The following is a 57,671-nucleotide window of genomic DNA, read 5'->3' as shown; positions in this document are numbered from 1 at the left end:
CTTGGCAGTTGTGCCGGTCTTTGGGATCACGCTGCTGGCCATCACGCTCGGGGGGATGCGATTGATCCCTCTGCACCGCCGCCTGCGGGTGCGCAGGGCGCGGATCGCGGCAGAGATGGCCGAGCGTATGCCATTGGCGCCGCAACTTGATCGCCTAGGCCGGCGGCGCAAGGAACTGGCCCAGCTGGACAAGCGCACAGAGGCGATGATCCGTGCCGCCCTGCGCCACCGCCTCAGCGCCGAAACCCTCAACGCGCTTCCCGATCTTGCTGCGGGGATTGCAGCGGCACTGGTCATCCTGACGGGGCACCGCGCCGGGTTGGGCACGGGCAACATCGCCGCAGCACTGGCTGTGCTTGGGCTTTTGCTGTCGCCCCTGCGCGATCTTGGCGGGGTCTGGAACCACCGCGCTGCCTTTCGTGTCGCCGCGACCAAGGCCCAAGCCGCGCTCTCGCGCCAGAAACGCGATCTCTACCGCACCGGGCAACGCCTGCCCAAAGGGCCTGTCGATGTCACGTTCGAGAATGTGCCTCTGCCGTCGGGGCAGATGTTGAGTCTGCATGCCAAAGGCGGCACCAAAACCTGTCTACCGATTGGCGAGCTGGATGCGCGGGCTGTTCGCGATATGCTGCTTGGGCTCGATACGCCCTCGGCGGGGCGCATCCTGCTGTCGGGCATCGACCTGCGCGATCTGAGCCGGGGCAGCCTGCGCCGCCACGTCCAGTGTCTCAGCACTGCGCCAGAGGTTCTGCAAGGATCGTTGCGCCGCGCCCTTTTGATGGGGTGCGACCATCGCCCAGAGGATGCAACGCTCGAGCAACTGGCCCGCGAGGTTGGGCTTGGCCCACTGCTCAAGCGTCTTGGAGGGCTGAGCGGAACAGTCCTAGAGCGCGGCAAGAACCTGACCCAGACAGAGCGCTTTTCCCTTGGCCTTGCCCGCATTCGGCTGTTGCCCCCCAAAGTGCTCTTGCTGGGGCTTGAGAGCGATCCGGGCGACTGGATGAGATTCGCCGTTCATCTGGGAAAAACAGGCGTAACCGTCATCCAGATGGGCAGAGCGCAGCAAGCGGCGCAAGTTGCAGCCTGAGCCCACCCGCACTGGCCTGCCCTGCCCCCAGACCTCAATCAGTGATCGCGGCCCCATCCGAACGCGGATCGGCAGCGGCCTCGATCAACCCAGTCGGATGGAGCACCACAGCCCCGGCATGGCCCGCAAGATCCGAATACGCAGGGATCATCTCAACCTCATGGCCCGCGTCTTGCAGCGCTAAAACCAGCTTCGGATCAAACCGATCCTCAAGCTTCAGCGATGTCGTCTCCTGCCCCCAGGTCTTGCCCAAGAGCCAACGGGGCGCTGTCACCGCCTCTTGCAGGCCCATGCCGAACTGAACATAGCGGGTGAACACGGCGGATTGCGTCTGGGGCTGTCCCTCGCCACCCATCGTGCCATAGGCCATGACCCGCCCGTCATGCAATTCGGCCATGGCGGGATTAAGCGTGTGGAACGGGCGCTTACCGGGGGCGAGCTGGTTCGGCCCCGGAGCCAGCGAAAATCCCGCGCCCCGGTTCTGAAAGAAGACGCCTGTATCCGTGCAGGTGAGCCCCGAGCCGAATTCCCAAAACACGGACTGAATAAAGCTGACGACCGTGCCGTCGGCGTCGCAGGCCCCCATCCAGATCGTATCGCCCTCTTTCGGCTCATAGGGCCAGGGCAGCGCCTTGGTTCTGTCGATCTGTGCCGCCAGCATATCCAGCGCCGCATCTGTTAGCCATTCCTGCGCCGGTGTCGCCATATGGGTGTGGTCACCCAATTCGGCATTGCGCCGGATGAACGCCTGTTTGGTGGATTCGATCAGCCCGTGGATGTGATCAAAGCCGTCACCCGTCGTCACACCCAATCGGTCAAAGAGACCAAGGATCATCAGGGATGAGACCCCCTGCGTGGGTGGGATCATGTTGTAGAGCCGCCCCTGAGAGGTCTCCAAACTCAGCGGGGTCACCGGCTCTGCGGCATAGGCGCTGAAATCCTCGGCGCGCAGCGGGCTGCCGTTCTCCTCAAGATAGGCGGCATGGGTGCGGGCCAGCGGGCCATCGTAATAGGCGCGCAGCCCCTCGTCAGAGAGATGGCGCAGGGTTCGGGCAAGGGCCGATTGGCGCAGATGCGCGCCCGCCTCTGGCACCTTGCCACCGATCAGAAAGGTCTCGGCAAAGCCCGGCACGTCGCGCAACCCGTCCAGCTTTTCGGCCGTGGTGCGCGATTGATTGCCGGTTACGGCGATGCCGCGTTCAGCATAGGCAATCGCAGGCGCCAAGAGACGCGAGAGCGGCAGCTTTGTGGCTTGCACGTCAAGCGCTGCCTCCCAGCCGCCGATTGTGCCGGGAACCGTCAGCGCAGCCAGACCGCCCCGCGTGGGAATTGCCTTATGATGCCCACGCGCCGCATACCACTCTGGCCTCGCCAGCCCCGCCGCCTGCCCGCCCGCAAAGATGCCGACAGGTGGCTTTCCCGGTTGCTTGATCAGCCAGAAGCCATCCCCGCCAATGCCGTTCATATGCGGATAGACCACCGCAATCGTCGCCGCAGCGGCGACCATCGCCTCTATCGCTGTGCCACCGTCGCGCAGCACATCCCGTCCCGCCAATGCGGCGGCCCGGTGGGGCGCGGACACCGCGCCGTTATATCCCAAGGCAGCATGAAGCATGGTTCACCATCCGATTGCTTGGGGCAGCCATGTGGCCAGCCCCGGTGAAAAATAGACAAGGCTGAGCGCAGCAAGCTGAAGGCCGATAAAGGGCAAAACGCCTTTGTAGATGTCCGACGTCGTGACTTCGGGCGGGGCGACCCCCTTGAGAAAGAACAGCGCCCAGCCAAAGGGTGGCGTGAGGAACGAGGTTTGCAGGTTCATCGCCACCAGAATGGCGATCCATGTCAAATCCGCGCCAGATTGCATGAAAATCGGCAAAAAGAGCGGCAAGGCGATATAGGAAATCTCGATCCATTCGAGAAAGAAGCCCAGCACGAAGAGCAAGAGCATCAGGAAAAAGATCTGGCCGTCCAGCCCCCCCGGAACGCTGGAGAACGCCGATTGCACCAGATGTTCGCCGCCAAGCCCGCGAAAGGCCAACCCGAACGGCTGTGCGAAAATCAAGATCAGGAACACCATGGCCGAGGTCACAAAGGCCGCGCGCACTGCGTCGCGCAGGATCGAGAGATTAAGCCGCCCCGCCAGTGCCGCCAGCACGATAGAGCCGAACGCGCCCATGGAGGCGGCTTCGGTCGGGGCTGCGACACCGCCGATAATCGAGCCCAAGACCAGCACGATCAACGCGATAGGTGGAAACACGACCTTGAGCAATTTGCCTGCCAGTTCACCGCGCAGCATCGCGGCACGCTCTTCCAGAGGGATGGCGGGCATGGTCTTGGGCGATAGAAACCCGAGGATGAGCACGTAGCCAACAAACAGCCCCGCCAGCATCAGCCCCGGAAAGAGCGCCGCCGCAAAGAGCGTGCCCACGGATTGCCCCATGATGTCGGCCAGCAGGATCAGAACCAGACTGGGCGGAATGATCTGCCCCAGTGTGCCCGAGGCACAGATCACGCCTGCGGCCACGCTGGCGCTGTAGCCGCGCTTGATCACCGGGCCAAGGGCGATCAGCCCCATCGTGACCACTGTCGCGCCAACCACGCCAGAGGCCGCGCCCATCAAGACGCCAACAAGGATAATGGCCAGAGCCATGCCCCCGCGCAGCCCGCCCATGGCAAAGCCTATGACCTCCAACAGGTCTTCGGCTATTCGGGATTTTTCAAGCATGATCCCCATGAAGATGAAAAGGGGCAGTGCCAGAAGTGTATAATTGGTGATCACCCCAAAGATGCGCGCGGGCATCAGCGTGAAGAGCATGGAGCCAAAGCCCATGTAACCAAATACAAACCCCGTCACGCCAAGACACACGGCAACCGGCATGCCGATCAGCAACAGAATGAAGAACGCCCCGATCATGCAGAGCGCGAGAATTTCAGTGTAGGGCATTGGACGTGCCTATTCCTGTCTTTCTGGGAGAGGGGTCATCAGCTTGAGCGCGGCGTGGCCGGTCATCGCGACCGCCTGCAAAGCCAAGAGCAAAAAGGCCACGGGCATCGCTGCCTTGAGCAAGTAGCGGTAGCCAAGGCCACCGGGATCTGGAGAGCCTTCGTTGATCGCGTAGCTCGATTGCACATACGCAATGCAGAGCCAGGCAATGAGAAGCGCAACCACACAAAGCGCAATGTTGGACACGAGATCGACCAGTGCTTGCGTCTTGGGGCGCATCGACCCATAGAAAATATCGACCCGCACCTCGCCCCCCTGATTGAGACCGTAAGACATGCCAAAAAGCGCGCTCACCGCCATGATGTGCCACTCGGCCTCTTGCAAGCCGACGGTGCCATAGGAAAAGAGGTAGCGCGCCAGCACGTTGAACGCGACGACAAGCACCAGCGCCAACGCGCTCCATGCTGCCACATGCCCGATCGCACGGACGAGGCCAGAGGCCCCGTCCGTCACGCGTTTGATCCCCGCCTGCATCACAAGGCGTAAAGCGGCTTTTCGGACACCGAGGCCCAGCTGTCATGCTCGGCCTTGAACGCCATAAAGGCGTCATGCACCTTTTTGGTCGCCGGATCAGCGGCAGCGCCTTCTTCGAGGACTTTTTGCGTCACCGCCTTCAACTCGTCCACAACATCCTGAGGCAGGGTATTGGCGATCACGCCTTCATTCTCGACCAGGTCCTTGAGAGCTGCGGCGTTATTCGCCTCGCACCATGTGTGGCTTTCAAGGTTGCAGGCCATGGCTGCGGTAGACACAATCGCCTGAAGATCGGCGGGCAGCGTGTCCCAAGCGGCCTTGTTGATCAAAAGTTCGGTGACGTTCGAAGGTTCATGCCAGCCGGTCGTGTAGTAGTATTTGGCCGCATCATGCAGCCCGAGGCGACGATCCTGATAGGGCCCGACAAATTCCGCCGCATCAATCACGCCGCGTTCCAGCGCCGGGAAAATCTCGCCGCCCGGCAAGAGTTTCACATCGACACCCAAGGCCGCATAAACCTTGCCGGCAAGACCGGGGATACGCATCTTGAGGTCTTTGAAATCAGCAATGCTCTCGATCGGCTCACGGAACCAGCCGGTCATCTGCACGCCGGTATTGCCCATTGGCAGCGCCTTGAGGCCAAGCGGCTCATAAAGCTCATCCCAAAGCGCCATACCGCCCCCGTGATAGAGCCACGCCGTCATGCCCTGAAAGTTCATACCAAAGGGAACAGTCGTGAAATACTGCGCCGCAGGCAGTTTACCCGCCCAGAAATAGGCGTTTGCGGCATTCATTTCGACCGCGCCGCCACGTACGGCGTCAAAGCCTTCTAGCGCCGGGATCAGTTCACCGGCGGCAAAATGTTGAATTGTCAGACGCCCACCTGACATCGCCGCAACCTTGTCGCAGAAATCCTTGGGGCTTCCCGGGCCCTCGACATAGAACGGGGAACCGGGGCCATAAGCGTTGGTCATTTTCCAAGCAAAACTGGTCTGAGCCCGCGCAATGCTCGGCGCGGCCAGAGGGGCGACGGCCGTAGCCGCCAGAAACTTGCGTCTGTCCATAGTCCTGTCCTTTTCCATCGGTGGCAGATGGGCAGACCATGTCGTTCCACAGGCCAGAAACCAGATTCCACAACGCAGAAATCACCACACGATTGCATTTTGTATGCAATTTTGCCTAATATTGCGGAAGCCTGTCCATTTTTTGAGCGGGATAAAAAGGCGAGAGCATTCGACTCTGGCACAGGGCCCCTTAGCAATCGCAAACTGCGGCCGTAGAGGCGAGCGGTTGGCTGCACAGTTTCTATTCTTAAGGGAGGTACTGGCCTTTAGGCGAACAGGCGTCCGATCCCGACGCTTCTTAGGTTTTCCGCAGCATCCCGCGACAGAAACAACGCCTCAAGCCCACGCTGTCGCGCAAGTTCCGCCCCAGCCTCTGGCCCAAGCACCATCAGCGCCGTCGCCCAGGCATCGGCTGCGGCACAGCTCTGCGCCACAACGGTGACAGAGGCAGGCGAGGTGACCAGAGGCGCGCCGCGCTTTGGGTCCATGGTGTGCGACAAACGTCGCCCCTGCACCTCAACCCAATGGCGATAGTCACCCGAGGTGGCCACGGCGGCATTCTCAAGCGCGAGGAGGGAATGGGGCGTGCGGCATGCTCGATCCGGTGCTTCGACGGCGATGGTCCACGCCTGCCCATCGGGCCGCAGGCCAAACGCGCGCATCTCGCCGTCAATCCCGACAAGACCATCGGCAATCCCATGATCGCGCAAGATCTCGGCCAGACAGTCCACGCCATAGCCCTTGGCGATCCCGTTTAGGTCAAGAGCGATGGGCGCGCGCTTGCGGGCATTTGTCCCGTCAAGGTCCAGCAGCTCATACGCCGGGTGTCGTTGAGCGGCCATCGCCGCGCGAATGCCCGCAGGCACCGCTGCCGCCGGACCAAACCCCCAAGCCTTCACCGCATCGCCCATGCCAATATCAAAGGCCCCACCTGAGGCGCGTCCGATCTCAAGACCAAGGCGCAACACCTCTGTCAGCCGCGCGGGAACCGCCACCCATTGGTCCACCGGTGCTGCGTTGAGACGCATAAGGTCACTGCCCGCCTTCCAGGTAGACATCTGGGCATCCACCTCATCGACTGCCGCTTGCAGCGCAATCTGAATTGCGCCCGCGTCAAAACCGGGAGCCGTAAAGAAAAGCGCTGACCACCGCGTGCCCATGGTCGGCCCATTAAGCGCTCTGCGCGCGCCGTCAGTAGACATCTTCGACATATCGCCCCTCCGCCTTGAGCCCCGCAGGCGTAAGCCCGGTCGGGGCCAAAATATCGGCCAACGCATCCGCGACGCCCGCCGCCATATCGCGCCCGCCGCAGACCATGACGCGGGCACCATCGCGAATAAGCTGCACAACCTCGGTCGCATCTTCCCGCAGTGCGTCTTGTACATAGCGGGGCCGCGCCCTGCGCGAGACCGCCGTGACCAATCGCGTCAGACGCTGCTGCGCCAACCAAAGAGACATCTCATCGCCATAGAGAAAATCGCTATCGGGATGGCGCAGACCAAAAAAGAGGTGAATAGGCCGGTGGCGCGCATTGCCCCGCACAAAACCTGCCAGCGGGCCGATGCCGGTTCCGGCCCCAATCAGAATGAGCGGCACACGGTCTTGTCCGACATGGAAGCCCGGATTGGAACGCAGGAATGCGCGCACCCTGTCGCCCGGCTCCAGTGCCGCAAGCTGCCCCGAACAAAGGCCGCCGGGGTGTTTCTTGACAACAATCTCAAGAAATCCGTCGCGCCGCGCAGAGGCGAGTGAGTAGAGCCGCGGCAGGGTGCTGCCCTCGGGCAGGATGCCGATCAGGTCACCCGCCACGAACCGGGCAAAGCCCCCACCGGTCACGCGTTGCCAGAGCGAGACGCGCGGCAGGGCAAAGCGCAGGATCGCAGTTGGGGCCTGCACCTCGGCACCATAGTCCCGACGCGAAACGAGAGTCAGCGTTTCAGTTCGCGGCGGCACGGATTGGTGGAAGAGGTCGAGCGCAATCCCCAAAGCCTCGCCAAGCGCGCGGCCCCAGCGGGCAAAATCCTGCGGCGACTGGCGATTGACCGTATCGAACGGCACCAATTGGGGCCAGCCCTGTGCATCGGCCACCGCCGCGACCTCTTCCGCAAAGGCACAATAGGCTGGAAAGCTGCGGTCGCCAAAGCCAACCACGGCGAGCGGGATACGGGGCGCAGTGTTGTGCGCGCGCAGCCGCGCGAGAAACCCGGAGGCAGAGGCGGGGGCCGCGCCATCGCCATAGGTCGCCGCAAGCAGGATGATCCTTTGGGCCGCAGCATAGCGCTCTGGCGCAAAAGCTGACATCGGGCCGATATGAACGCGCTGACCGGCGTTTGTAAGTGCAGCATGAAGTGTAGCGGCGAACCCCCAAGTGCTGCCCCCCTCGCTGCCAACCAAGACGATCGTATCGGCGCGCGACATGGGCTGATTGCCCCGTATACGAGGCCGCCCGCGGCGCCCTGCAAGCCAGACCCACAGCCCCGTCACGCCCAGTGCTGGCACCCCAAGGGTCAAGAGACCAAGGATCAGCCCCAGCCCGGCCGCACCCCGTCCCGTGTGCAGCATGATCATTATTTCCGACAGACGCGCCCACCCGGTCAGGTTCTCCCACCCGAGAAGCGCGCCGGTGCCCTGATCGAGATAGCCCATGCCGTGATCCGTCCGGAGCGTATAGACATCCGTCGCATCACCCGGAAAGGGAAAGCTCAGTTCGCGCAGCGCAGTGACTGGCGTCTGACCCAAGACCGGGATGTGGGCCAATGCAAACCCCATCTCGCCGCTCACCTCTGCTGGCATGGCCAGTGCGGGGCCGCTGTCCGGAACCAGATCAAACGTCGAGGCCGTCATCCAGAGGGCCGTGCCGGATGACAAGACAAGGCCGGTGACGGCGACGCGCGCGATTTCAACATGAAGACGATTGGCGCGCGGCCCGTGCAAGCGCGCGAACCAGCGCCGCCAGCCCCCTACCCGCCCCACAACCAACACCACGCCCGAGAGCGCCAGAACCAGCATCGCCACCGCCCCCATCGCAATGGTGATGCGCCCCGCATCCCCAAGGAAGAGCGAGCGATGGAGGTTGGTCAGCCACCGCAACACCGGGTTGGGGTCGGCCAAGGCTACGCCCTGCCCGGTTGCAGGGTCGATCACAGCGGCACCGGGTATGCCCTGATCGAACCAATAGGCCGTAATCCGCCCCGAAGGCGCGCGCCGGATTTGCTCGACACCCGGATAGGCCGCTTGAATGCGATCCGCCAGAACGGCGACCGTCAGCCCGACCTCTGCCTGAGGCGCGCTCAGGCGCTCTGCCGCAGGAAAGACTGACAGCGCCGCGCCGCTCAGGGACAAGATACAAAGAAGCGCTAGGGCCAAGATGCCCGGCCAGCGGTGTGTTGCGCGGATCATGGCCCCTCTCCTCACATATCGTAGGCAAAGCTGGCCACGTAGCGGCGACCACGCACCGGCGTGCCCGCGCCTGTCGTTGTCAGGGGCACGGCCACCTCATTGGGGCTATCGCGCATGTCCTCGACGGCGGCATCGACGTGAAGCGTGTAGCCCGCATCAAAAAGCGCATCCGCCATATCAAGCGTGATTTCGAGCGTGCGGCCCGCTCCGACGCTGGCACCGGTTATGCCGTTGACCTGCGCGGTGTCGCCGCCCGTGGCGCGATACCAATCGCTCAAATGCTCGTAATATTTGGATTTTCCACCTGCCATCCACAGGCTGCCAGCATAGGCCCCTGACGCGTCGGTGACGTAGAGCACCAGATATGCGCCGTCTCCGCCATAGGTGCTTAGCGTCGTCGTCAGTGTCACCGGACGGGCCATGGCAAATCCGGGAAGTGTCAGCGCGGCGGCAAGAGCGAGCGTTGCGAGGTTCGATTTCATCCGTAAATTCCTTGTTTTGGGGGTGGTGTTCCACGTGCGGCGCAGCTGTCTTCGCCGCGCCGCGGGTGGGATCAATTGACCTTGACTTGCGGCAGGGTGCCGGTACCAAAGAGACCGTTCTGCGGTGGCGCGACTGTGCTGGCGGGGGCAGGATTGCGGGCACCACCGCGATCATCCTCGTCGTCTTCGTCCTCATCATCTTCGTCGTCATCACGGTCATCGTCGTCATCACGGTCATCACGGTCATCATCATCGCTCACGCGCAGGAGCGGCAGCGCTTGCGATCCTTCCTCAAAAAGCGCGACGCGCGGCCAAAGGCCCTCGCCCTCAGGTGCGCGCATCGCACTCCAAGCCGGGACGCCAATCGCGGCAGTGAGCGCGGTCGAGGCGACAAGAAATATCAGGGTCTTTTTCATGGCAGGGTCTCCTTTTGTCTGCTGCGCCCAATCTTGCGCACCGACCTGAGGCCACCCTGACAGCGCAGAGATTTCCGCTTCAGCTTGGCGTCAGCAAGAAAATGGCCCCGCCGGTGACAGCGGGGCCTTATGCAAACGCAGCGGCAGCCAGCGATTGCGTTTCGTGTGTCTTACGCGACATCCCCCGTCTCAGGTGCGCGCTTGTCCCCCGTGACCATGGCCCGAACAAGGTTTTCGCGGTGCCGGACAGAGGCCAGCACGACCCCTCCCACATGCAGCGCCGCAAACACAAGCATCAGGTTGGCCAGCGTTTCATGGACCTCTTCCAGCAGGTCCTCTGCCCCGCCATCGTAAGCGCCATCGTCATCCGCCCAGGCGGGTGCCACAATCTGCGGCATATCGGGCAGCAATGCCAAACGGCCCGGTTCTGCCATAAGCCAACCGCTTACAGCCGTGCCTGACAGCGTCACCAGCAGCGCCACCACCATGGCCGCACCGGCCGGGTTATGGCCAAGATAGCGCCGCTCGGTGCCCTTTGCGATATCGCCAAGATAGGACATCGTCGCGCGCGGGCCTTTTATAAACTGGGAAAATCGCGCGTAGCGCCCCCCGACAAGGCCCCAGATAACGCGCAGGACGATCAAGCCAATGACGACATAGCCCACAATTTCATGAAGCCTGTCGAGATCCTCCGCGCTTAGCCATGCCACGGCGAACGCAGTGACAAGGCTCCAATGAAACAGCCGCACGACCGGGTCCCAGACCCTGACCTCTGCGGCACGGCCGATGCCCGCTTGCCCTGCAGCTTGCGGTTTTGCATCACTCATCGTCCTCGTCCTCATATTCGACCTCGATCACCTCAAGTGTTGCCGGATGGACCGTTACTTCGATCCGTCGGCCCATCGCATCCCGACCGTCAATCTCGTAGCAACCATCGTCGATCTTGATGCGGCGCACGGTCCATCCCTGCTCTTGGGCCAGTCGGGCCACAGCATCGCGGGGTTGCCAATCGGCCATCGGCACAAAGCAGTCATCATCTGCCAGCGCGGCACCGGCCGGAAACACCGCGAGAAATCCCAGAATTGTCATGGTCTTCTTCATGGGCCAAACTCCTATTTGCGGCTAATGTGACAGCAAAGATGCGCGACAAAGCTGACAGGAGCCTGAAGAGACTTGGCTGTACACGTCAGTTTTGCGTCAGCCTGACCTGCCAAGAACCGGGTCCCGGTAGAAAGGAAAAACACGCATGCGCATCTTGCTGATCGAGGATGACACGGTTCTGGGCGCAGCCGTCCGCGACCAGATCGCGGGCGATGGCCAGTCGGTCGATTGGGTCACGCGCCTAGATGCCGCACATGAGGCACAGCGCAGCGCATCCTATGATTTGATCCTGCTTGACCTCATGCTGCCTGATGGGCGCGGCATCGGCTTTCTCAAAGGCTTGCGCGCGCGGGGCGACGTGACCCCCGTGATCATCCTGACTGCGCTCGACCAGATTTCCGACCGGATCGAAGGGCTCAACGCGGGTGCCGATGACTATCTGGTGAAACCCTTTGATCTGGCAGAGTTATCCGCGCGCATCGGCTCTGTTGCGCGGCGCTATAGCGGCAATCCGAACCCGATCGTTACCCATGGGCTGCTGGACATCGACCTTGCGGCGCGCAGCGTGCATCGCGAAGGCAAACCGGTCCAGTTGACCGCGCGCGAATGGGCGTTGTTCGAAGCCTTTCTTGCACGGCCCGGTCAGCTATTGTCCAAAGCGCAGTTGGAAGAAAAGCTCTATACATTCGACGCCGAGGTCGAGAGCAACACGATCGAGGTCCATGTCAGCCGCCTGCGCAAGAAACTGGGCGCAGCCGTTATCGAGACAGAACGCGGCATGGGCTACCGCTTGGGCAAAGCATGAGGTGGCCCGCAAGCCTTCAGGCGCGGCTAGGTCTCACGCTTGGTCTTGTGCTGACGATCTTATGGCTGGCCGCCGCCTCGGTAACGGCCCTGATCGTCCGGGGCGAAATGGATGAAGTGTTCGACAGTGCCCTGCGCGAAACCGCAGAACGCATCCTGCCCCTAGCCGTGACAGACATCATCGGGCGAGAAGACCAAGGCGTGACACAGCGTCTGGCCCCGATCCGCGCACATGACGAGTTCTTTACCTATCTCGTGCGTGATGACGGGGGGCGTGTCTTGCTGCAATCCCATGCCGCCGATGCGGCCATGTTCCCACCTTGGACCGGGGCCGGATTTCACGAAACGGCCAGCCATCGCTTTTATAGTGACGCCGCACTTCAGGACACGATCCGCATCACTGTGGCCGAACCGCTGGAGCATCGCGCCTCTGTCGCGCGGGAAATCCAGATGGGCCTCGGCCTGCCGCTGTTGGTCGTGGTTCCAATTGCCCTTTCCGCCATAATCCTTGCCGTTCGTTTCAGCCTTGCGCCTCTGCGCCGGTTCCGCAGCAAACTTGACGCGCGCGGCGCGCGGGATCTCTCAGAGGTTCCAGCCGACGACCTGCCGCATGAAATCGCCCCGCTGGCGGCAACCTTGAACGGCTTGCTCTCTAGATTGCGCGACGCGTTCGAGGCCGAACGCAGCTTTGCGGCGAACGCCGCGCATGAGCTACGGACGCCTCTCGCCGGGGCCATCGCGCAGGCGCAACGTCTAAGGGCCGAAACATCAGACCCCGCCACAGAGGCGCGCGCCACAGAGATTGAGACGACGCTCAAGCGCCTGACGCGGTTTTCCGAACGCCTCATGCAGCTTGCGCGCGCCGAAGGCGGGCAGCTCCGCATGGACCATCGCACCGATCTGAGAGAGGTCGCGCGTCTGGTGGTAGACGATCTGGGGCGCATGGCCACACCGGGGCGCATCACGCTCACCTTGCCAGACACTGCCGTTCTGTCGGATATCGACCCGGATGCCTTCGCGATCCTTTGCCGTAACCTTGTGGAAAATGCGCTCCGCCACGGGGCGGCAAGCGGCCCGGTCGATGTGACCCTGACAGCAGTCGGACGGCTGGTGGTGGCCAACGAGGGGCCAGTTTTGCCGCGCGAGACGCTCAACCGCCTGACAGCACGGTTTGAGCGGGCGCATGCAAGCGCGGATGGCAGTGGGCTGGGCCTTGCCATCGTTGCCGCCATCGCAAACCGGATCGGAAGCCCGCTTTGTCTGGAGTCGCCGCGTCCGGGGGCGGCATCCGGGTTCCAAGCGTCTATTGTGCTCCCGACAGAGACTACGGACAGCGAAACGCCGCACATAACCAGTGCTACCTAAGAGCGACTTGGCGCGTCTGTTATGACGTTAGTTGAGATTGGCAGGCCGAAACACAACTGAATTTATATCAGATACTTGAGCTTAGATCTGCAAAGGCGCGACACGCGCAGAGCATCAAGGATGCCGCACAAGACCTTCACGATAATCGCATCCACACTGCACTGCCAAGAACAGGGTGCCGCGAACACGGTGACGCAGCCGCACAAAGCCCCCGGTCGATGACCGGGGGTTTTATACATCAAGATACGCGCCCTAGGCGGCGTATGCCGGGGCTATTGCGCCTGCGCGACCGCAAATCCGGTAAAGCCACCCATGCCAAGGTCGGCCATTTCGGTGAGCGCGCCAGTGCCCAGATCGACGGCATAAAGCCCGGCCGTCTCTGCACCCTCGATTTGCAGGATAGCATAGGCCATGTCCTTGCCCTCTTCAGGCGACACGATGTCAAAGCCGCCCCAATCAGACACGTCGACGGTTGCACCCTCGATGCTCAGATTTCCAACGCTTGCCAGTTCACCGGCATTGTTCGCCAATGTGACCAGCGCATTCGCGCCTGCGTCCAGCGCGTATTGTGCTGTCGACCCGGCCTTGGTGCCCGCAATTGCATTGGTATAGGCATTTGCAAAGATCACGGGGTCAGACCCCGCAGACATATCGCCCGCGACGTAGAATGCATCGGTGAAGCGGCGAACAGAGTTGGCGCGCTCGTCGTTATCGCCAAAGCCTTGCGGAAAGTAGACCAGATTGGAACCATCGGCCCCAACCGCGCGCACCGCGTCGATCTGATTGTTGAAATCAAATGCCACGGCACCCTCAGCGATCACCGCATCCGCCATAAAGGTTGCCCCCAGATCCGTGAGTTTCCCCGACGCCGGATCGACCTCGTAAATCGCCCCATCCGCATAGCCCAGAAGCTGGCCGGTCACCGGGCGATACGCAATCGCACGCAGCGGCATTTCAAGCGCGTAGGTCTCGACCGTGCCGGGCTGGGCAAGGTCCGCCATTGTGACAAGCGTGCCGCCATCCTGAGCCAGCGCGTAGCCTCGCAGACCCGCATGGTCATCGGCCTGCGCGGCAGAGCCAAGCGAGAATGCGACGGCGGTCAGGGCAAAAGTGGTCTTGAACGACATGAATTAGGTCCTTTCTGCTTGCATTGGGCCGCCCAATGCGGACCAACTTGCGAAAGCCACGACTCGACAGGAACAGAAGTTTCAGGGCGTGGAAAATTTTTTGAGATTGGGTCAGAACGATCGCCACGAATCCCAAGACTACGCCCCTAGGGTCCGCGACAAGCGGTGCTGATCCCCGCTCTTCCACGGGTGCGGGGAACACAGCCGAGGATCTCGAGCACATGATTTCCCGGTGTGCACTCGGGGATCGTGTTGCCTTTGCGGCGCTTTATGATGCCACGAGTGCGAAACTTTATGCGGTCTGCGCCCGTGTCTTGGGTCAGGATCATGCCGCCGAGGACGCGATGCAGGACGCTTACGTCAAGATATGGGCCCATGCCGGGCGTTACCGTGTCACCGGGCATTCGCCGATGACGTGGCTCATCACGATTGCGCGTAACACCGCAATTGACCGGCTCAGGGCGCGGCGGCAGCACCGTGATATTGAAGAGTATCACGAGGGGATCGCCGCACCGGGGGGCAATCCCGAACAGGTGGCTCTCGCGCGCTCAGAAGCGGGACGTATTCAACGATGCCTTGAAGAGCTGGAACAAGAGCGGCGGCAGGCCATCACCGGCGCTTATCTGGACGGTCTCAGCTATGCCGAATTAGCCGCGCGTGCGGATATTCCCCTGAACACCATGCGCACCTGGCTCAGACGCGGGCTCGCGGCCCTGCGGGAGTGTATGACCCGATGACCGATCCCATGGATGATGATGACATGCTGGCGGCAGAATATGCGATTGGCCTGCTCGCGGACGAGGCACAAGAGGCGGCGCGCATGCGCATCGCCACTGACCCCGTCTTTGCCGCACGGGTGCTGGACTGGGAGAGGCAGCTTGCACCATTGGCCGATCTCGATCCGGTTGCGCCGCCCGCAAGGGCGCGGGGCGCGCTTTTGCAGCGGCTCTTCCCCGAGCCTGCGCGCGTATCGCTCTGGCAGCGTCTTGGGTTTTGGCAGGTGCTGAGCGGCGGGGCTATCGCGGCTGCCGTTGCGCTCGCGGTGCTCGATTTGGGGCCGCAGACACAGCCCACCGGTGGCCCACTCTACGCGGCGGAAATCGCCACGGACGCGGGCGATTTCCGGGTCATCGCATTGGTAGACAAGGTACGGGATGAGGTCGTTCTGACACGCACCGCAGGGGCCGCACCTTCGGGACGCATCCTGCAGGTTTGGGCGCATGGTCCGGGAGAGCCGGCACAATCCGTGGGCCTTTGGCCGGATGGCGAGAGCATCGCACTGGCGCTTCCGCCCGAGATTGCGGCGGTACGCGGAACGCTGACTTTGGGCATTTCCGAAGAACCACCGGGCGGCTCGCCAACAGGCAGACCCTCCGGGCGCGTCTTTGGCACCGTCGATATTCCAGGCGTCACTGCTGTGCCGTGACGGGCCGTCGCATTCATGCAAAGGTCTGCGAAATCAAATAGCGGACAGGCCACTTTCAAATCCGCTTGTCGGGGGTCTGCCCGATATGATCAAGTGAAGTTCGGAAAATGACCCCGGTCGCAGCCGCGATGCGGCGACCCTTGGGATGAAAGCGGAGACAAGACATGAACCTTGCGCGACTGGCCTCTGAGGCGGCAGAACGGGGGCATCCCGTGCGGGTGGGGCTTATCGGCGCGGGCAAGTTCGGCTCGATGTTCCTTAGCCAAGTGCCGACCATCGCGGGGCTTGAGGTGACGGCGATTGCGGATCTTGACCCTGACCGCGCCAAATCAGCCTGCGCCGCAGTCGGTTGGGACGAGGCCCGCATCGCCAACACCGCCTATATTGACGACGGCGCAGCACTTGCCGCCCGGGACGATGTCGATGTGATGATTGAGGCCACCGGTAACCCGCGCGCCGGGATTATTCATGCGCGCGCTGCCATTGCAGGCGGCAAGCATGTGGTGATGGTGAATGTCGAGGCCGACGTGCTGGCAGGCCCCACGCTTGCCGCCGAGGCGCGCGCTGCGGGTGTGGTCTATTCCATGGCCTATGGCGATCAACCCGCGCTCGTGTCTGACATGGTCGATTGGGCGCGCGCCACTGGATTTCACGTTACAGCGGCGGGAAAGGGCACCAAATACCTGCCCGCCTATCACGCCGTGACCCCCGATGACGTGTGGTCGCATTATGGCCTGACCGTACAAGAGGCGGCAGCGGCGGGCATGAATCCGCAGATGTTCAACTCGTTTCTCGATGGCACCAAAAGCGCCATCGAAATGGTGGCGATTGCCAATGCCTGCGGTCTCGATGTCCCCGACAACGGCCTCAGCTTTCCCCCATGCGGCGTGGACGATTTGGCGCATGTGCTGCGCCCGCGTGCGGTGGGTGGGCAACTGGACCGGCGCGGCATGGTCGAAACCGTGTCGTCACTTGAGCGCGACGGGCGGCCTGTGTTCCGTGATCTGCGCTGGGGCGTCTATGTGGTGCTTGAGGCCCCCAATGACTATGCTGCGGCCTGTTTCAAGCAATACGGCCTGCCCACGGATTCCACTGGGCGCTTTGCGTCGATGTATAAACCCTTTCATTTGATCGGGTTGGAATTGTCGATCTCGGTCCTGAGTGCGGCCCTGCGCCATGAGCCAACGGGTCAAGCGCGCGAAATGCGCGGCACCGTGGCTTCGGTTGCCAAGCGCGCGCTCAAGGCGGGCGAGGTGCTGGATGGCGAGGGTGGCTATACCGTCTGGGGCAAGGCGCTGCCGCTTAGCCGGGCGGGCGCGGCGTTGCCCATCGGTCTGGCCCATGGGGTGCGCGTGACGCGCGACATTCCGGCGGGGGCGGTGTTGATGCTCGACGATGCCGATCTGTCGGACAACGATGCCGCAGACCTCTACCGTGCCGCCATAGCAGGATGATCGCAGCGCGTAGGTAGAGATGCGCGGTGCAAAGGGGGCAGGCTCGGCGGTCGCAGGACTGCTGACAGTGACCCCGCATAGATTGGATGATGCACCAAACGTTTCCGCGACTGACAGAGTGACGCGCGCAGTCGTAGTGTTAGTGTCTCCTTGCGAAACTGCTATTGCGGGTGCTGGTCACATCGCTTGTTTCATGGATTAACGTGACCACTTGCAAAACATTAAGCCGTCAGGCACCCGGCACCTGGCAGCCAACGAGACGTGGGGCGTGCAAGTCGTGGCACTGCAATCACGGCGCAGGTCAGGTGAGTTGAAAACCTTTTATGCAGAAAATCACGGAAAAGCAGGTCTGCCGCCACTCAGCGCGCAGACACTACCTTTCCGTTACACAACGTTACGGGGAACCCAATTAAGCACTGCGCGAAATGCCGGTTTTCTGCGCCTCGATAACCACCGACAGTCGGTTGCTGACGTTGAATTTCTGCATGATCTGCGTCATGTAATATTTCACCGTTTTTTCCGACAAATGCAGTTCATTGGCTATTTCTTTGTTCGATGCGCCCTGCATCAGATGCGCGATAATCTGATCCTCGCGATAGGACAGGCTTATGCTGTCTGATGCCTCTGCGCGTTGCTTGGGTTTGCGTGCATCACGCATGACCTTCAACGCAATGCAGGGAGAAATATACTCTTCGCCCAAAGCAAGCGAATCCAGAGCATGAAACAGTTCGCCCCCCGAGCTGCCCTTTACGACATAGCCCATAGCGCCGTTGCCCATCGCTTCGTTGCAATCCTCAAGCCGATTAGAAGCGGTAAAGACAAGCAACCTAGGAGCGTCTCGTCTTCGCGTTATTTCAATGATTGACGCTTGGACGTCTCCCGGCATTTGCAGGTCGATGACCAATAGGTCCGGGGCATGAGCGCGAGCAATTGAAACGGCATCCTCTGCTGAACGCCCGGTTGCAACAATCTCGTACTTCCCAGTTTTCTCAATCAGATCTTCCAGTCCCGACAAAACAATCGGATGATCATCAACAAGTACAATACGTAATTTTTTCATATAAATTTTCCCCCGAGCCACATTGGGTCTGGCTGGTAGGCCCCCAAGGCACATTCTTGCCACATTTCGCGTATCGCGCGAATCTTTTGTGAGTTTGGTCTAGGGGAAAACGCATCGTTTCCATTTTGGAAACAGGCCGCAGATTGCGCTTCGGTCTGCTAAAGTACCTGAAAGCATAGGAAAATCACAAAAGATATCCCGGCCGGATCTAATCCGGCCGAACGGGCTGTCCCGGCGGGGGTCGGTCAAATAACAATCGGTTAACAACTATAAGCTGCAAGAAATCGAAAGATTTCAATCTAAAGAGCGCATTTCCGACCAAAGTATAGGGCTCACTGAGACTTTAGTGCGGCCCCGATTCGGCCCTTTGGTCAGCAAAACGCCCGACTTACGGATTCGTAACGCTTCGTGCGCTCCACAACAATCAACACACAAATTCGTGTTCAAAAAGTGGCGAAAAGTCGCCGTTTTCGGAAATCGCTTTAGCGCCAACCGTCGTGGCCGAAGGGCCTCAATCAGGAGATTTATCCATGGTCCATCTAAATACAAACGATCTTGCCCATATTCTCGAGCAGATCCGTATCGCAGAAGATCATTCCCGTCTTATTGCTGAAGGTGTCGATCCAGGGACTGCATTGTCACAATTGGTATCCAGCCCGCTCATCCCCTATGGCCTGCGTACTGTTGATGGGAGTTTCAATAATTTCCAGCCGGGCATGGAACGTTTCGGTGCATCCGATGAGGTCATGACCCGTCTGTTGACCCCGGTCTATAATGCAGCCGAAGCGAACCCGCGCAACGGGGCCCCAACCAGCTATGATCAGGCGAATGGCACGGTCTACGACTCTCAGCCGCGCGTCATTTCGAACCTTGTGGCAGATCAATCGCTGAACAACCCAGCCGCGATAGCCGGGGCGCTTGCGTCTTTGGGGATCACCGGTGCGGCCCAGTTGAACATCGTGCGGGAGATCATGGCCGCACAACAAGCGGCACGAGATGCACGCGCAGCGGTTGAGGATGCCGAGGCGGCCTATCAAGCGCTTTATGATGCGGCCCAACAACAGGTGGACGGCGCAGAGTCAGAATTGGCACTCGCGGGATCAGCATTGGCAGCGGCGCAAGAGGCTCTCAACACGGCTGAGGGCCTGCTGACAGTGGCACTGGCTGCTCAGGCAGACGCGCAAGCAGCGATCACCGCGCAACAGGCTGTTGTCGATACTGCGCGGGCAGCCTCTGATGCGGCAATGGCCGATAGCCTGGCCGCAGATGAAGCAGAAGCCACCGCATTGACGGCCCTCAATATCGCCACGGTGCAGCGCGCCTTGGCGCAACAGGCCGAGGCGGCCGCGTTGGCGGCCTATGGTGCTGATCCAAGCCCCGAAAATCTTCAGGCCTATCTCGATGCGCGAGAAGTTGCATCGGATGCAAACATCGCGTTCCTTCAGGCCGAGGACACGCATGAGGATGCAGTCACTGCCGCCACAGCCGCCAGCGCAGCCTTTACCGCAGCAAACCAGACCCTGATCGTGGAATTGTCCAATCTTTCAGGGCTTCAAGCAACGCTCGACGGAGCCGATGACGCGCTGGCAACGGCCCAAGCCGATGTTGACGCAGCCCAAGCAGCAGTGACCGAAGCTGAAACAGTCGACGCTGCGGCGCAGGCTGAACTTGACGAAGCCATTGCAGCGCGCGACGCGATCCCCACGGGCACAGATGCGACCGCTGCTGCTGTCGCCGCCGCCGATGCCGCCGATCAGGCCGTTCTGGATATGGTTGCCAGCCACGGGATCGAGATGGACGGCGATAACGTCTTTATCCGCAACATTGCCGCCGATCTTGGAGATACTGCGTCCTTCAATAGCTTTATGACGATTTTTGGCCAGTTCTTCGATCACGGTCTGGACCTGACCAGCAAAGGCGGCAACGGAAATGTCATCATCCAGTTGCACCCAGATGATCCGCTATATGTCGAGGGCAGCCCCACCAATTTCATGGTGCTGACCCGCGCCACCAATGACCCGGGCGCTGATGGTCTGATCGGTACGGCGGATGATGTCCGTGACCATGCCAACCAGACGACACCTTGGATCGACCTGAACCAGCTTTATACGTCAAACCCATCGCATCAGGTATTCTTGCGCGAATACGCCATGGTGGACGGGCGCCCCCAAGCTACCGGGCGGATGCTTGAGAGCGAGGCAGGCGGGCCGCCCACATGGGCCGATGTCAAATCGCAGGCGCGCGACCTATTGGGGATCGAACTGAGCGATCTGAATGCCGTGAGCGTGCCGCTTTTGGTTACCGACCTGTATGGCGAGTTTGAGCGTGGCGCAAACGGCTTGCCCCAGCTGATGACAGCGGATGGGCCAGTCGAAGGCAATCTTGCCAGTCCCATTGATGGCATGTCCGGTCTGTCCGCAGGACGCGCATTTTTGGATGACATCGCGCATAACGCAGTGCCGGGAACCTTTGTCGTGGACCGTTTCACCGGTGAGACCGCGCAAAAGACCCCGGATGCCGATGATATTGCCGGAAATCCCATCATCCCGAATGAGTTTGGCCAAAACGCCACTTATGACAACGAGTTGCTGGATGCGCATTACATCGTCGGCGATGGACGCGGGAACGAGAATATCGCGCTAACCTCGATCCACACGGTTTTTCACGGAGAGCATAACCGTCAGATAGAAGAGATTCAGGAGACGCTGCTCTCTCAGGGGGCCACAGGCGAGATCGACATCGCATTTCTAAACCAGTGGCTGCTGGTGCCTGTCGAAGCGGGCTTTGATCCGGCATCATTGGTCTGGGATGGCGAGCGTCTGTTTCAGGCGGCACGCTTTTCAACAGAGATGGTTTATCAGCATCTGGTCTTCGAAGAATTCGTGCGCAGCGTGACGCCACAGATCGATCCTTTCGTCTTTTCGAATTCAGTCGAAGTGGACGGGGCGATATTTGAGGAATTCGCGCAAGTCGTCTACCGCTTCGGCCATTCAATGCTGAACGAAACTGTGCCGCTGATGCAGTTGTCCCCCGAAGGCGTTGCAACGCCCGAAGAGGTGGGCCTGATTGAGGCGTTCCTCAACCCGATTGCGTTTGCGGAAGCCGGGGTTGATGCCCATGCCGCAGCTGGGGCAATTCTGCGCGGGATTAGCACGCAGGCAGGCAATGAGATCGACGAATTCATGACTTCGGCGCTGCGCAACAATCTTGTCGGCCTGCCGCTGGATTTGGCAGCATTGAACATCGCACGGGCACGCGAAACCGGAATTCCCTCACTGAACGAGGCCCGGCGGCAGTTCTTCGAGGCGACCAATGACACTTTCTTGCGTCCCTATGAAAGTTGGTCCGATTTCGCGGCCAATATAAAGAACCCGCTATCGGTCGTGAATTTCATCGCCGCCTACGGAACCCATGCCAGTGTCTTGGCCGCTGTAACAACAGAAGAAAAGCGCGAAGCCGCATGGGAAATCGTGTTTGGCGGGGATGGCGCACCCGAAGACCGTCTGGATTATCTCAACAGCACCGGCGATTGGGCGGATCTGGAATCGGGCCTGAACCGCGTGGATTTCTGGATTGGCGGTCTGGCCGAGGCCCTGATGCCATTCGGCGGGATGCTTGGCTCTACCTTCTCCTTTGTGTTCGAGATGCAGATCGAGAACCTGCAAGCGGGTGATCGTTTCTACTATCTCAGCCGGACGCAGGGTATGAACCTGCTGACACAGCTCGAAAGTGACAGTTTCGCCGACCTTATCGCGCGCAACACCAATACTGCTGATTTGGGTTTCCATGTGAACGGCGCAGCCTTTCAGACAGCGGATTACGTCATCGAGATGGATCAGTCCCGCCAGTATAACGAGGGGCTGGAGAACGCTGACCCGACGCGGGAGGCAGATGTTCTATCCGCCATCACCGGCACGCAATCTCTTGTCACCCGCCGCGATACAGACGGGGATGGCGATATCGACTTTATCCAGTTCCATGGGGGCGAGCATGTGGTTCTGGGCGGCACTGACGAGAATGATACGATCGTCGGCGGCGCAGGGGACGATGGCATTTGGGGCGGCGATGGTGACGACCGGATCGAAGGTGGGTTCGGCGTGGATCATGTTCATGGCGGCGCTGGCAATGACATCATCACCGATAGTGGGACTGATATCGGTGATGCTGACGTCCTTAAGGGCGAAGGCGGCGATGACGTGATCAATGGCGGCATGGGCATTGACCTGATCTTCGGCGGGTCGGGGTCCGACTTCTTGTCGGGTGGTTCCGAGGCCAAGGACATCTTCGGCGGCGAGGGCAACGACTTCATCCGTGCGGCCTCTGGTGGTGGCGGCGTTGTCTATGGCAATGAAGGCAACGACTGGATGGAAGCCCAAGGTTTCATGACCACACTGACGGGCGACAACTCAGAGCTTTTCTTCAACAGCCGAGTGATTGGCCATGACGTTATGCTTTCGGGGGAAAACGACACCGATTTCGACGCAGAGTCTGGTGATGACATCATGGTGCAAGGTATTGGCATCAACCGCAACAATGGCATGGCCGGATTTGACTGGGTCAGCTACCAAGGCAACAACTATGCCGCCGATGCGGATATGAATGTCGGGATTTTCGTCAATCAGCAGAACAACATACTTCGCGACCGTTACGACCTTGTCGAGGGTCTCTCGGGTTGGAATTATGATGACACATTGACGGGGCGCGAAGTCGTGGTTGGGGCCTATGACGCCAATGGCAACGCGACCCAAGTAGATGCAGATGCACCGATTGCCAGCTTCTCGAACGCGCTGTTGGAGCGGAACGTTGATCTGATCAACGGGCTTCGTGAATTGGTGGCGCATCTTGAGCGCTTTGAGATCCGGCATCCCGACGGAACGACCGAGGAAGTTGAAGTTGGGGTTCTGAACACTGCGGCAGGCGAGGACATTCTGCTGGGCGGCGGTGGATCCGACTTGATACGTGGCATGGCGGGCAACGATATCCTGGACGGCGATCGGTATCTAAATGTCCGTATCGGTTTGCGCGACGAAAATGGCGCAGAGTTCGCCACGGCGGCGGGCATGACGGCGCAGGTGTTTGGTCTGGATGGTAGCCTGCTTTTCGGGGGGGCGACGGTCGAGTCGCTGATGTTCAGCCGCACGCTTACACCGGGTCAGTTGTTTATCATCCGCGAGATCATTGATGGTGGGCAAGCCGATGATATTGACACGGCGGTCTATTGGGACCTGCGCGAAAATTACGAGGTCACTGACAACGGCGACGGCAGCTATACGGTCACACATCTGCAGGCAAGCGCGGAACTGATTGATCCCGTTACCGGAATCGACCTGAGCCTTGATCCGCTGACGGGACGGCGGCTGGAACAAGAAGGCAGCGACCGGCTGACCAATATCGAAGTATTGCGCTTTGCTGATGGCGATATCGCCATTGAACTGGCGGCGCTGAACGATGCGCCTGTGACCGGTGCGCCGGTCCTGTCGGATCAGAGCCCGACCGAAACTCAGGGGATCACGGTTGATCTTTCCGCCATAGCCGACCCCGACGGCATTGCGAGTATCGCGGTGCAATGGCAATCATCGTTGGATGGTGGGGCGACATGGACCGATATTCCTGGCGCTACTGGGGTTGGCTACACCCCACCTGCGGCAGCGACGGCGGCGCAACCTATCCTGCGCGTGGCTGCAACGGTGACAGACCTGAACGGCAATGTGTCGATCGTTGTGTCTGCGGCATCGGATGTAGTGGGTGACGTGATCAACGGCACGGGTGGTGCAAATACCTTGAACGGCGGTTCGGGCGGCGATCTGATCGATGCGGGTGGCGGAAACGACACGGTCAATGCAGGGGCTGGCGATGATGTGATCGTGTGGAATGCATCTGGCAACGGATTTCTCGGTTTGGGAGCCGACGGTCGCGATGTGGTAAACGGCGGCACGGAAAGCTTGATTGGCGACACTTTTGTCGTCAACGGCACGGATCTTGCGGAAACCTATCGTGTCTATTCCGCAGCGGCTTGGGTTGCCTTGGGCGGGGCTCGCCCCCTTGAGGCGGGAACCGAGATCGTCATCACCCGCAACGGGACAGCTAATGGGAACGTCATTGCCGAACTGCAAGAAATCGAAGAGATCGTTATCAACACCAATGGCGGTGGTTTCTTCAGCGACAATGATCAGGTGCTCATCATTGGTGACTTCAGCCCGACCAACCTCTCTTTTAACACGATCACGATAAACGGTGGCGCGGGCGACGACGTTGTCGACATCACGGGGCTGGACTCGGCGCATCGCATCCTGTTCCGCACGGCGGGCGGCAATGACATGGTTGTCGGCACGCTGCGGGCGCAAGACGTCATTGAGGCACCCGCCGGGGTCGATCCGGCCAGCTATGCGGCAAGTTTCGACGAGTTGACAGGCCTTGTGACGCTAACGGCGGAAGGATCGACAATTACCTTCAGCGGAGAACCGGACTCGCTTCCTCAGGTCGTGACGGCAAGTGAGGTTGAGCACGGCGATGATGACGATGACGACGACGACGATCACGACAGCCATCACGATGAAAACAATCACGACACGGTGGATGACGAAGCGACAGACCCCACCCAACCAGAATCCGTAGCAAGCTTTGTCTCCGGCACGGCGGAAGCGGATGATCTCACCGGGACCGATGGTGCCGAACTGATCCTTGCCGGTGACGGAAACGATGTCGTCGACGCGGGAAGCGGGGATGATATCATCGAAGGCGGGAATGGGTCTGATGTGCTTTTCGGCGGCGATGGGAACGATACGTTCCTGATCAACCATGATGGCGCGACAGACTTTGTTTTCGGGGGCTTGGGGCAGGATATCATCGACCTCACCGGCCTGAGCGCCAGGGCCGAGATTACCCTGGACAGCCTGAGCTCGTTGGGTTCTATCCGTATCGGAAACACCTTTGATCGCATTTCCTCGATAGAGGATGTGATCGGTGGCAGCGGGAACGACACCATTATCGCAGGCGAGTCCGAAAACAATCTGGCTGGCGGCGCGGGCAATGATACCTTCCGCTTCGACACGGCATCGGCGGCGGATGGCGACTTCATTCATGACTTTGCTCCCGGCGATCGGATTGATCTGTCTCGGATTGACGCGGTCACAGGGCAACTGGGCAACCAATCCTTCACGCTGATGAACGAGGGGGATCCGATTGGCGCAGGAAGTCTTGTGCTGACTGAACTGTCAGACGGTGTCACAAACATCGCGGGTCACCTCGATGATGACGGCAGCGCCGACTTCACGCTCAAAGTCCGCAACTCTCAAAGTCTTTCGGCAGACGATTTCAATCTCTGATCCGGCTCGCCGACCCCTGTTCTACCGACGGGGGTCGGCTCCTTCCCATTCTCTCCGCACAGAGCAGGACAGACCATGGCACAACCACGTTCCCAATCCGACATCCGCAAGACGCTCAAGGCCAAGCACATGATCGGGCGCGACCTGAAGGCCTACGGCCTTTGGATATTCATGATCTCTGGAGTGATCAACATTCTGGCCCTAACCGGTTCTGTTTACATGATGCAAGTCTACGACCGCGCCCTGACCAGTGGTTCGATAGAGACCCTTGCGTTCTTGTCGGTACTGGCAATCGGTCTGTTCTTCTTTCATGGGGCTTTCGATGCCTTGCGATCCAAGATCATGGTCAGGTTGGGCGCGCGGATGGATCGTCGCCTTGCGCCGCTGACCCACAAGTTGGCCATTGAAATGCCACGCTACGGGTTTTCGACGACTGAGGCGCTTGAACGCGGTCGACAGGTGGATACCCTGCGCAACTTTCTGGCCAGCCCGGCACCCGCGGCGATGTTCGACCTGCCTTGGATGCCTATCTTCCTGATCTTTGTCTTTCTTCTGCATCCGGTTCTGGGTTCTGTCGCTTTGGGTGGCGCTGTGGTTCTGACCCTTTTGACCGTGATTGCCGAGCTGCGTTCGCGCAATCTGGCACAGGCGGCGCAGAGGTCCATGATCGCGCGAAACACGGCGGCAGAATCTAATGCCCGCAACGCGGATGCCATGATTGCAATGGGGATTGTCGAGCGTGCCGTTGGGCGGTTCAACCGGCTGAATGATGACCATCTGGCCATTCAGGCCCGCAACTCCGAGATTTTATCGACCATTTCTGCCTTTTCGCGGGTTCTGCGGATGATATTGCAATCTGCTCTGCTTGGGCTGGGGGCCTATTTCACAATTCAAGGACAGTTGTCTGCTGGCGCAATAATCGCAGTCTCTGTTGCCTCTGCCCGCGCCTTGGCACCGATTGACCAAGTCATCGGCAACTGGCGTGGCATCGCAGGTGCGCGGCACGCGTATGTTCAACTGCGTGACACGCTTTCTGCATTGGGCGAAGAAGAGAAGCAGTTGATGGATTTTCCCCGCGCCACTGACAACGTGACGATCGAAGGCTTGACGGTCGCTTCGCCCGCGACCGGGCGCATCCTTTTGGCCGATGTCAGCCTTGAGTTGAAGGCGGGGCAGGCTCTCGCCATCGTTGGGCCCAGCGGGGGTGGAAAATCTACGTTGCTGCGCGCCTTATCCGGTGTTTGGCAGCCATTGCGTGGCAACGTCCGCTTTGACGGGGTTAGCCTATCGCAAATTGCACCCCATAAGCGGGGCGATTTGATCGGCTATCTGCCGCAAGAGGTAAGCCTGTTCGACGGCAGTATTCTTGAAAACATCAACCGCTTCAGTGAAGACAGAAACACGACCGCTGTCTACGAAGCCGCTACCACCAGTGGTGTGCATCGCATGATCGTGGACATGCCCGATGGCTATGACACGCAAGTGGGCAGCCACGGCACCGCGCTATCGGCAGGACAGCGGCAACGGATCGGTCTGGCGCGGGCGCTTTATGGCAATCCGTTTGTGGTCATTCTAGACGAGCCAAACGCCTCACTGGACGCTGCTGGCGAGAAGGCATTGAACGATACGATCAAGGCTATCCGTGACCGCAATGGGATCGTTATTGTCGTAGCCCACAGGCCGAATGTATTGACCGCTGTTGACATGCTGGCCGTCGTGCAAAACGGGAAATTGGTGGCCTTTGGCACCAAGGAAGAGGTGTTGGGCAACAATTCGGGTCGGGTCGTACCGCCCACCGATCTCGTTGGTGACGTGCGAGCGCAAGCGGCGGTCGATCTGGCCAAGCACAAGGCCAGCAAGACCGGAGCGGTGCCCGCATGACACATGCCATCAGAACAACACACCATGCATCCTCGAATGCCGAGGCTGCGCCATCACGGGCCAGCTTTGAGGATAAAGATCAGACTGAAGGGTTTGGCGTGCGCGGCCTTGCAATTCTTTTCATTGGCTTTGCCGTTTATCTCAAGACCCTTTTCTCAGCCTCGCCTGCCGAAGATGCCACCGCTTTGGAGGATACAGGTGTGCCGCCCGGTTCCGAGAGCGCGCCGGACATAGCCGCACAAACTGCGACCGCGACGCGCGCCGATGGCAATGACCCGGCAGATACTTTGTCGGATGCGACTGGCGATCTGCCCACGCTGGCCACATTCGGGGCCTCTGGGCAAACTGGTCGTGGCGCATCGCTGGATCGTCAAGGCGGCGGAAGCATTGAAGCTGATCCGTTCACTGTCGACATGTCTGGCCTTGTGCCAAATGCTCAGGCGCCATTCGGCGGACGTGATGCTTTTTCGGGGCCCGGTTTGCCAACTGATACCGGACCACTGGCACCGAGAGGTACAGACCAGGACACCTCAGCGCCACCGCCAAACACAACGAACGATCCAACTCCACCCGCCACAGCGCAGTCTTATGATCTTGCAACGCTATTTCAGGATTTGGGCATTGCCCTGCAAGACCGGCCCGATATCACCGTAGACCGTGTCACGGACTTGGCCATCGGGGATCTTATGCGCGACCTGACCTTGGATGAGTTTCGCAGCAATCTAGGGCAGCTTCCGCAAGACATTGGCGCGCCTCTTAATCGGCTCATAAACGTCCTGAACGACGACGCGTCGCGTGAGGCCTTTCTGGTTCGCACTGGACTGGCACAGGATGCCACGCTGGACGCGAGCTACCGCTCGGATGACTTTGATCCAAACCAATCCACCACCAGCGCTCAGGCCGACAGCGGCCCGGACCTGTTCCTCTAATTTCAGCAATGGAGCCTGCGCTCATGACATTCGCATCGACATTTGAACACGATACAGGTCGCAGCCCCCAAGACGAATTCGGGGTCGTGCGTCAACTTCTGATGGCCGGCGTTCTTGGTCTCGCGCTTATCGGAGGTTTTGGCGGTTGGGCCGTCTACGCCCAACTCAATTCGGCCGTGATCGGACGCGGCGCAATCAAGGTGGATCGGGAGCTTCGGCTGGCACAGCACTTGGAAGGTGGGATGCTTGCGGAAATCCTGGTAAAGCCGGGGGACCGCGTTGCTGCGGGCGACATCATGATGCGCCTTGATACGGTTGAATTGGAAACTGCCATCGCCGTACGACGTGCTCAGCTTGCGGATATGTCAGCGCAGGCCGCACGATTTGCCGCTGAACGCGATGGTCTTATCATGATTGATAGCGGTTCAGAACCGCAAGACGCCATGACCCAAGAGCTGTTCGCCAGCGAGGCACTGCTGTTGCGGCAATCGCAACAAGAACGCGCGACCACGCGGGCGGCGCTCGGACTTCGCCGTGAACGACTGCAGCACGAGACGGCTGGTCTGGTGTCGCGCCAAGCCTCAATTGGTAGCCAGCTTTCTCTCGCACAAGTCGAGCTGGAGCGTACCCGCACTCTGGTCGAGCGCGGCTCTTTTGCGCCAAGCCAGTTAATGCAGATCGAAAGTGAAACCCTCCGGTTAGCGGGCGAACAGAGTGAGATCGCCTCTTTGATTGCGCAGAATAGCGCGCAAGTTGAAGAGATCACGCTGGAAATCGACCGCATCCAAAGCACGGCCGCGCTCGAAGCACATCGCAGCCTGCGCGAGATCGAGCCACGCCTCATGGAGCTGCGGCAGGAAATAACCGCGCTGGAAACGCGCTTGTTTCGTAGTGTGATCCGCGCGCCAGAGGCCGGAATCGTGAACGAGGTGCCCGTCAACACCGTGGGTCAGATCATTGCGCCCGGGGAAACCGTGGTAAAACTGGTCCCGGAAGGTGCCGACTTGGTGATCGAGTTCCAGATCAGCCCAACCGATATTGACCAGATCACCATCGGCCAAGAAGCACGATTGAAATTCTTGTCTTTTAATCAGCGGACCACGCCAGAGATTCTCGGCATTGTCACGCATGTGGGCGCCGCCAGCCAGTTAGACCCAAACAGCCGGGCGGAATACTTTCTCGCTCAGGCCCTGCCCGTCAAGAATGACGCCTTGCCCGAAGGAACGGCGCTCGTGCCGGGGATGCCCGTCGAGGTCTATGTCAAAACCGCCTCACGAACACCGGCCGACTTCTTCCTTCAACCGATCCGTGACAGTTTCCGCCGCGCAATGACCGAAGAATGACACCAAGAGGAGGCTCTTTGCTCCTCACGACACGGCACGAAACTTGGTGACGGAATTCGTTGATTACCATAGGCTTCGGGATAAGGAGAAACGAGTAATGAGTTTCCGGACCATGGTAAACACAACAGACATTCTTTCTAGCCAGGGCTTTCCTGCAAAAATTTGGCAATTCCTTCGCCATATTTGGAGCGGTCTTTCCCTGCTGACCCAGTTCATGATCCTTGTAGCGGTTACAGTGCTCTTTATCTCGGCGATCTCGAACAAGGCTATAAAACAGATCGCAGCCACAAGCCTCATTGAAAGCTCTCTCGAAGTCGAACAGGCAATGGCAAGAAGCCTTGTCTTGCCGGTGCTTGGCCAACAGCCCCTTGTCGGTGATCTTGAGAACGAGGTGGAGACGATGCTTCGGAATGTCGTCACCCGGCATCTCAATCCGCGCTATATCAACAAGATCAAGCTTTGGGGTGTAGACGGTCGGCTCCTGTTCGACTCGGACCAAGAATATGTCGCAGCCGACACGCTCGATCCCACGGTTCAGCGCGTTCTGGAAGGCGAAACCGTTATTGTCTCCAATGATACCGAACTTCACGAAAACATCACGAATAACGTCAGTGGCGACCTTGTTTATGAGGTATACATGCCGCTGCTGTCTCTGGATGGCAAGCTGATCGCCGTTCTCGAGGCCTATTGTAGCTCTGACTTATTGGCGTCGCGTATTCAGGCGACACTCAAGAAAATCGATCAGATGCGGTTTGGCGTGTTGTTTTTAGGCATGCTGCTTCTGGCCGCTTTGGTTTTCTATGCTCAAAAGCATATCCAGCGCCAAGAAAATCAGCTGCTGGCCAGTATGCGTGCCACTGAAAATCTCGCACAGAGAAACCGCGAATTGCTAAAGCAATCCGAAGATATTCGCCGCCGGTCCTCTGAGGCCAATGAGCATCTCCTCAACCATATCGGCGCAGAATTGCATGATGGGCCAATTCAGCTTCTGTCCATTGCCGCTCTTTATCGTGGGCAGGCGGATATAGAGAGGCTGGACAACCCTCTTCAAGAAAAAGCCCAGCACCTCTTTCAGAAAGCGCTGCAAGAATTGCGCAATATCTCCATCGGTCTGATTTTGCCCGAACTTGAGGATGCATCGTTGTGCGAAGCCGTGTGCAAGGCTGTCGAAGCTGTCAAACAGGATTGGGACATGACGATCGAGTTGGAAATATCTCCAACCGATTGTCATCTTCCGTTGCCACAACTGGTGGTCGCTTACCGCGTTGTCTACGAGGCGTTGAACAACGCCTGGAAACATGGGACCAGTTCGGCCAGCAAGGTGACACTGTCTATCAGCAGTCGTCAGTTCGATATCAAAGTTTTCAACCTCGTCACGCCAAGCGCCTGTCAGGTAGCGAATGAAGCGCCCGAAATACGAAAATTCCCGCATTACAGCGTGGGTATGATCGGAATGCAAAAACGTGTGCAGGGGATCGGCGGCATTTTACGAGTTGTAGAGACTGATGGCGGAGTGCTTGTCCATGTGACGGCTCCGATCCTGGAACCTGACGCATTAGAGATAGATCTAGGCGGCACCTGAGCGAGAGCGGCACAGGTCATTTCTAGAGGGCCGGGGCGTTTGGGGTTGTTTTCTTCCTGAGTGATCCTGTGCTTGCGTCGAGCTTAGGCTGGATCAAATACTTCCGCCCGTGGCTTTCCCCTGTGACGATGCCCCCAACTTTTATCCAGCGTCAGCGAGACTCCGACCTTGAGTTTTGCCCCTGTGAACGGGTTGTGCAACGTGGTCTGGCGTTAGGCTATGGTGAACCCTGAAATACGAGTGCGTTTACCTTCACGCCTGGGAGACCGGATCAGAAGCGAAGGCGGGCATCCGCAAATGGATGACCTTCTACAACCACCAACGCCCACACTCGGCCCTTGGCGGAAGACCACCCGCCGTGCTCTATTGGCTGAGAAAAGACAAAACCCAACCCGATCAGCAGGTGCAAAGAGTAGCTTAATTTACGCCAGATACTGTCCAACCGATGGGGAGTAGCTCAGACGTCTTAGCGGGCTTGCGGGTGTTATGGCTTTGGCGTCATCAGAAACGACAAAGCCCGCGCGAGGTGCACGGGCTGGGTCGGACACGATGCATGCGCGGCATTCTTCGAACGCGGCCACTCGACGATACCTGTTGACGCCCTCATGGCACGGAAACTGTCAGTTTACTCAACTGCCCCGCGAAATCGCGCCCAATGCCGATATCAGAGCGTCCGCGTCCATGGGCCCAACATCGAGATGCGTGACCATACGTATGCGTCTATTCCCGACAACGGTCACTGTCACGTTCTTTTCCCGCAATAGCCGCGATGTTTCACGGGCATCCGGCGCCTGTGGGTCAAGATCAGCGATCACGATGTTCGTCTCGACCGGCATCACGCTGGCAATTATCGGAAGATCCGCAAGGCGCGCGGCAATGGATTGCGCGAGCAAATGATCCTCTGCCAAGCGTTCGACATGGTGATCAAGCGCATAAAGACACATGGCGGTCAAGACACCAGTCTGGCGCATGGCACCGCCCCAACGCCGTTTCAGGAGCCACGCCTCTTCCACAAAGCCCCTTGAGCCTGCGAGCACTGCCCCGACCGGACAACCGAGCCCTTTGGTGAAGGCGATCCACGCGCTGTCAAATCCGCGCGCAAAATCGCGTGCGGGAATGCCGGTTGCGACCTGAGCATTCAAAAGCCGTGCCCCATCGAGATGTGTCGCAAGCCCCGCCGCTTTCGCGGCCGAGGCCACGGTATTCAACTGGTCCAGCGGCCAAATCGCACCGCCCGCAAGGTTTGCGGTCTGCTCGGCAACCAAAAGGCGGCTGCGTGGGGCATGGGCGGAGCGTGGGCGGATGGCGTCGCTCAGCTGTTCTCGCGTCAACATTCCGCGCTTGCCATCGACCGGATGCATCATGACGCCCGAAAGCGCGGCTGGCCCCCCACTTTCAGCAAAGATGATATGGCTTTCACGGGTGCAAATCACCTCGTCACCGGGGCTGGTATGCACCGCGATCGCGATCTCGTTGCACATCGTACCCGAAGGCAGAAAAACTGCCGCTTCCATACCAAGCATGTCAGCGACCCGCGCGCATAGCTCCAACGTTGATGGATCTGCATCGTGCCGTTCGTCGCCCAGCGGGATATCAAGAGCGGCTTCCCGCATGGCACGCGTTGGCCGGGATTGTGTGTCGGAATAGAAATCGTGCATTTAGCCCGCCATTTCGGTGAAGAGATTTTGACGATACATAGCGTTTTACGGCACCGTGTCGACGGGAATGCACAACAGCTTGGGAGCGCGACAGAAAAGGCCGGTCCAGATGGACCGGCCTTTCCATGCATTCATGTGGCGGTGATCAGTCGGCGCCGCGGATCACCTTGTTGGGATCAACAAACCGTTTTTGCACCAGCCAGACACCGATGGCCACGCTCAGGCCGATGGCGTCAGTGAACCACCCTTGGGCGATCATCGACAGCGCAGCGATCAGCAGGACGGCGCGCAGCGGCATCGAAAGCAGACCAAAGAACCAACCCTGCACCGCCGAGGACAGCAGGTAGATCCCGAACAAGGCCGAGATGACGACATGGATAATCTCGAACCAGCTGCCCTCCATGAGCAATGCGGGCGACGAGAAGAACATGAACGGCACCACAAAGGCGGCAAGCCCGATGCGGAAGCTTTCCACGCTGGTCTTCATCGGGTCAGACTGTGCAATCGCGGCCCCGGCATAGGCGGCAAGGGCCACGGGCGGGGTGATCGCGGACATGACCGCATAGTAGAAGATGAAGAAATGCGCGGTCAGGGGCGGGATGCCCAGTTGCACCAGACCCGGCCCGATCACGCTCGCCGCCACCGCATAGGCCGCAGTGGTCGGCATGCCCATCCCGAGAATGATCGACACGATCATGGCAAAGAATAGCGCGATTGCTTGGTTCTGGTCGGCCAGCCCCAGCAGCATCGAAGAAAAGCGCGTGCCGATCCCCGTCAAGGCGATCACACCCACGATCACCCCTGCTGCGGCACAGACAGCCACGAGTTGCAGCGTCATCTTGGCCGCGATCTCGAAGGCAAAGAGGATCTGGCGCGGGCCCATCGGATAGGGGGTTAGCCAGCTCACCACTGCGGCCGAGGCCATCCCCAAGGTCCCTGCCCGGATCACGGAATAGCCCATGAACAGCGCCCCGATCAGGATGAAGATCGGCAGGAACAAAAAGGCTTGGCGGGCCAGCTTGTCAAAGCGCGGCAGCTCCGAGCGGGGCAAGCCCTTCATCCCGAACTTTTGCGCCGCTAGATCGACGTTAAAGTAGATCGAGGCGAAGTAGAGCATCGCCGGGATGATGGCTGCGGTCACGATCTCTGCATAGGGGATGCCCGTGATTTCGGACATGATAAAGGCCCCTGCGCCCATGATCGGCGGCAGAATCTGCCCACCCGAAGAGGCGGCAGCCTCGACGCTGGCGGCGGTTTGCGGCTTGTAGCCGACCCGCTTCATCAGGGGGATCGTCAGCGAGCCGGTGGCCACCACGTTGCCCGCCGAGGTTCCATTGATCATCCCCATCAGACCCGAAGAGAAGACTGCCACCTTGGCCGGACCACCGCGCGCACCACCAGCCACGGCAAAGGCGAAGTTCACGAAATACTCGCCGACGCGGCTGGCTTGAAGAAAGGCGGCGAAGGCCACGAAAAGGATGATATAGGTCGAGGAAATCGCAGTTGTTGGCCCTAGGATACCCTGATCTGTATACACATAGCTGAAGAAACGGGTCATCGAATAACCGCGATGCTCCAGAATACCCGGCAGCCATGGCCCGACAAAGGCATAGAGCACGAAGATCGACGCGATGATGACAAGGGCTAGGCCTGCCAGACGCCGCGCCAGTTCAAGGATCAGCACGGTCCCCGCAAGGGCTGCGTACATGTCGGCCGATTTTGCCAGCGCCGTGCCGCCGCGCAGACGCAAGAAGGGGGCGTGATAGATCAGATACATCGCCACTGTGATGGCGGCCAGTGCCAGAAACAAATCAGCGATATCAAAGGTTGCGCGTCGGCGGTCGGGCCAGAACCAACCCACCACAATCAGCCAGAAGGTGCCAACAACCAAGGGCAGGCCAAAAGTCATGGAATAGGCATTGGCGGCGGCCGCCTGATCGACGGCCATGCCGGTGGTCCAGAACAGCGCGGCCTGACCAAAGGCCAGCGCAACAAGGGCGGCACCCGGCAACACAGCCAGAAGGCGGCGCGGGTCTGCGGTGCCGCTCCGTTCCTCCGAGAACAGGGTCGACGAAAACAGCAGGAAGCCAAGCGCAAGCCCGCCACCGACATGGATCAGACGATATCGCCAAGGCTCTGTCAGGTCGACCGAACCGATGCCAAGCAAGTCTGTTAATCGGTCATGCAGGCCGTTCATCACACCCACATGGAACAGGGTATAGGCGATACAGAGAATCACCGCGATCTTTGCAGCAAGACCGACGGGCTTGCGTTGATTGGATGTGTAGATTTCCGCATCCACCCCATTGGCAATGCTGGCTTGGTTCTGAGCAGCCGTGTCCTGCTGCGCCTTTTCTGTTTGCGTGGTCATGAAAAATTGCCTCTGGCAAGAGGTCCAACCCATAGCGGGGGCCCGGACGAAAATTGGCGGCCCTTGCGGGCCGCCGCCCGTTCTAAAACTGTCGGCTTAGCGCAGGGTGTCGGGAATGGTGATCCCGATCTCCTCGAAATAGCGTACAGCACCGGGGTGGAAGGGCATGAAGGTGTTCTTGTCCCAGTTCTCGCTCAGCGTTTCTTTTGCTGCGGCGTGAATCTGGACCATGCGGTCAGAATTGCCCATGGCGAGCTTGGTGATCTCATAGGCCAGGCTTTCGGGCATGTCTTGATGCGCGATGGCAAAGTTCCACAGGGCGACGGTGGGCTGGTCATAATCATGACCGGCATAGGTGCCCGCCGGGATCGTAAGAGGGGCCATCGCCGGATAGGCGGCCAGAACCTTGGGCAGTTCTTCCTCACTCAGGCCGAACATCACCACATCCTGGCTCGCGGCCAGTTCGGCAAAAGCCGAAATCGGCATGCCTGCGGCAAAGGCGAAGGCGTCGATCAGACCATCCTGCAACTGGCCTGCGGCGTCAGATGCGCCAGCATTGGATACAGTCGCTTCCACGTCGAGGGCTTGCATGAACAACGGCCAATAGGTGCCGGGTGTGCCGCCTGCCGGACCAACCGACACGCGCTTGCCTGCCAGATCGGAGACCGAGTTGATCCCCGAGGATTTCAGCGCGATAACCTGAAACGGGGTCTGATACATCGGGAAAAGCGCACGGATCGACTTATGCTCCAGACCGGGGGCCAGTTCCGATTTGCCGTTCCATGCATCATAGGCGGGGCCCATAGTCACCAGACCCATCAGGTGGTCGCCGGTTTCCACCAGTGTCACGTTCTGCACCGGGCCGCCGGTCACTTCGCCAGTCGCCGCAACGCCGAGCGTTTCAGCGATATAGCTGGCAAAGCCGTTGCCATAGACGAAGTAGGTGCCGCCCTGGCTGGCAGTGCCGATGGTCATGCTGTTGGGCCAATCGGAACGATCCTGTGCGCCTGCTGCTGCACCGAATGCGATGGTTGCCGCGGCCGTCAGGGCCGCGAGAGTACGTAATGGCATGTGACTCCTCCCAGAGTTCAACAAGGTGATCGTTGTCTTGCTTTTGCACCGCCGCCGTTGCTTCATGGCGGGGTTAGCAGCAATAAAGCGGTTTTCCGAAAGTCATCAACCTATTTCAAAGGAGGCCGCGCAGATAACGGGCCTCAAATTGGCGTGATGGGTGTAAAAGGGGACATTGGACCAAAAAAGCGTTACGAAATCCGCCTATCCGTCCTGATCCCGCCCCTCGGCATCCAGAATGAAGGCTGTTTTGTCGATTCCAAGTTTCTGGATTTTTTCGTAAAGCGACTTCCGACTAAGCCCAAGAGCCTCGTAGACGGGTTTGAGGGAGCCACCATTGGCTGCCAGTACCGCCTCGATCTCGCGCCGTTCGAAGGCTGCGACGCGGTCGGCAAGGCGCTGCGGCGCGGGTGTTTTCTCGTCATCGGTTTGCAGGCCCAAACCCAGCGCGAAGCGATCGGCTGCGTTGCGCAGCTCGCGCACGTTACCGGGCCATTCGCGGGCGGCAATGTTGGCCAAAAGGGCGGGCGGAACCTCTGGTACGGTATCAACCCGGTGACGGGCCGCAGCTTCTGCCAAGAGACGCAGGAATAACAGCGCGATATCCTCGCGCCGGTCGGCCAAGGGGGGCACGTCCAGCGTCACGACATTCAGACGATAGAGAAGGTCGGCGCGAAAACGGCCCGCATCAACTTCGCCGATCAGGGGCACGCGTGCCGTAGCGATGATACGGATATCGAGCGTATACGCCTCGTTCGAGCCAAGGCGGGTGACGACGCGATCCTCGACCACGCGCAGCAGTTTGCCCTGAAGGGGGGGCGGCAAGGCGGCAATGTCGTCAAGCAGCACGGTTCCGCCCGAAGCGTGTTCAAACTTGCCCGTCCGGGCCCGCATAGCCCCGGCAAAGGCACCCTGTTCATGGCCGAACAATTCGCTTTCAATCAGGGGGGCCGGGATCGCTGCGCAGTCGATGACGACAAAAGGCCGCCGCGCCCTTGGCGACAGATCATGCAGCGCGCGCGCGACCACTTCCTTGCCCGCCCCGGTTTCACCCACGATCAGCACATCGGTTTCGGCGGGGCCAATGGTGCGGATGCGGCGGCGCAGGTCGATCATCGCGTTCGAGCGCCCGATCAGCCGCTGCTCCAGATCATCGGCCTGCCCTACCGCCGCGCGCAACACCCGGTTTTCCAGCACCAAGCGGCGGAAGCTGAGGGCACGGGCAACCAGCTCGGTCATCTGACTTGCGGAAAAGGGTTTCTCGATGAAGTCATGCGCCCCTTCGCGCATCGCGCGCACAGCCAGTTGCACATCGCCATGCCCGGTCATCAGGATCACCGGAATCTCGCGGTCGATCTCGTGGATGCGGCTCATCAGTGTCAGCCCGTCCATGCCGGGCATGCGGATGTCGCTTAGCACCACGCCGGGAAAGCCAAAGCTGATGAAATCCAGCGCGCGTTCTGCCGAGGACAGATCCTGAACCGCAGCGCCCGCAATTTCCAGCGCCTGCACGGTCGAGGCCCGCAGGTCTGCATCATCGTCGACGATAAGCACGCGCGGGATGAAAACGGGAAGGCTCATTCTGCAGCAAGGTCCTGTTTGGGGGCCGACATCAGCCGCACCTCAAAGCCCGCGCCGCCAAGCGTGCCGGGCACCAAGGCAATGGCGCCGTCAAAATCCTTGATGATGTTGTAGGTGATGGACAGACCCAGCCCAAGGCCATTGCCCACGCCCTTGGTCGAGAAGAAAGGATCAAAGATACGCAGCGCGATATCGGGCGGCACGCCTGTGCCACTGTCTTCGACCCGCAGAACGACGGCTTCGGCCTCGTCGCGGGCGGTCAGCAGAATGCGCCGCTCGGCGCGGTCGGCGACCGCGTCGGCGGCATTGGTCAACAGATTGACCAGCACCTGTTGCAGCCGCACCGGTCCCGCCCGCACCAATGACAGGCCGGGCGCAATGTCCACGCTCAGCGTAGCCCCGACCTGACGCAGCCGCGGGCCTGCGATTTCCTGCGCCGCCTCGATCGCTTCGGTGACATCGACCGCGCCCAATTGCTGCCCCGGCCTGCGGCCAAAGGTATGCAGCCGCCGGGCGATGGCGCTGATGCGGTCCGCCATGTCCAGAATACGCTCCAGCGCGGTCTGCGTCTCGGCTTTGCGATCACGGGTCAACAGCGCCACGGCGTTTTCGGCATAGTTGCGCAGCGCGCCCAAAGGTTGGTTCACCTCATGGCCAAGAGCTGCGGACATCTGGCCCAACGCCGCCAGCTTGGCCGCCTGCACCAGATCATCCTGCGCGCGGCGCAGATTGACCTCGACCAGACGTCTTTCGGCAACCTCGGCCCCAAGGGCCTCGTTCACATCAGCCAGTTCGCGGGTGCGTTCGGCAACCCGCGCCTCAAGCTGAACCTTGGCCGCCGCCTGCATCACCAGCAGGTCGCGCAATCGCGCGCGGCGTTGCCGCACGACCGCAACCATCATCCCGATCAGCGCCAGCGCCAGAACCGCACCCGCCGTGAAGGTCAAAGCCTGCGCCCTTGCTGGCGCGGTGTTTTGCATGACGGTCAGTGTCCAATCCGCCTCGGGCATCGCGGCAGAGGCCAGAAGATACTCGCCCTGCCCCTGCGCGCCGGGTAGAGCGGACAGGGATATTTCCCATAGGACATGGCCCTGTGCGGTGGTCTGCGCGCGCAGGGGGATGTCGAAGAGGGGTGAATCTGCATAGCGGCGCGTGGTTTCAAGCAGATCCTGCCCCTCAGAGGTCAGGGGCCGTGTCATGCCAAAACGCCAGGCCGGGTTGCTGGACAAAAAGACGACACCTTTGGGATCGGTCACAATCACATGGTAATCCGCGCCGGACCAAGCGGCCTCGACACTTTCCACGTCGATCTTGAGGGCGACCACCCCCAGCAATGTGTCACCGTTGCGAACAGGGGCACCAAAGTAATAGCCCCGCTTGCGCGACGTTGTTCCCAGCGCATAAAAACTGCCAGCGCCAGAGGCCACGGCATCGCTGAAATAGGGGCGGAATGCGAAATTGCCGCCAACAAAGCTGCGCGGCAGATCAAAGTTGCTGGCGGCGCGTGTCAGGCCGGTGGTATCCATGAAATAGATGTCCGATGCGCCCAGAACACCGGTTACATCGCGCAAGAAACGATTGGCGGCGTCGACCCGAGCCGGATCATCGGGGGCTTCGGCCAGATCAAGAATGGGCTGTTGCCGGGCCAGCAATGGCGGCAACCTCTCGAACCGCTCCAGATACCCATCCAACGCTGTCGTCGCAAGCTGTAGCGTTCCCTCGGCGCGCCCTGCGGCCTCGTTCAGAAAGACGCGGGTGGCCTGTGCATGCACCAAGGCACCTCCGCCCCACAGAATGATCAGGCCAAGCACCAGCCAGACCAGAAAACCCGAATGCCGCCGCATCTGTGCGGCCTGAGCGATACCTTGCACCATAAAGAGATATGTATCACCACGTCCGGCCATGCGGCAATCCGTCCTGTCACCTGGAGGATCTTAGATCCTTGCGCGCCCTCTGAGGGCCGGGCGACCGTCTTGAGCGGGAAAGCATGACCGTGTGAGAGCGGAGTGTTGACCGCCACAGCGCCTTGGCCCCGGTACGCCGCCGCCAGGATTGCCACAGCACAATCTGTCCGTCATCGGCCCGCGCCAACTGCCAGTGCCGGGTCAGTTCAAGCCCGCTGACCGGCAGCGCGTGTTCGGCTGGTGTACCTCCGGCTTGGAAGAGCGTTTGAAGGGCACCTTCGCCCAACTCAAAACGACGGTTTGGAGACAGAATGAGGGCCAGCGCAATCACGTGTGTGCAAACAACGTCACACTCGTCCACGTAGACTTTGTCCGCGAGAAATCCATCCTGCATGAGAGGGAAAATTTCAAAACCCAGACCATCCGCCAACGCCGCTTGGAACATCAAATACAAGCCGCATAATCAATCACACAAACAAACTGAACCTCACATGCTCAAACCCGTCTGATGTCCCATTTCATTTGGCGACGGACATTTTCCTCAATATTTGGTGCCTTGCCAAAATCATCAGCAATGTCAAAGACACCAACTTCGCCTATTTGGCCATGCCGTAAGATTGGCGGGTCGCCTAAAAGTGGCCATTTGCATAAGCCGCTGAAACATCATCTAAAAATGGGTTCCAAATCAATCAGCACAGTGCTCTGACCCGATCGAACAGGCAGTGCTGGCCAGGATGATTTTATCCAAGTATCCGCAACCTTGATTTGAAATCACAATAAGCGGTTGTGTTATTGTCAAAGACTCTGCACGCTGTTTCACAAATTAAATTGACAGATGTTGGAGGTCTTTATGGCGATCACGAGCAATGTTCTTGACGGTGGTATTGCGTTCAACGAGTGGCATTCGATTTCATTCACGACGGATTACAACGGCGATGGTCAAGCGAATGGCGGGGTCGAGGCCTATGTCGAGTTAGTGAACACCAGCGCGTCCTCGATCGACATCAGTGGGTATCAATATTTCCATATCAATAACGGGCTTGTGTCTCAGTTGGCCCACACCGTGCCGGGAGGAACCACCCTCGCAGCCGGAGAGACCTACACGATAGTCTCCAACAACGGCAGCCTCACTGCGACCATGCCGTCGAACATCACTGGCCAAGGCGCAGTTGCCGACATCGCAATGAACCAGAGCGCCGATGTCAATTTGTTCCTGGCAAACCCCGAGGGCGATTTCATCGTCTTGCAAGAGAACGGTGGGAATGCATTTCTGGGCGACGACATCATCGCTGCAGGATTAAATCCAGCCAATCAGGTTGGCATTGACGTCGTCACAGCCGCAGGCGCGGATCAAAGCATTGCGCGCGTGACGGATGGTGAAGATACCTTTGAGACCCAAACGCCGAGCCCCGGAGAGCCGAATTGCTTTTTTGCAGGCTCTCGGATCGCGACACCGTCAGGCATGAAGGCAATAGAAGAGCTCGCCGTCGGTGATCAGATCATGACGGCCTCCGGTCGTATTGTTCCAATTGTCTGGTTGGCCAGACAGACCTTGTCCACGAAATTTGGCCGTCCCGATGCCCTGCCAGTTCGGATCATGGCGGGCGCACTTGGCGAAGGGTTGCCCATCGCAGACTTAACTTTGACGGCTGATCATGCTGTGGTGATCGACGGCGTGTTGGTGAATGCAGGCGTTTTGGTCAATGGTACGACTATCGTCACCGTTCCCCTCACCGAGTTAGAGAATAGCTATACCGTCTATCACATTGAGATTGACGAACACGATGTCATTCTCGCGGAGGGTCTTCCGACAGAGAGCTTCGTCGATTACACTGGACGAGATGCGTTTGACAACCACGCAGAGTACCTCGCCATGTACGGCGGCGACAGGCTGATACGGGAAATGGCGTTGCCGCGCATTACGGCACGCCGCCTAATGCCACCTTCATTGCGTGCCCTTCTGGGTATCCACCACGTCACAGCCGATAGTCCTGAAACCTCTCCTCTGAATACGCGCTGCGCGGCTTGAACGCCTGAGGCCCTCAGGCCATACGCGGCAGCGACATGATGCCCCGATAGTGTCTACTATTCGGTGATGACCTATTGTTCACACGCCGGCATCACGCAAGGAGCCGCCCGAAGGGGCGGCTTTTAAACCGATGATCAAGAGTTAGTCGCCGCTTGAATGGCTTTAATCACCGGGCCTTCTTGAACACGGATAACTCGGGTTTACTGCTGCCCCAGTTTACAGCGCAGGAAATTGTCCAACAGGCGCGAGACATCATTGTCGAAGCCGTTCCATGGCAAGCTGCCGCAAAAGGTGATCGACCCGACCGAAAAGACCGATCCACCTTTTGGCAGGTCGAAATAGATCAGATCTGCGTGTTTGGCGTCTTCCTCGGACCCACCGGTCAGGTTGGTCAGGTGGGTAAGCTGCTCTTCGGGGACCAGCATGAAGGCCTGATTGTCGCCTGCCGAGCGTGCCAGCAAAACGTGGTCCAGCGGCGAGCCGATGCGATGGTCGACATGGTCAAGCTCAAACCCCGCCGCGCCATTGCCACTGAACCCGTAATCGCCAAAGAGATCCTCGGTCACCCCCTCGAAGAGCCAGTCAAACTTCGGATCAAAGCACATCCGCTGATAAGGTGCGCCGTAAAACTCGCCTTGCGCGGCAAAGCCGATCCCGACGAGGGCCTGCGGTGCCCGCCCACTGCGCCGCCAAAGACCGCCATAGGTGCCATCGAAGGCGTTGTAATACTCGCCCGGTTCCGCGGCCCATGCGCGGATACCGTCCTCGGCCCGGCGGATTTCGAGAAGGCTGTCATTCTCTGTATGCCGCGCGATGCGCCAGTAGAATCCGTTGCCCCCCAGATAGAGCAGATTGCCGCCGGAATCGCGGTAATCACGCAGCGCGTCCAGCGTCTCGGCAGTGTGGTATTCGGGGTGGGTGGTGGTGGTAACGGCCTTGTACCCCGCCAGAACCTCAGCCCCTTCGGCATGCAACTCGTGATCTGTAACGATATCATACTCTAGGCCCTTGGCATGCAGCCAGCTGATCAGGTGGCTGTCGGCCGCGAAATGCCGCAGTCCAGAGCATCCCGTCGCGCCGAAGGTCAGAAATCCGGGCCGCAGATTGAAGAGCGGCCGCCGATGCGAAGCGTGACAAATACCTGACCCGTCGGAATGGGTGTTGTAGGTCGACAGGCCATACTCGCGATATTCCGCCGGATTATGCGGATAGGCACCCCAGTCGCGCATGCGGCTCTGCCATGCCGGGTCGTAATCGGGCCGGGCATGGTTGCCGTAGACCACATAGGTAAAGGTCGGGATCAACACGCAGAGATCGGCGGGCCGTATGCCCTGAGGTGGACAGATATAGAACGGCAAGGCGTCGCTGCCATGATCGCCCTCGATATGCATGATATAGACGCCCGAGGGCATGTCCTCAGGGACGGTCAGGGTGAAATCGGTCTGCCAGCCGAAATCATAGATATCGTCCTCGTGGAAATGGATCGCACCGTAATGTTCGGGCTTGTGCCGCCAGCACATCTCGGAGGCGTCCCATTGCGAGCCGGTCATCGCACGGGTGGGAAAGTTGACTAGCGACAAGGCCGGTCCGGTCAGCGCGGGCACGCGGGCAGACGGAATCGCCGTGGCCAGATCCCAGACCGCGATCAGCCCGTCTGGGCCTGTGATGGTCGGGCCCTCGATCTTGCCGTTGAAAAAAGTCGTCGCCCGGGTATCAGCCCAACCTGCGGCAAGAACGACAGGGGCCGTGATCGCGGCGCGCGGCAGCGCACCGCTTGCCTCATGCGTCTCGCAGCTGTGATGCCCCAGAACTGTCTGGACAAGTGTGGCACGCCCCTCCGTCAGCCGTACCTCGATCTGCGCCCAGCGATGCGTCGGCAGCGGCACCGGTGACGTGACCCGTGCCGCACCCGCCGCTACGAAAACGCAGCCCTCTGCATTGAGCCCCATTGTCAGTGGACCGCAGGACAGAACCGCCTGATCGCCTCCATTGAGGTGCGTGGGTTGGATCGTGGCGGACAGAGTGACGTTGCCCTGCGCGGGCAGCGTGATGGCCGCGTCGCTCAGGCCGTAGGAGCCGGGAAAGAACGGCTGATGCCGGGCGGGCAGGTCGCGCGGTGCGAACCACGCGCTGGCATCCTCTTCGGTGATGCCCATGCCCTCTGGGTTCGGATCGGCGCAGATCGACCGGGCCAGCCATGCGCGATAGCGGCCACCACTGGTCGACGAGACCTTGAAGGCGATCTCTTCGCCCGGCCGCGCCGAGAGACGGTCGGTATAGCCGGTTAGGGGGACTTCATTCATGCGCTTACCTCAGTTGCGGGCCGTAGACGAGATTGGGAAGCCAGGTCACCCAATCCGAGAAAAAGACGAGTATCAGGATCATCAGTATGTATGGAATGAGCAGCGGCAGCACTCCGACAGATATATCTTCGATCGAGATTTTGCTGATCCGAGCTGCGACGAAGAGATTGACGCCAATGGGCGGTGTCAGAAAGCCGATCTCGCAGGTCATTACGGTGAAGATGCCGAACACCACCGGGTCGATGCCGAGGCTGGTCACCAGCGGAAAGAACACGGCGGTGAAGATGATGATCTGCGGAATGCTTTCCAGCCACATGCCGACGAGGATGTAGAAGATCCCGATGAACAGCATGATCAGCCACGGATAGGCGATCAGCCCCTGAAACAGCGTGAGGATATCGCTGGGAATGTCGAAGATCGTCACCAACTGGCCGAATGCCTTGGTGGAGCCGAGGATAAACAGCACCGTGCCAATGACGATGGCGGTGAACTTGAACGCGTGCAGCAGCTTGACCCATGTCAGGCCCTTGTAGACGAAAAGCCCGACAAACAGACCATATGCGACTGCCACTGCCGCCGCCTCGGACGGGGTGAAGATACCGGCATAGATGCCACCAAGGATCAGGATCGGTGCGAAAACCGCCCATTTGCCATCCCATAACGCCCAGAGCAGCGGACCCCAGCGAAACCGCTCTTCGGTGCCGCCATAGCCATTCTTCCACGAGATGACGAAAACCACGACCATCAGCATCAGCCCCAGGATAAGACCCGGCAGGATCCCCGCCAGAAAGAGGCGCGGAATGGAAACATCGGTGACCAGCGCGAAGATGATCAGGAGGTTGGAGGGCGGGATCATGCTGCCAAGCGCACCCGCCGAGGCGGCGATGGCCCCGGCAAAGCGCGAGCGGTAACCCTCTTTCTGCATCGCGGGGATGGTGATCGAGCCGATAGCGGCGGTGGTCGCGGGACCAGACCCCGAGAGCGCGGCGAAAAACATGCAGGCCACCACCGTCACCAGCCCCATGCCGCCCTTGTAGGCGCCCACAAGGCGCTTTGCGATGGTGACCAGCTTTTCCGACATGCCGCCCTGTTCCATCAACTGTCCCGCAAGGATGAAGAGCGGGATGGTCACCAGCGGAAACGGCTCGAACGCTGTCCAGGCCGCCTGCGCCATCAGGGTGAGGGGAATGTCCGCGATCAGCAGGCCTGCGACCGTGGCCAGCCCGGCGGCGAAGGGAATGGGCACGCCGATCGCCATCGCAAAGACGAAGGCCGCAGCCATGACAAGGGGGCCATTCATAGCGGCAGATCCTTCCAGCCGTCACGCCCCCACCGCCAATAAACTTGCAGGATACGAAAAAGCATGAGGCCGAACGCCATCGGGATGATCATCTGCACCCATCGCTGCTCGATCCCCAAACCGGGGGTCATGTAGGTGACGTTGAACAAAAGCTGCGTATAGATCGTCGTCTGCAAGATCATGAAAATCACGAAGCCGGCCCAGAGCGCATCGGCCAGTACCACGGCCCCTACCTGCAAGGCGCGCGGCAGGCGGCTAACCAACAGGGTGATGCGGATATGCGCGCGTTCGCGGACCGCCATCGTGGCCCCGAGATAGACCGCAAAGATCATGCCGTAGACCGCGGTTTCCTCGGCCCAGGCGGCGGCGGTCGAAAAGAAGTAGCGCAAGATGACCTGAAGCAGGACAGACCCCACCACAACCGTCAGGCAGATCGTGCAAATCACCTCTTCGAAATACCTGTCTAGCTTGGACAGCATGGCCCCGCCTCCGCCTTGAAGGTGTAAAATGGCACGGGGTAGCGCTGCCCCCCGTGCGGTGGTTCAGAATGAGTTACTCGGCTTCCGTGCGGATAGCATTCACAAGGGCAATGAAGTCATCCCCTTTGTCGGCGGCATAGCGATCCTGCACGCGCAGTCCCGCCTCGATAAAGCCAGAGCGGTCGACGTTGGTTGTTTCCATGCCGCCCTCGCCCGTCAGGAAGGCGCGGATTTCGTCGGTCTGCGCTGCCATTTCCTTGCGGTGATAAACACCCGCCTCGGCGGCCGCCCGCATCACCGCGTCGCGCTGCGCCTCATCGAGCTTGTTCATCACGCGGTCGCTGGCGAAGAGCGGCGAGAAATAGGTGAAATGCTCCAGAACCGTGAAATAGGGCATGATCTCGTAGAACTTCTGCGATTTGATGAATGAGGTGCCGTTATCCGCCCCTTCAACCGTGCCGGTCTGAAGCGCAGTTGGCGTGTCGGCCCAAGGCAGCGGAATGGGTGCCGCGCCAAATTCCTCGTAGGTGTCGATCATCACCTGGTTCTTGGGGACACGCACCTTGAGCCCCGCCATGTCCTCGACCGAGGCGATTGGACTTCTGGAATTGTAGAAATCGCGATCCCCAACAAAACCGTAGGTCAGCAGATGCACGTTTGTCGCGGCCTGAAGCTGCGCGGCGAAATCGCGCCCAACCTCACCTTCGAGCACGCGGTAAGCATGCTCCTTGTTTTGAAAGATGTAGGGCAGAACGAACGCGTCCATCAGCGGAAAATGCGGTGAGATGTTGTTACCGGTGATAACGAACATATCCACGGTTCCAAGCTGCATCGCCTTGAATGCCTCGTCCTCGCCCATGAGCTGGCCGCAGCAGCGCACCTTCACGTCAACGCTGCCTTCGGTATATTCCTCAACCAGCTCCTCGAACTTGTCGGCGAGCACGGCATAGGTGCTGGTCTCGGAGGCCGCATAGCCGAGATTGATGGTGACGTCTTGCGCCGAGGCCGTGCCCGCGACAACGGTCAGGGCCGCAAGTGGCCCGGCGAAGATCTTAAAGGGTGAATGTGACATGATCGCTCCCGGTTGCATATGGAATTTTTGTTTTTGTTATCCAATCAGGGTAGCCGGGCTAGACCTGCAAGTATAATATCAATTGATTAGTTTCTGATGCATAAAAGGTATCATGAAAATCGGTCTGCGCCATATCCGCTATTTTCTGGTCCTTGCTGAGGACTTGAATTTCCGACGCGCCTCGGAACATCTTCACATATCGCAACCCGCCCTCACCCGCACGATCCAGCACCTTGAGGCGGAGTTGCAGGTTACGTTGTTCGACCGTTCACAGAACTTCGTGCGCCTGACCGATGCGGGCCGCGCCTTTCGCGAGGGCGGTCAGCGCGTGCTAAACGGAGTGGAGGCCACCATCGATCTGACGCGCCGGGTCAGCATCGGCGAGGCCGGTGCGCTGCGGGTGGGCTATACTGATTTCGCGATCGCCGATGCGCTGCCCGAATTGCTCAAGCAGTTTCATCAAAGGCACCCCGGCATCACCGTGCGCCCGCATCACGGGGTTACTGCTGCACAACTTCAGCAGTTGAGGGACGACAAGCTCGATATTGGATTTGTTACCGGGCCGGTGCGGCAACCAGGATTTCGAAGCCGCGTCGTGCAAACCGACCGTCCGATCTGCATCGTGCCCGAAGGCCATCGCCTGGCATCGCGTGCCTCTGTTGAGCTGGCCGATCTGGCTGATGAGGATTTCGTGCATGGGCCGACCGAGGCCTGGGCGCATTTCTACGACTATCTCTTTCCGCATTGCCGCAAGGCTGGCTTTCAGCCGCGCATCGTGCAGGAGGCTTTCAACTCGGTTGGAATTCTTGGTCTTGTGTCCTGCGGAATGGGCATCACCATCTTGACCGAAAGCATCTACGACTTCGCCACTGGTGGTTTGGTGCCCTTGCCGATCTCTGACATCGACGACGTCATGGTCACGGAGGCCGTCTGGGCATCTGAAAACCTGCGCCTCCCGACCCAACACTTTGTTGATTTCCTTGAGCAGTCGGATAGTCACAGACTTCAAGGCGCTCAGCGGCTTAAATAGAAGAAGAGGCTTGCGAAAGCCGGCTATTCGGCCTCTGCCACTCTCGCCGGGATAAAGACGCCAACATGACCCGCAAAGGGCAATTCAAGAGCAAAGACATGATCGCATTGCAGCGGGTCGTCCATCTCGCAGCATGATTATGTCCAGCGCAAGCCTGATCTCAACTTGACTGAAACTTTGCGACAGACCCTATTCAAGTCGTTTGATGATCATGTTTGCAACTCCTGTCTGTGTTTGTCGATCTCAATCATGTTTTTGGCGATGATCCAGCGCGTCCGCGAACTGAGAGTGAGCCCTAGAGCAAAGGGCGATGTTGCAGACCGCCACAGGCTTGGCGCTCGGGCGGGCGTTACCCGAGCGCGCTTGCTTGAATACCTTGCCAGACCTCAACCTTCAGCCTGAACAGTGGGCGGAAACGCTTTTTCGCCCTCGCCGTGCGACATTCCGAAGACTGCACCATTTGGCCCAAGAAGATACGCAGGCCCCGGACGCAGAATGAGCATTGCGGTGTAGACGGGTCCTGAGACTAGGATGGATACGAAAAACGCGATATCGGCCCCTCCGAGCATCTCACCCATCGCTGCCACATCTTCGAGACAGGAATTGGCAGCTACCGTTTCAAGGCCAGCACCGAAACAGCAAAGAATAAGCGAAAAGAGGCAACAGTATTGACGCCATCATAATCAGAAGATCATTACGACTGGGTGGCTCAGATCTGGATGAAAATGCCGGGTCAGTGCTCAGTGACACTCCACAAACATGGCAAACACAGTTTCCGCGCCGCCTCTCAAAGACCAAATCGCGTCGCAACACCTGTCTCGGCGAGATCCGTCAAGAAAGCTTCGGACGCGAGATAGGCAAGCTCCTGTGGGCGATGGAGATGGATCGGGTCAGGCGGATCACCTGCTGCGGGCGCCGATGCCCGTCCCGGATGGCACATGATGAGCGCGCCGCTCTCGCCGCTGTTCGCTAGCGACAGCCAACGGCGCATCCGGGGGCCAAAAGGCACCTCTGGCGAGAATTCCGTCACGCCGAAAAAGCGTGGATTCGTCACCATGCCGGCTTCATCATGCGAGGGCGCGGCGGCACGGCTCATCAGGCTTAGCACGCGGGATTTGAACTGGGCCGACGGCAGCCGGGCGAGGTCTCGCTCCGGCGCGCCGCAATACCGGACCCAGCCCGGCCGCACGTTCCAGTCCTTCCAGCTTGCCGCCACCGCATCGCGTATTCCCGGAAGAAGATGCACATGTTGATGGCCATCCACGAAATCGGGCACCCGGCCCATCAGCGCAGAAAGGCAGGCCATCTGCCGGTCAATCTCCATCCGGATAGCGGGCACATCCAATCGGCGCAAATATGCCTGCCTCATCACCGTCCCAATCCCCGGCAGGGCGCACTCAGGCGCAAGGCCGCGGATCGGCCCCAACGTGGTATACTCAGTCAAAGTCACGTGGAGCCCGATCTGAACGGGCCGGGGCGCATCGCTGACCGCAGCCAGTAACCGGGGGATGTCCCGCGCAATTTCCACTCCCCCCGCCATGCAGCTGACTGCCGTCAGCCGACCAAGGTGCACGAGGTCCAGAATCCCCTCATCGACCGCCGCGTTCAAACCGAAATCATCAGCACAAAGATGAATGCGCCCGCCCCAGGTCATCGGTGTTTCAATAATCTTGTCCATGATACCTGCCTTAACACCGAACACCTTTGGACACTGACTTGTGATCCGCTGAAGTGAAGTTACCCTATAAACCCTTCGCTCCATTATGCATATAAACGTTCTGATATCGGGCTTCGTCTGGTTATGTCGGGGGGAATATTATGAACGACAACGAGTTTGTATTCGAACAGGACATCCCCCTGATCGATACAACACCCGCCAACCAGAACGGCAGCGCACGCAGTGCCGCGTCACTCTCTGTCGTCGTGCCAGCTTATAATGAAGCGGGGAATATCCGTGCCTTTCTCGACCGCCTGCTTCCCTGTCTCGACAGAACGCGCGCTGCATGCGAAATCATTTTCGTTGATGATGGCAGCGCCGATAAGACACCGGTGTGCGTGGCGGAGCAGTGTGCACTGGATGCCCGTATCAAGCTGATCCGCCTCAGCCGAAATTTCGGCAAGGAAGCGGCGCTGAATGCAGGTCTGTCCCATGCCGTAGGCGATCTCGTGATCCAGATTGACGTCGATCTTCAACACCCGCCCGAGACCATCGACGCGATGATAAAAGAATGGAGCCTTGGTGCCGACATTGTCTATGCCAAACGCAACTCTCGCCAGGATGAAAGCTGGATGCGCCGTTTTCTGGCGCGTAGCTTCTATCGTGTCTTTGGCCTGATCTGCGATGTCAAACTGATGGAGGGGGCGGGCGATTTCATCCTCCTCGACCGCAAGGTCGTCGATGCTCTGATGCAATTGCCCGAGCGCGGAAGGTTCACAAAGGGGCTTTATGCTTGGGTCGGGTTTCGGCGTAAGGCGGTGCCTTTCGATGTCGCGCCGCGTGCTCATGGCCAGTCCGGCTGGCCGCTGCTAAAACTGGCCCGCTTCGCGATGGATGCCATGACGGCCTTCGGCTCCCTTCCGCTTAAAGTCTGGACCTATATCGGCCTCCTGCTCGCCTTCGCCTCCACGCTCTACGGTGCAGTGATCTTCGTGCAAAAGCTCGCCTTCGGAATCGACGTGCCCGGCTATGCCTCGCTGATGGTTGCGGTCTGTTTCCTCTCTGGTGTTCAGTTGCTGGGGCTCGGCATCATGGGCGAATATGTCAGCCGTATTTTCGCAGAGGTAAAGCAACGCCCGATGTTTCTCGTGCAGGAGCGCATCGGCTTTGATCAGCGTCCCTACATGCCGCAGACACCCCTCCAGATGCCACCATCTGTCGTCGCCCCGTCCAAAGCTCCGTCGCGCGGGCTGGACACGTTCGTCTCTTGATCCGTCCTGACCCGTTCCCGCAGGGCGGCTACAGCCTCGCGGCGGTCTTCGTCGCAACGGCATGGCTTGTGTTTTGCTGGCCGTGGCTTGGCGGTGGCCAGATCATCCCCCATGACGCGAAGAACCATTTCTACCCCATGGTCCGCTTCCTCGCCCTCGCCTGGCACAGCGGCGAAAGCCCGCTCTGGAGCCCCTATCATTTCGGCGGCTTTCCCATGGTCGCTGACCCACAATCAGTAATTTTCACACCCAGCTTCTGGCCCGCCGTTCTCGCCGGTCCTGCCCCCTCAATGCGGCTGGTAGACGCGATTCACCTTCTGCATCTGCTTGTGATGGGCCTCGCCATTCTCGGCTTTGCCCGCCTGCGTGGCTGGCGAGTTGAGGCGGGCGCTGCTGCCGCCATCTGCTTTATGCTGTCAGGCGCGCTAACCGTCCGGCTCGAACACCTTCTGATGACCGTCAGCATGATGTGGCTCGCAGTTTGCCTCTGGAGGCTGGAAGCGGTGCTAACCCACGGTGGCATCTGGCGGGGCATCGCCTTTGGCGTGGCGCTGGGGTTGATGCTGATCGACCGCAATCACGTGGCGTATCTTGCGGCGTGGTTCCTCGGGTTCTACTGGCTCAGCCGAAGCTGGCCGGGATCGGGTCAAACGGTGCCGCTTCGCCATCAGACGCCGGTGATCCTCGGCGGCATCACAGCGCTTTGCCTCGCGGCGATCCCGATACTTCTTCTCCTGCAACTGGCTGAGATCAGCAACAGGCCCAGCTTCGATTATGAGGGCGCAAGCCTTCAGTCCCTGCACCCCGCCGCGCTGGCGACGCTGTTCATGGTCGACATCTTCGGCCCGCTTGACCGCGCCGGGGCCTATTGGGGCCCGGCGAGCCATGCGTGGGGCGGGCAGTTCTTCGTGCATCGCGGCATGCTTCATGGGTACGTCGGCGCGCTGGCGCTCGTGCTGATTCTCTGGCACGGGATCGGCGCAGGGCGTCTCTGGCGGCGTGAGACGCTGGTCTTTACGCTGCTGGCAATTCTCTTCCTGATCTATGCGCTGGGGCATTACACGCCCGTCTTTGAATGGCTTTATGACACCGTGCCGGGGATCGACCTCTTTCGACGCCCTGCCGATGCGCTCTTCCTCTTCGGGGCCTCAGCGGCGCTTTTGACAGGGGCGCTGATGAACGACATGCTGCGTGCGCCGTCGCGTCTGAGTACCGTCGGCAGTCTCGCGGTGTTGGTCCTGACCATCAGCGGGGCCGTGTTTGTTGGCCTCCTCGGGGCGAAACAGGGACACCTGGCCGATCTTGGTCTGCCCGCCGCACGCGCCCTTGCCTATAGTGCAATTCTCCTCGCATTGCTCATCATGGCGGTCCGGGTGCGGGGACCCTTGCAGCGATTTCTCCTCGCAGCAATCCTTTTGATTAGCGCCGCTGATCTGATCACGGCCCATAGCAACATCAGGCTGAACGCCAGTCTTCCGCAATTTTACGATCAGCTGGAAACCCCTGCCGCCTACGATCACATCGCGCGCCTCGCAGCGCTCTCGAAAGCAACCGACCCGAGCGGCGCACCGTGGCGGGTAGAAACGATTGGCCTTGGTGCCTCATCCCAGAACATCGGTCAGGCAGCGGGGATAGAGGCGCTGCTCGGCTATAACCCTATCCGCCTCAGGGCATTTGACAGCCTTATAGCACCCAAGCACCAGAACAATGCATCGGCCAACCGCAGGTTCGGAACAGCTATGACGTCATATGACAGTGTGATGGCCGACCAGTTGGGACTGCGGTATATCATGACCGGCAAGCCAGTGGAAAAGATTGACCGCACCCTTCCACAAGATGCGCTGCAAGAGGTTGCCGTCATTCCCTATCTTGACCAGAATTTCCACCTATATGAAAATCGCAATGCAAAGCCTCGTGCCGTTCTCCTGCCCGCAACCGATGCTGGGGCTACACCTGGCCCACAACCCCGCATCAACCGCTACACGAATGTCGTGGTAGAGGTCAGCGCCAAATGCACGTCTCCTTGCCGCTTGGTGCTGCATGATTTCGCTTATCCCGGATGGACCGCTACTGCCAACGGTGTGCCGGTGCCCCTTGTGATTCAGGACGGCCTCTTTCGTGCGGTCGATCTTTCAGTCGGGCAAAACGAAGTGACCTTTACATTCTCTCCCCTCGCGCTCGAAAATCTTCAGGCCGCCCTGATCGGCGTTCTCGGCGGTGACGGCACGCCATGAGCCGCCAGTTCCTCAGCTTTGCGGGCGTCGGCGCAGTTGCGACAGCGGCACACTATCTCACCCTCCTCGCACTTGTTGAAGGCAGCCTCGCGCATCCTGCCCCTGCCTCCGCCGCCGGTGCCGCGGTTGGGGCTCTTGTCAGCTACGCGCTGAACTATCGTCTCACGTTTGCGGCCCAAAGCCCGCACCGCAAAACCCTGCCGAAATTCCTCGCTATCGCGGTTTTCGCCATGATCCTGAACTTCGTCCTGATGCACGCTCTCATCACCTTGCTGTCCCTTCCCTACATTGCCGCGCAGGTCGCCGTCACCGGCGTCATGCTCCTCCTGACGTTCAACGCCAACCGCAACTGGACCTTTGGCAGAGAGTGAAAAAGCACTGATGAAGCGCCCTTTTCGACGTCCGGGTTGTTGAGCACTCAAAACGCGCATCGCTGCCGAATGGTTGATCGCAAACGTCTGTTCTTGATCCGAGTATCCTGAAGGATTGATGGCTCTCACCTGCCGCAGCGCCCATCGAAAGACGCAATATGCTCTCGTTCAAGGAGCAGCATTTTCGTAAGCGGTGCGCCAGCACCGTGGTGTCGGCTTGATGTGATTGCGGGCATGCTGTCGTTCACCTGAGTTTACAGGACGCTGGCCGTGAGGCACCAAAGCCTGCGGAACGTCGACGCTGTCGATGTTGGCGACAAAATGACAGCGCGGGCCGTCGTGATAGGGTGCAAGAGAGAGCGTTGCTATGGCGGGGCCAAGTTTGGAGCTGCCGATGCCGATATTGACCACATCGCTGAAGAGCGCGGCTTTTGCGGTCTGGTTGTCTTTCAGCCTGTTCCAGATATCTCTCAGGGTGCGGCTCTCAATTTGGCAGCTTCACGGGCGAGCTCTTCGATTTCGTCCCATTTGCCCATGGCGACGAGAGCTTCAGGTGCGACCCAACTGCCACCGGCGCAGACGACATTGGAAAGCGACAGATAGCTTGGCGCATTGTCGGGGTTGATCCCGCCCGTAGGGCAAAACGAAATCTGCGGCAAAGGCGCACCGATGGCTTTGAGAGCGGCTACGCCGCCCGACGCCTCGGCGGGGAAGAACTTGAGCATGTCATAGCCACGCTCCAGGAGGGCCATTGCCTCGCTTGCCGTGGCCGCACCGGGGAGGAGCGGCAACCCTTCGGCTTCGCAGGCGGCGAGAAGCTTTTCGGTAGCGCCCGGGGCGACACCGAAGGTTGCACCTGCGGCTTTGGCGGCGCGCACATCATCGGGGGTAACCAATGTGCCTGCGCCGACGTGACCGCCTCTAACCTGCGCCATGGCGCGGATCGCATCAAGCGCGGCAGGGGTGCGCAGGGTCACCTCAAGAACAGGTAGGCCCCCGGCCACAAGAGCCTCTGCCAGAGGGCGGGCGGCGGCGGCATCGTTGATCACAAGAACAGGCACGATCGGGGCGAGTTCGCAAAGTGCGCGGGTCTGGCGGCTGGCGTCTTTGGGGGACAGGGTCAAGGTTTACTCTCCAAAAATAGATGCGCCCTTATCGGCCGTGCCGACACTGCGCCGGAAGGCTGCGAAAAGCTCGCGGCCAAGTCCGTGATGATTGCTGCTCAGATCGGGTGCTGCTGCGGGGCGTTCCCCCACCCCTTCGGTGAGGCATTGAAGCACCCCCGTCGTGGCATCGACGCGCAGGATATCGCCATCCTTGAGCTTGGCAATCAGGCCACCATCAAGCGCTTCGGGGCTGACATGGATTGCCGAGGGGACCTTGCCTGAGGCACCCGACATGCGCCCATCTGTGACCAGCGCCACCTTCTGGCCGCGTCCCTGAAGGATCGACAGGATCGGGGTAAGGCTGTGAAGCTCTGGCATGCCGTTTGCCTTGGGCCCCTGAAAGCGCATGACAACCACAAGATCGCCCGTCAGCTCGCCTGCCTTGAAGGCGGCCTTCACATCGTTCTGGTCATGAAACACCAGCACGGGCGCTTGAACGATCTGGTGCTCGGGTGCCACCGCCGAGACTTTCATCACCGCTGTGCCAAGATTGCCCGAGAGGCGCGCGAGCCCCCCTGTGAGCTGGAACGGGTCGGCCACGGTGCGCAGGATTCTGTCATCGAGACTTTTGCGAGCGCCGGGTTGCCAGCTCAATCTGCCGTCGGCGAGCTTTGGCTCTGTCGTGTAATGCTCAAGGCCCTCGCCTGCCACTGTCTTGGTATCGGGATGTAGAAGGCCAGCGCCGAGAAGCTCGCCGATCATGTAGCCAAGCCCGCCTGCGGCGTGAAAATGGTTCACGTCAGCCAGCCCGTTGGGATAGACCCGCGCGATAAGCGGTGTGACTTCGGACAGATCGGAGAAATCTTCCCAATCAAGGATGATCCCGCCGGCGCGGGCCATGGCGATCAGGTGAATGAGAAGGTTGGTCGAGCCGCCCGTAGCATTAAGCCCGACGATCCCGTTTACAAAGGCCTTTTCGCTTAGAATATCGCAGACGGGCGTATAGCTCTCACCCAGCGCGCTGAGCGAGAGTGCGCGCTTTGCGCCTTCGGCTGTGAGAGCAGCGCGCAGGGGCGTGTTCGGTGTCACAAAGCTGGCACCCGGCAGATGTAGCCCCATGAACTCCATCAGCATCTGGTTGGTGTTGGCCGTGCCGTAGAAAGTGCAGGTACCTGGGCCGTGATAGGCCGCCATCTCGGCTTCCATGAGCGCGGCGCGGTCGACTTCGCCAGCGGCAAAGCGTTGGCGCACCTTGGACTTCTCGTCATTGGGTAAGCCACTTGTCATGGGGCCTGCGGGCAGAAAAACAGCGGGTAAATGGCCAAAGGCCTGCGCAGCGATCAAAAGGCCTGGTACGATCTTGTCGCAGACACCCAGAAAAACTGCCGCGTCATAAGTGTTGTGGCTGAGCGCGACCGATGCGGCGAGCGCGATCACGTCACGCGAGAAGAGGCTAAGCTCCATGCCGGCTTCGCCCTGAGTGACACCATCGCACATCGCCGGTACGCCGCCCGCAACTTGCGCCGTGCCGCCGATTTCGCGCACAGCATGCTTGATGATGTCCGGGTAGGTGGCGAAGGGCTGATGTGCAGAGAGCATATCGTTATAGGCCGTTACGATTCCGAGGTTGCCTGAGACGTCCTCGACCAAGCGCGCCTTGTCGCTTTCGGCGGCGGCATAGGCATGAGCCTGACCGCTGCAAGCCAAGTGCGACCGGGCCGGCCCCTTTGACTGCGCCGCGCGCATGCGCTTCAGGTAGGCGTCGCGTGTCTTGGAACTGCGTGCGATGATCCGGTCAGTTACGGCTTCGATGGTTGAATTGAGAGTCATTTGTCCTCCACTCGGCCAATCTCGCGCCAGCGCCAGCCATCCCGATGCATCAGCATCAGGGCCTCTTCGGGGCCCGAACCGCCTGCATCATAGGGCTCGGGTGCATGACGCGCCTCTTCCCAGCGCGCGATAATAGGGTCGACCCAGGCCCACGCCGCCTCGACCTCGTCGCCGCGCATAAAGAGCGTCTGGTCGCCACGGATGACATCCATGATCAAACGCTCATAGGCGTCCTGTGAATCGGTCTGGCCCCCCAGCGCATTTGCAAAGGTCATGTCCAACGTTACCTCCGCAAGGCGGAAACCACCAGGACCCGGCTCCTTGATGGTATTGTGCAGCGTGATGCCCTCGTCCGGCTGAAGGTGTATGATCATTTGATTGCTGCGTCGGTTTTCCATCTCGGGGAAAATCATGTGCGGGGGCTCGCGAAACACGACGGCGATCTCCGAAGTCCGCGCGCGCAATCTCTTTCCGGTGCGGAGGTAGAAAGGCGTTCCAGCCCATCGCCAGTTGGCGATAGCAACTTTCATCGCCACGAAACTCTCTGTTCGCGAGGTCGGATCGCCCGCATGCTCGCGGTAGCTGCCCTGACCCTCTTTGTCCCGATACTGTCCCCGCACGATTTCCTGAGGGTTGGCAGGTGCGAGCGCCTCGATCACCTTTACCTTCTCGTCACGCACAGCGTTCGGCTCAAATCTCGACGGCGGTTCCATTGCCGTCAAACACAAGAGCTGCATGAGGTGGTTCTGAACCATGTCCCGCATCGCACCGGCACGATTGTAATACTCACCACGCCCCTCGACACCGAGACTCTCGGCCACGGTGATCTGAACATGGTCGATGTGTGTCGAATTCCAAAGCGGCTCCCACAGCGCATTGGCAAAGCGCAGAGCCATCAAGTTCTGCACCGTTTCTTTTCCAAGATAGTGGTCGATGCGATAGATTTGGCTTTCCTCGAAACCCTGACGCAAATCCGCGTTGAGTGCCCGTGCAATGGCCAGGTCATTTCCGAAGGGTTTTTCAACGACGATGCGGCTCTCAGGTGTTACGGCCTCATAGCTGCTCAGCCTGGATGCGATGG

The 57,671-nt window shown here is 59.9% G+C and carries 43 protein-coding genes and 1 pseudogene (2 of these 44 running past the window's edge); 18 read left to right on the top strand and 26 right to left on the bottom strand.

Going from position 1 to position 57,671, the window contains the following annotated elements:
* Positions 1 to 1,087, top strand: the 3' portion of a protein-coding gene (locus tag ROSMUCSMR3_RS14225) for an ABC transporter transmembrane domain-containing protein (RefSeq protein WP_081507730.1). 461 nt of this gene lie to the left of the window's left edge; 1,087 of the gene's 1,548 nt are visible here — the last part of the coding sequence; its start codon lies off the left edge, out of view; the stop codon is at positions 1,085 to 1,087.
* 34 nt (positions 1,088 to 1,121) lie between these two features.
* Here the strand turns inward: ROSMUCSMR3_RS14225 and ROSMUCSMR3_RS14220 are convergent, their stop codons facing one another.
* The 10 genes from ROSMUCSMR3_RS14220 to ROSMUCSMR3_RS14175 form a co-directional block, all read right to left on the bottom strand.
* Positions 1,122 to 2,702, bottom strand: coding sequence for a gamma-glutamyltransferase family protein (locus tag ROSMUCSMR3_RS14220; protein ID WP_081507729.1), 1,581 nt, complete (start codon positions 2,700 to 2,702; stop codon positions 1,122 to 1,124).
* Between the two features lie 3 nt (positions 2,703 to 2,705).
* Positions 2,706 to 4,031, bottom strand: a complete 1,326-nt coding sequence (locus ROSMUCSMR3_RS14215; protein WP_081507728.1) for a TRAP transporter large permease — start codon at positions 4,029 to 4,031, stop codon at positions 2,706 to 2,708.
* A 9-nt stretch (positions 4,032 to 4,040) separates the two neighbouring features.
* On the bottom strand, positions 4,041 to 4,565 hold the full coding sequence (locus tag ROSMUCSMR3_RS14210; protein WP_081507727.1) for a TRAP transporter small permease subunit: 525 nt from the start codon (positions 4,563 to 4,565) through the stop codon (positions 4,041 to 4,043).
* On the bottom strand, positions 4,565 to 5,629 hold the full coding sequence (locus ROSMUCSMR3_RS14205; protein WP_081507726.1) for a TRAP transporter substrate-binding protein: 1,065 nt from the start codon (positions 5,627 to 5,629) through the stop codon (positions 4,565 to 4,567). The genes ROSMUCSMR3_RS14210 and ROSMUCSMR3_RS14205 overlap by 1 nt, the downstream gene beginning before the upstream one ends.
* A gap of 266 nt (positions 5,630 to 5,895) precedes the next feature.
* Positions 5,896 to 6,840, bottom strand: coding sequence for an FAD:protein FMN transferase (locus tag ROSMUCSMR3_RS14200; RefSeq protein ID WP_081507725.1), 945 nt, complete (start codon positions 6,838 to 6,840; stop codon positions 5,896 to 5,898).
* On the bottom strand, positions 6,821 to 9,028 hold the full coding sequence (locus ROSMUCSMR3_RS14195; RefSeq protein ID WP_081507724.1) for a PepSY domain-containing protein: 2,208 nt from the start codon (positions 9,026 to 9,028) through the stop codon (positions 6,821 to 6,823). The genes ROSMUCSMR3_RS14200 and ROSMUCSMR3_RS14195 overlap by 20 nt, the downstream gene beginning before the upstream one ends.
* A gap of 11 nt (positions 9,029 to 9,039) precedes the next feature.
* Positions 9,040 to 9,510: a DUF2271 domain-containing protein gene (locus ROSMUCSMR3_RS14190; protein ID WP_081507723.1), complete on the bottom strand. Its 471-nt coding sequence runs from the start codon at positions 9,508 to 9,510 to the stop codon at positions 9,040 to 9,042.
* Between the two features lie 71 nt (positions 9,511 to 9,581).
* Positions 9,582 to 9,926, bottom strand: coding sequence for a hypothetical protein (locus tag ROSMUCSMR3_RS14185; protein ID WP_081507722.1), 345 nt, complete (start codon positions 9,924 to 9,926; stop codon positions 9,582 to 9,584).
* A 170-nt stretch (positions 9,927 to 10,096) separates the two neighbouring features.
* Positions 10,097 to 10,753, bottom strand: a complete 657-nt coding sequence (locus tag ROSMUCSMR3_RS14180) for a cytochrome b/b6 domain-containing protein (RefSeq protein ID WP_081507721.1) — start codon at positions 10,751 to 10,753, stop codon at positions 10,097 to 10,099.
* A complete protein-coding gene (locus ROSMUCSMR3_RS14175) occupies positions 10,746 to 11,027 on the bottom strand; it encodes a PepSY domain-containing protein (RefSeq protein WP_081507720.1) in 282 nt (93 codons plus the stop codon). Before ROSMUCSMR3_RS14175 ends, ROSMUCSMR3_RS14180 begins: the two co-directional genes overlap by 8 nt.
* 145 nt (positions 11,028 to 11,172) lie before the next feature.
* Here ROSMUCSMR3_RS14175 and ROSMUCSMR3_RS14170 point away from each other — a divergent pair, with 145 nt between their 5' ends.
* Together ROSMUCSMR3_RS14170 and ROSMUCSMR3_RS14165 are read left to right on the top strand one after the other, a co-directional pair.
* Entirely contained in the window at positions 11,173 to 11,832 is a 660-nt protein-coding gene (locus ROSMUCSMR3_RS14170) for a response regulator transcription factor (protein WP_081507719.1), read from the top strand.
* The gene (locus ROSMUCSMR3_RS14165) at positions 11,829 to 13,196 is read left to right on the top strand and encodes a sensor histidine kinase (RefSeq protein WP_081507718.1); all 1,368 of its coding nucleotides are present in this window, start codon (positions 11,829 to 11,831) and stop codon (positions 13,194 to 13,196) included. Before ROSMUCSMR3_RS14170 ends, ROSMUCSMR3_RS14165 begins: the two co-directional genes overlap by 4 nt.
* A 272-nt stretch (positions 13,197 to 13,468) precedes the next feature.
* Here ROSMUCSMR3_RS14165 and ROSMUCSMR3_RS14160 read toward each other — a convergent pair whose 3' ends face one another.
* Entirely contained in the window at positions 13,469 to 14,323 is an 855-nt protein-coding gene (locus ROSMUCSMR3_RS14160; RefSeq protein WP_081507717.1) for a DUF4394 domain-containing protein, read from the bottom strand.
* Positions 14,324 to 14,544: 221 nt separating this feature from the next.
* Between ROSMUCSMR3_RS14160 and ROSMUCSMR3_RS14155 the strand changes: the two genes are divergently transcribed.
* From ROSMUCSMR3_RS14155 to ROSMUCSMR3_RS14145, 3 genes are all read left to right on the top strand, one after another.
* Positions 14,545 to 15,060, top strand: a complete 516-nt coding sequence (locus ROSMUCSMR3_RS14155) for a sigma-70 family RNA polymerase sigma factor (RefSeq protein WP_081507716.1) — start codon at positions 14,545 to 14,547, stop codon at positions 15,058 to 15,060.
* Entirely contained in the window at positions 15,057 to 15,749 is a 693-nt protein-coding gene (locus ROSMUCSMR3_RS14150) for an anti-sigma factor (protein WP_081507715.1), read from the top strand. The genes ROSMUCSMR3_RS14155 and ROSMUCSMR3_RS14150 overlap by 4 nt, the downstream gene beginning before the upstream one ends.
* Before the next feature lie 164 nt (positions 15,750 to 15,913).
* On the top strand, positions 15,914 to 17,203 hold the full coding sequence (locus ROSMUCSMR3_RS14145) for an NAD(P)H-dependent oxidoreductase (protein WP_081507714.1): 1,290 nt from the start codon (positions 15,914 to 15,916) through the stop codon (positions 17,201 to 17,203).
* A gap of 409 nt (positions 17,204 to 17,612) precedes the next feature.
* Here ROSMUCSMR3_RS14145 and ROSMUCSMR3_RS14140 read toward each other — a convergent pair whose 3' ends face one another.
* A complete protein-coding gene (locus ROSMUCSMR3_RS14140) occupies positions 17,613 to 18,263 on the bottom strand; it encodes a LuxR C-terminal-related transcriptional regulator (protein WP_198385530.1) in 651 nt (216 codons plus the stop codon).
* 530 nt (positions 18,264 to 18,793) lie between these two features.
* Between ROSMUCSMR3_RS14140 and ROSMUCSMR3_RS14135 the strand changes: the two genes are divergently transcribed.
* From ROSMUCSMR3_RS14135 to ROSMUCSMR3_RS14110, 6 genes and pseudogenes are all read left to right on the top strand, one after another.
* Positions 18,794 to 25,588: a peroxidase family protein gene (locus ROSMUCSMR3_RS14135; RefSeq protein WP_081507712.1), complete on the top strand. Its 6,795-nt coding sequence runs from the start codon at positions 18,794 to 18,796 to the stop codon at positions 25,586 to 25,588.
* 75 nt (positions 25,589 to 25,663) lie between these two features.
* Complete coding sequence (locus ROSMUCSMR3_RS14130) at positions 25,664 to 27,469, top strand: type I secretion system permease/ATPase (RefSeq protein ID WP_081507711.1); 1,806 nt, start codon at positions 25,664 to 25,666, stop codon at positions 27,467 to 27,469.
* The gene (locus ROSMUCSMR3_RS14125) at positions 27,466 to 28,398 is read left to right on the top strand and encodes a hypothetical protein (RefSeq protein WP_081507710.1); all 933 of its coding nucleotides are present in this window, start codon (positions 27,466 to 27,468) and stop codon (positions 28,396 to 28,398) included. Before ROSMUCSMR3_RS14130 ends, ROSMUCSMR3_RS14125 begins: the two co-directional genes overlap by 4 nt.
* Positions 28,399 to 28,574: 176 nt before the next feature.
* Positions 28,575 to 29,741 (top strand): HlyD family type I secretion periplasmic adaptor subunit, encoded by a 1,167-nt coding sequence (locus ROSMUCSMR3_RS14120; protein ID WP_237183454.1) that lies wholly within the window; start codon positions 28,575 to 28,577, stop codon positions 29,739 to 29,741.
* 97 nt (positions 29,742 to 29,838) lie between these two features.
* Complete coding sequence (locus tag ROSMUCSMR3_RS14115) at positions 29,839 to 31,323, top strand: sensor histidine kinase (protein WP_081507708.1); 1,485 nt, start codon at positions 29,839 to 29,841, stop codon at positions 31,321 to 31,323.
* A gap of 226 nt (positions 31,324 to 31,549) precedes the next feature.
* Positions 31,550 to 31,744 (top strand): annotated as a pseudogene (locus ROSMUCSMR3_RS14110) (integrase core domain-containing protein); the annotation flags it as partial.
* A gap of 208 nt (positions 31,745 to 31,952) precedes the next feature.
* Here the strand turns inward: ROSMUCSMR3_RS14110 and ROSMUCSMR3_RS14105 are convergent.
* The 5 genes from ROSMUCSMR3_RS14105 to ROSMUCSMR3_RS14085 form a co-directional block, all read right to left on the bottom strand.
* Positions 31,953 to 32,981 carry a threonine aldolase family protein gene (locus tag ROSMUCSMR3_RS14105; RefSeq protein ID WP_087148879.1) on the bottom strand — a complete coding sequence of 343 codons (1,029 nt, stop codon included), beginning with the start codon at positions 32,979 to 32,981 and terminating at the stop codon, positions 31,953 to 31,955.
* A 145-nt stretch (positions 32,982 to 33,126) separates the two neighbouring features.
* Entirely contained in the window at positions 33,127 to 35,352 is a 2,226-nt protein-coding gene (locus ROSMUCSMR3_RS14100) for a TRAP transporter permease (RefSeq protein WP_081507706.1), read from the bottom strand.
* Positions 35,353 to 35,448: 96 nt separating this feature from the next.
* The gene (locus tag ROSMUCSMR3_RS14095; protein ID WP_081507705.1) at positions 35,449 to 36,423 is read right to left on the bottom strand and encodes a TAXI family TRAP transporter solute-binding subunit; all 975 of its coding nucleotides are present in this window, start codon (positions 36,421 to 36,423) and stop codon (positions 35,449 to 35,451) included.
* A gap of 204 nt (positions 36,424 to 36,627) precedes the next feature.
* Entirely contained in the window at positions 36,628 to 38,004 is a 1,377-nt protein-coding gene (locus ROSMUCSMR3_RS14090) for a sigma-54-dependent transcriptional regulator (protein ID WP_008281731.1), read from the bottom strand.
* The gene (locus ROSMUCSMR3_RS14085) at positions 38,001 to 39,908 is read right to left on the bottom strand and encodes a sensor histidine kinase (protein WP_087148878.1); all 1,908 of its coding nucleotides are present in this window, start codon (positions 39,906 to 39,908) and stop codon (positions 38,001 to 38,003) included. Before ROSMUCSMR3_RS14085 ends, ROSMUCSMR3_RS14090 begins: the two co-directional genes overlap by 4 nt.
* A gap of 148 nt (positions 39,909 to 40,056) precedes the next feature.
* Here ROSMUCSMR3_RS14085 and ROSMUCSMR3_RS21175 point away from each other — a divergent pair, with 148 nt between their 5' ends.
* Positions 40,057 to 40,371, top strand: coding sequence for a hypothetical protein (locus ROSMUCSMR3_RS21175; RefSeq protein ID WP_157667306.1), 315 nt, complete (start codon positions 40,057 to 40,059; stop codon positions 40,369 to 40,371).
* Positions 40,372 to 40,758: 387 nt separating this feature from the next.
* Entirely contained in the window at positions 40,759 to 41,937 is a 1,179-nt protein-coding gene (locus ROSMUCSMR3_RS14075; RefSeq protein WP_198385528.1) for a Hint domain-containing protein, read from the top strand.
* Positions 41,938 to 42,137: 200 nt separating this feature from the next.
* Here the strand turns inward: ROSMUCSMR3_RS14075 and ROSMUCSMR3_RS14070 are convergent, their stop codons facing one another.
* The 4 genes from ROSMUCSMR3_RS14070 to ROSMUCSMR3_RS14055 all read right to left on the bottom strand — a co-directional run bounded on the left by ROSMUCSMR3_RS14070 (position 42,138) and on the right by ROSMUCSMR3_RS14055 (position 47,091).
* The gene (locus ROSMUCSMR3_RS14070; RefSeq protein WP_081507702.1) at positions 42,138 to 44,240 is read right to left on the bottom strand and encodes a N,N-dimethylformamidase beta subunit family domain-containing protein; all 2,103 of its coding nucleotides are present in this window, start codon (positions 44,238 to 44,240) and stop codon (positions 42,138 to 42,140) included.
* A 4-nt stretch (positions 44,241 to 44,244) separates the two neighbouring features.
* On the bottom strand, positions 44,245 to 45,540 hold the full coding sequence (locus ROSMUCSMR3_RS14065; protein WP_081507701.1) for a TRAP transporter large permease: 1,296 nt from the start codon (positions 45,538 to 45,540) through the stop codon (positions 44,245 to 44,247).
* The gene (locus tag ROSMUCSMR3_RS14060) at positions 45,537 to 46,019 is read right to left on the bottom strand and encodes a TRAP transporter small permease (RefSeq protein ID WP_081507700.1); all 483 of its coding nucleotides are present in this window, start codon (positions 46,017 to 46,019) and stop codon (positions 45,537 to 45,539) included. The genes ROSMUCSMR3_RS14065 and ROSMUCSMR3_RS14060 overlap by 4 nt, the downstream gene beginning before the upstream one ends.
* Positions 46,020 to 46,092: 73 nt before the next feature.
* Positions 46,093 to 47,091 carry a TRAP transporter substrate-binding protein gene (locus ROSMUCSMR3_RS14055; protein ID WP_237183453.1) on the bottom strand — a complete coding sequence of 333 codons (999 nt, stop codon included), beginning with the start codon at positions 47,089 to 47,091 and terminating at the stop codon, positions 46,093 to 46,095.
* Positions 47,092 to 47,203: 112 nt separating this feature from the next.
* Between ROSMUCSMR3_RS14055 and ROSMUCSMR3_RS14050 the strand changes: the two genes are divergently transcribed.
* Positions 47,204 to 48,121, top strand: a complete 918-nt coding sequence (locus ROSMUCSMR3_RS14050) for a LysR family transcriptional regulator (RefSeq protein ID WP_081507698.1) — start codon at positions 47,204 to 47,206, stop codon at positions 48,119 to 48,121.
* 787 nt (positions 48,122 to 48,908) lie between these two features.
* On the opposite strand, the gene ROSMUCSMR3_RS14040 is transcribed toward ROSMUCSMR3_RS14050, so the two are convergent.
* A complete protein-coding gene (locus ROSMUCSMR3_RS14040) occupies positions 48,909 to 49,799 on the bottom strand; it encodes a ChbG/HpnK family deacetylase (RefSeq protein ID WP_157667305.1) in 891 nt (296 codons plus the stop codon).
* A 140-nt stretch (positions 49,800 to 49,939) separates the two neighbouring features.
* Here ROSMUCSMR3_RS14040 and ROSMUCSMR3_RS14035 point away from each other — a divergent pair, with 140 nt between their 5' ends.
* The 3 genes from ROSMUCSMR3_RS14035 to ROSMUCSMR3_RS14025 are packed head-to-tail and all read left to right on the top strand — an operon-like array spanning position 49,940 to position 53,654.
* On the top strand, positions 49,940 to 51,049 hold the full coding sequence (locus tag ROSMUCSMR3_RS14035) for a glycosyltransferase family 2 protein (protein WP_081507695.1): 1,110 nt from the start codon (positions 49,940 to 49,942) through the stop codon (positions 51,047 to 51,049).
* Positions 51,046 to 53,283: a hypothetical protein gene (locus ROSMUCSMR3_RS14030; protein ID WP_081507694.1), complete on the top strand. Its 2,238-nt coding sequence runs from the start codon at positions 51,046 to 51,048 to the stop codon at positions 53,281 to 53,283. The genes ROSMUCSMR3_RS14035 and ROSMUCSMR3_RS14030 overlap by 4 nt, the downstream gene beginning before the upstream one ends.
* A complete protein-coding gene (locus tag ROSMUCSMR3_RS14025) occupies positions 53,280 to 53,654 on the top strand; it encodes a GtrA family protein (protein WP_081507693.1) in 375 nt (124 codons plus the stop codon). Before ROSMUCSMR3_RS14030 ends, ROSMUCSMR3_RS14025 begins: the two co-directional genes overlap by 4 nt.
* Before the next feature lie 168 nt (positions 53,655 to 53,822).
* Here ROSMUCSMR3_RS14025 and ROSMUCSMR3_RS21900 read toward each other — a convergent pair whose 3' ends face one another.
* The 4 genes in view from ROSMUCSMR3_RS21900 to zwf are tightly spaced (at most 59 nt apart) and all read right to left on the bottom strand, a layout consistent with a single transcriptional unit that may run on beyond the window.
* Entirely contained in the window at positions 53,823 to 54,065 is a 243-nt protein-coding gene (locus tag ROSMUCSMR3_RS21900) for a hypothetical protein (RefSeq protein WP_081507692.1), read from the bottom strand.
* A gap of 59 nt (positions 54,066 to 54,124) precedes the next feature.
* A complete protein-coding gene (gene eda / locus ROSMUCSMR3_RS14015; RefSeq protein WP_081507691.1) occupies positions 54,125 to 54,778 on the bottom strand; it encodes a bifunctional 4-hydroxy-2-oxoglutarate aldolase/2-dehydro-3-deoxy-phosphogluconate aldolase in 654 nt (217 codons plus the stop codon).
* Positions 54,779 to 54,781: 3 nt separating this feature from the next.
* Entirely contained in the window at positions 54,782 to 56,590 is a 1,809-nt protein-coding gene (gene edd / locus ROSMUCSMR3_RS14010; RefSeq protein WP_081507690.1) for a phosphogluconate dehydratase, read from the bottom strand.
* Positions 56,587 to 57,671: the 3' portion of a glucose-6-phosphate dehydrogenase gene (zwf, locus tag ROSMUCSMR3_RS14005; protein WP_081507689.1), read on the bottom strand. Its footprint extends 379 nt past the window's final position; the window shows 1,085 of its 1,464 coding nt (coding positions 380-1,464); its start codon lies off the right edge, out of view — the gene reads right to left on this strand; it ends in the stop codon at positions 56,587 to 56,589. Before zwf ends, edd begins: the two co-directional genes overlap by 4 nt.

This window comes from Roseovarius mucosus (assembly GCF_002080415.1).
In the GTDB taxonomy this organism is placed as follows: domain Bacteria; phylum Pseudomonadota; class Alphaproteobacteria; order Rhodobacterales; family Rhodobacteraceae; genus Roseovarius; species Roseovarius mucosus_A.
The sequence above is the reverse complement of the archived record's forward strand: the minus strand, read 5'-3'. Positions and strand labels throughout refer to the sequence as shown.

Excerpts from the sequence above, each read along its gene's own strand:
- edd (WP_081507690.1), bottom strand. The coding sequence starts at position 56,590 with ATGACTCTCAATTCAACCATCGAAGCCGTAACTGACCGGATCATCGCA.
- ROSMUCSMR3_RS14075 (WP_198385528.1), top strand. The coding sequence starts at position 40,759 with ATGGCGATCACGAGCAATGTTCTTGACGGTGGTATTGCGTTCAACGAG.
- ROSMUCSMR3_RS14190 (WP_081507723.1), bottom strand. The coding sequence starts at position 9,510 with ATGAAATCGAACCTCGCAACGCTCGCTCTTGCCGCCGCGCTGACACTT.
- ROSMUCSMR3_RS14165 (WP_081507718.1), top strand. The coding sequence starts at position 11,829 with ATGAGGTGGCCCGCAAGCCTTCAGGCGCGGCTAGGTCTCACGCTTGGT.
- ROSMUCSMR3_RS14145 (WP_081507714.1), top strand. The coding sequence starts at position 15,914 with ATGAACCTTGCGCGACTGGCCTCTGAGGCGGCAGAACGGGGGCATCCC.
- ROSMUCSMR3_RS14195 (WP_081507724.1), bottom strand. The coding sequence starts at position 9,028 with ATGATCCGCGCAACACACCGCTGGCCGGGCATCTTGGCCCTAGCGCTT.
- ROSMUCSMR3_RS14095 (WP_081507705.1), bottom strand. The coding sequence starts at position 36,423 with ATGCCATTACGTACTCTCGCGGCCCTGACGGCCGCGGCAACCATCGCA.
- ROSMUCSMR3_RS14215 (WP_081507728.1), bottom strand. The coding sequence starts at position 4,031 with ATGCCCTACACTGAAATTCTCGCGCTCTGCATGATCGGGGCGTTCTTC.
- ROSMUCSMR3_RS14220 (WP_081507729.1), bottom strand. The coding sequence starts at position 2,702 with ATGCTTCATGCTGCCTTGGGATATAACGGCGCGGTGTCCGCGCCCCAC.
- ROSMUCSMR3_RS14090 (WP_008281731.1), bottom strand. The coding sequence starts at position 38,004 with ATGAGCCTTCCCGTTTTCATCCCGCGCGTGCTTATCGTCGACGATGAT.
- ROSMUCSMR3_RS14160 (WP_081507717.1), bottom strand. The coding sequence starts at position 14,323 with ATGTCGTTCAAGACCACTTTTGCCCTGACCGCCGTCGCATTCTCGCTT.
- ROSMUCSMR3_RS14125 (WP_081507710.1), top strand. The coding sequence starts at position 27,466 with ATGACACATGCCATCAGAACAACACACCATGCATCCTCGAATGCCGAG.
- ROSMUCSMR3_RS14130 (WP_081507711.1), top strand. The coding sequence starts at position 25,664 with ATGGCACAACCACGTTCCCAATCCGACATCCGCAAGACGCTCAAGGCC.
- ROSMUCSMR3_RS14170 (WP_081507719.1), top strand. The coding sequence starts at position 11,173 with ATGCGCATCTTGCTGATCGAGGATGACACGGTTCTGGGCGCAGCCGTC.
- ROSMUCSMR3_RS14135 (WP_081507712.1), top strand. The coding sequence starts at position 18,794 with ATGGTCCATCTAAATACAAACGATCTTGCCCATATTCTCGAGCAGATC.
- ROSMUCSMR3_RS14175 (WP_081507720.1), bottom strand. The coding sequence starts at position 11,027 with ATGAAGAAGACCATGACAATTCTGGGATTTCTCGCGGTGTTTCCGGCC.
- ROSMUCSMR3_RS14100 (WP_081507706.1), bottom strand. The coding sequence starts at position 35,352 with ATGACCACGCAAACAGAAAAGGCGCAGCAGGACACGGCTGCTCAGAAC.
- ROSMUCSMR3_RS14050 (WP_081507698.1), top strand. The coding sequence starts at position 47,204 with ATGAAAATCGGTCTGCGCCATATCCGCTATTTTCTGGTCCTTGCTGAG.
- ROSMUCSMR3_RS14200 (WP_081507725.1), bottom strand. The coding sequence starts at position 6,840 with ATGTCGAAGATGTCTACTGACGGCGCGCGCAGAGCGCTTAATGGGCCG.
- ROSMUCSMR3_RS14205 (WP_081507726.1), bottom strand. The coding sequence starts at position 5,629 with ATGGACAGACGCAAGTTTCTGGCGGCTACGGCCGTCGCCCCTCTGGCC.
- ROSMUCSMR3_RS14035 (WP_081507695.1), top strand. The coding sequence starts at position 49,940 with ATGAACGACAACGAGTTTGTATTCGAACAGGACATCCCCCTGATCGAT.
- ROSMUCSMR3_RS14185 (WP_081507722.1), bottom strand. The coding sequence starts at position 9,926 with ATGAAAAAGACCCTGATATTTCTTGTCGCCTCGACCGCGCTCACTGCC.
- ROSMUCSMR3_RS14140 (WP_198385530.1), bottom strand. The coding sequence starts at position 18,263 with ATGAAAAAATTACGTATTGTACTTGTTGATGATCATCCGATTGTTTTG.
- ROSMUCSMR3_RS14115 (WP_081507708.1), top strand. The coding sequence starts at position 29,839 with ATGAGTTTCCGGACCATGGTAAACACAACAGACATTCTTTCTAGCCAG.
- ROSMUCSMR3_RS14060 (WP_081507700.1), bottom strand. The coding sequence starts at position 46,019 with ATGCTGTCCAAGCTAGACAGGTATTTCGAAGAGGTGATTTGCACGATC.
- ROSMUCSMR3_RS14025 (WP_081507693.1), top strand. The coding sequence starts at position 53,280 with ATGAGCCGCCAGTTCCTCAGCTTTGCGGGCGTCGGCGCAGTTGCGACA.
- ROSMUCSMR3_RS14065 (WP_081507701.1), bottom strand. The coding sequence starts at position 45,540 with ATGAATGGCCCCCTTGTCATGGCTGCGGCCTTCGTCTTTGCGATGGCG.
- ROSMUCSMR3_RS14105 (WP_087148879.1), bottom strand. The coding sequence starts at position 32,981 with ATGCACGATTTCTATTCCGACACACAATCCCGGCCAACGCGTGCCATG.
- ROSMUCSMR3_RS14210 (WP_081507727.1), bottom strand. The coding sequence starts at position 4,565 with ATGCAGGCGGGGATCAAACGCGTGACGGACGGGGCCTCTGGCCTCGTC.
- ROSMUCSMR3_RS14155 (WP_081507716.1), top strand. The coding sequence starts at position 14,545 with ATGATTTCCCGGTGTGCACTCGGGGATCGTGTTGCCTTTGCGGCGCTT.
- ROSMUCSMR3_RS14055 (WP_237183453.1), bottom strand. The coding sequence starts at position 47,091 with ATGTCACATTCACCCTTTAAGATCTTCGCCGGGCCACTTGCGGCCCTG.
- ROSMUCSMR3_RS14070 (WP_081507702.1), bottom strand. The coding sequence starts at position 44,240 with ATGAATGAAGTCCCCCTAACCGGCTATACCGACCGTCTCTCGGCGCGG.
- ROSMUCSMR3_RS14150 (WP_081507715.1), top strand. The coding sequence starts at position 15,057 with ATGACCGATCCCATGGATGATGATGACATGCTGGCGGCAGAATATGCG.
- ROSMUCSMR3_RS14040 (WP_157667305.1), bottom strand. The coding sequence starts at position 49,799 with ATGGACAAGATTATTGAAACACCGATGACCTGGGGCGGGCGCATTCAT.
- ROSMUCSMR3_RS14180 (WP_081507721.1), bottom strand. The coding sequence starts at position 10,753 with ATGAGTGATGCAAAACCGCAAGCTGCAGGGCAAGCGGGCATCGGCCGT.
- ROSMUCSMR3_RS14085 (WP_087148878.1), bottom strand. The coding sequence starts at position 39,908 with ATGGCCGGACGTGGTGATACATATCTCTTTATGGTGCAAGGTATCGCT.